This is a genomic window from Alteromonas sp. M12 (assembly GCF_037478005.1).
In the GTDB taxonomy this organism is placed as follows: Bacteria; Pseudomonadota; Gammaproteobacteria; order Enterobacterales; family Alteromonadaceae; genus Aliiglaciecola; species Aliiglaciecola lipolytica_A.
In genome coordinates this window covers 2,768,234-2,825,904 of the sequence record NZ_CP144164.1, presented here as the reverse complement: position 1 = coordinate 2,825,904, position 57,671 = coordinate 2,768,234, and the positions used below count along the sequence as shown (strand labels likewise).

Sequence of the window (57,671 nt, the reverse complement as noted above, 5' to 3'; positions counted from 1 at the left end):
AGTCGCTTTAGTCTCTAAATATGGCGGTTTGATGTGGGGCGAGCATGGTAAGGGCTACCGCAGTGAATATGGCCCTGAATTTTTTGGTGAAGAGCTTTTTCTAGAGTTACGTAAAATTAAAAGTGTATTTGATCCCTTGAATAAGATGAATCCGGGGAAAATTTGCACGCCTATCGATTCCACTGAAGAACTGGTTAAAGTCTCCGATTTGAAAAGGGGAGACTTAGACAGCCAAATACCTATTGCGGTTCGCGACTCGTTTGAGGTGGCAATGAGCTGTAATGGCAATGCGCTTTGTTATAACTACGACACCAAATCAACCATGTGTCCTTCCAGTAAAATCACTCGTGATCGCCGTCATACGCCTAAAGGTCGCGCAGGCATGATCAGAGAATGGTTACGCTTGCTTAGTCAAAATAACGTTAACGTGATTGAATTAGAAAAAGGCGAAGAAACGCCATCTTGGTTTGAACGTCTACAAAATACTCGCTACAAATCGAAAAACACCGACTTTTCACACGAAGTATTAGAGGTGATGGAAGGTTGTCTAGCCTGTAAAGCCTGTGCCAGCCAATGTCCGGTGAATGTTGATGTGCCGTCTTTCCGTTCACGATTTTTAGCCATGTATTATCAGCGCTACTTGCGGCCGGCTAAAGATGTGTTAACTGCGAACATTGAATCTATGGCTCCATGGATGGCAAAAGCGCCTGCAATGATTAACTTTTTCCAGCGTCAACCTTTGCTCAAAGAAGCAATCAAACGATATATAGGTTACGTTGATGCGCCATTATTGTCTGAGCCTTCGCTGGATAAGCGACTTGAACAAAATCAAATCATGCCCTTCGATTTACAGGCTCTATCCGCATTAGATGAGGAACAAAAATTAAAAACAGTGTTGATAGTACAAGACCCTTTCACTAGCTTTTATGAAGCTGAAGTGGTGGATGAGTTGATTCAATTATTGCAAAAACTGCATTTTAATCCTGTTATTTTGCCGTTTAAGCCGAATGGGAAACCTCAGCATGTGAAAGGCTTTTTAGCTAAATTTGCTAAAACAGCGCAAAACACAGCAGATTTTTTAAATCAGGTTTGTGAACTGAATTTACCTATGATCGGTATCGATGGTTCTTTAGTACTATGTTATCGAGATGAATATCGTCGTATTCTAGGCAACCAACGCGGTAATTTTCAGGTTCAACTAGTGAACGAATGGCTTGCTAGTCAGTCTTTAGAAAGAGAGCTACTAGAAAGAATGCAAGTTCGTAACCCAGATGGTCTTGAATTTAAGCTCATTTCTCACTGTACCGAAAAAACCAGTATTGCCGGTAACGATGAGCAATGGCGCACAATATTCTCTTGGTTCGGTTTAGAGTTAACATCGATTGCCACTGGGTGCTGTGGGATGGCAGGCTCTTTTGGTCATGAGTTAATTCATCAACAAGAATCAAAAGGAATTTATGATTTAAGCTGGAAGCAAGCTGTAGATTCAGTTCCTCAGCAAACGCTTTTGGCAACAGGATATTCATGCCGTACTCAGGTGAACAGATACGAAGGTTTCAAGCCTAAGCATCCAGTACAGGCTCTGTTAGCAGTATTACAGAAATAATAATCGATAAGGATAGTTATGACACAACCTCAGGCCATGAGTCAGGAGCAAATGACTCAGTGGGTGCGTTCGCAGTTTCAGCGAGCCAATAAACATTTAGCAGAAAATGGTGTTATTTTTGATTCGGTGGTGACCGAAGAATGTCGTTACCTAGCACCTTATGTAGCAGTTTGGAAAATCAAAGCACTAGACAAGAAATTTTATTGGGTAATCAGTGGCGATCTACCTTGTGATTTTATGCCATATGAAAGTGAAAAAAACGCGAGAGATGTGCTTCGTCGATTTTCTTTTCAATGGCAATTGAAAGCACAAGATATTGAAGAAAGCGGAAATATTGATAAAACCCAAAAACAGTTTGCAGAGATGTTAGTTACCCGAGCGGAAGGCTTGTATGCTTTGTATAATCAAGAAGATTTGTGGAAAGAAATCAAGGGCGGCAAAGCATAGATTTTCAATCAAAAGCTATGCAAAATAAAACAGCACCTTAGGTGCTGTTTTAATGTGTCAAATCCACTCTGTTGAGTGAAAATTCTGCTGTGGAACATGCCATTTTTTGTCTGGCTATTCCTGCGTCCATATAGACTGGACCGACTGGGTTGAATCCCTGGTTTTGATAATATTCTACACCTTCCAAATCACACTGAACGTATACTTGTTGCAAACCTAGACGATGTGCATTCTCTAGTAGTGCAGCAAACAGTATGCGGTAGACTTCAGGTCCACGAAATTTTGGAACAACTGCTACGCGGCCAATTTCCCCTCTGGTGGTTAATCTGCCTGTCGCGATTTCTTGTTTTTCATTGTCTAGCACAAGTACATGGGTTGCATGCACATCTTGCTGATCAAATTCGCATTCTCGAGGAATGCGCCACTCGTAAACAAATACCTTTTCTCTTAACCTACTAAGCGTATGTTTTGCTTTTTCCCAGTCAACGTTTTGTACCGTCAACGTCACTAAAGCGCTCCTTAAAGTATCTTAAATATCAGGGAACCACCCCCCTGCATTAACGAGTTTAGCCAAGATTTGGTTAAAAATTAAGCCGTCAGCGTAATTAATTTTCGTTTGTTTATCTAAAACGCTGGAATTGAGCATTTTAAAAAGCATACTTTCATGTTCAGATTCAACGTTAATTCTGTGTTGATTTATCCATGTAACCATTTGATATTTATTGTTTAATCTTACTTTCTGCTGGATTATTTTGGTGTCCAGTTTGCGCTCAAAGCTTACTCCTGAGTCGAGTAAATTAACAATTTCATTAAGTGAATAATTTTCTGTTAAATCAGCCTCATACATATCTACATCTTTGGTTTCGGTGAAGTAGGTAGCGATAAAATCATCAAAATGTACAGAATTGATCATTTGGTTAAACATATTTTTTAGTTTTTCAATTTCTGACGGCTTAATTTCAAAACGCGAATCTCTTAAGGTTAAGTCTGGATCGCTATAGCGAAGGTTAAATAAATTCTTGGCTTGGGCATAATCGACAAAACCGTCAAGCAATTCTCTTTGTGTCGGCGCACGAAAGCCTACTGAATAATTTAAACAGGATGTTATTGCTACGCCATTATGTGGAAAGCCGGGAGGGATATAAATTAGGTCACCTGGTTCAAGCACTTCATCAATAATGGGGTCAAAGCCGGTTATTTGTTTTAAGTTTTTAGCGGGTTGTATGGAGTCATGGTGCTTATTTGCGCCAACTTGCCATCTTCTAGAGCCACGTCCTTGAATAATAAATACGTCATATTGATCAACATGAGGGCCAACACCTCCATTGGCTTCTGAATAACTGACCATTAGATCATCGACCCGCCAATTAGGAATAAAGTCAAAACTATCTAACAACATTTTTGCCTCGGGGATATAGTGGTCGACAGACTGCACTAACAAAGACCAATCACCTATGCAATAAGGGGTAAAGTCTGAAAATGGGCCAGGGGAGTTGGACCATTTTCCCTGTTTTTTAGAAATGATACGAGAATCTACTTCCTCTTCTTGAGCAAGGCCTGCCAGTTCATGTTCGTCTAGAGGATCAACAAAGTCAGAAAAAGCCTTACGAATGACAAGCGGTTTTTTCTGCCAATATTCGGTCAGAAAATGTTGTTTATTGGGAATGTTTAATTTGTACATTAACGTTAACTTTTCCTTTGCTGTGCGTATTGAGACTCACTTATAAAATAAGCGGTAAGTGTACCAAGTCCTTTTAGGTATAGCTTGTCTACACTCTCAAATTTAATTTGCTCTCGAGAATGTAAATAGGTGTTTTGACAAACTAGTACTTTGCTTGCTTGGCCATGACTTTCTAAGCGAGAGGCTAAATTAACCGTTTCTCCCCACACATCAAAAAGCATATTATCTAATCCAACACATCCCGCCGTAAGTGGCCCACTGGCTATGCCGATTCTAATCTGTAAGTTTAATTTTAAGTGATTACACAGATTATTAAAGCTTTCCAACATAGTCCTTGCTGCTAGACATGTCTGCAATGCTGGGTTTAATCGCTTTTCGTAAATTCCGCATACCGCCATATATTGATCGCCATTGGTTTTAATTTTTTGGAGTTGATTTTGTCTACTGATTAAATCAAATTCGCAATAAAATGAATTCAGTAACTGCATGATTTCTTGCTCATTTGTACTGCTACAATGTTGGGTGTACCCCTGAATATCGGCAAATAACACTGAACAAAAATGCTGCTCTAATTGCATGGATGGAGCCGGAGTCGTGAAGTTTGTTAGTAGGTTTTTAATCAACGGCTTAGGTAAGGTTTTCTGTAACAAATGTGATATGCGGGCTTTATCTCGACTCATTCTCAGATGAGCTGTACGGGAATTTTGATAAATCAATAAGCTAGAGGTTATGGCTGCGGCAGAGATTAATAGACAAGTGCCCATTGTCAGCCAAAACTTTTCTAATTCGTTTGCCTGAAAAGTCTGACGAGGAAATTGCCAGAACGCTTCAATACCGCAAAAACAAACGACATAAATCACCAAGTTGGGAATATATTGGCGTTTTTCCCAATCGCGGTATAAAAATGGACTAACAAACAAACCGATTATAAACAGAAAGTGGAATTGTAGATTAATATTCCAAATTACACTTGATATACCAATGTAGGATACAAAACCAAACATCAAAAGTGCTCTGGCAGAGACAAAGTGATGACGCCAGTTGAAACGTAAGATCTGGATGAATATAGCGATGTGTAACACACATAGGATAAGAACTGGAAAGCCGCCATATTGCCAAAATCGAGCAATAAAAGGCAATTGCAAGACTAAAAATATCAACACCATTAATGAAATCGTGTTTACTATTTTTATGTGGCTGAGGTTATCTAAATCCTTTTCATTGATCCCCAGAAATGCAATTTTCCGATAAAGTAATTTTAGCATTGGCAATCCTTGCCATGGTTAGAAATATATCTCTAAATCTAGCAATAAACACAGATTTTTCCCATGCTGTCCAAGTCTAGTTTTCAACTGATTTTGAGTTTATTAGTCCAGTTCGAACGCGAAAGGCAACAATGTACTGATATCTACTGTTTTGACATTATCGCTGGTGTCATACATCAAAATTTCAGTATCTTGATCAGCAAATTCTTTAATTTTTTGTCTGCAACCGCCACAGGGAGGACAGATTTTTTCATTTGGACTAGCGACTAATATCTTAACGATTTTTTTGCCACCATCTAAAATCATCGCTGCGATTGCACCGGCCTCGGCACATTGCCCTAAAGGGTAGGCTGCATTTTCAATATTGCATCCAGCATAGACTTTACCGTTGTCCGCTAAAATGGCTGACCCGACTTTAAAATTTGAGTAAGGAGAATAGGAATTTTGCTGCGCTTGTTTGGCAGCTTGGATTAGTTTTTTAGTATTATTTTCCAACAATTTTATCTTTCATTTTGAAAATGGCCAAACAGTTTGCGACAAAATGCCTGTGCTTGACAAGTATTTATCTAAATTGGCTTATCTTAATGAATTTTGTAAACCGCTAAATTTACCTTGAATTATCGTATTTGTGCTGGGCTAAGCTTTACTTTCGTGTCTAAATAAGCGAGTCTTATCTTGCTCTTTTGAGTGTTATTTTCTTAACCTTTAAATCCGAATTGATTTAATTTCCGTTAGTTTATTGTCCAACTTTCAAGTGCCATAGTCATCAATATGAATAAACACCTTTTACTGTCATTATTTCTAGTAACCTCAGGCCTTGCTGGCTGCAGTATTAACTCGGGCTCTGCACTGCATTCAAAAGTCGAAAGTATTTTAATTCCAGAACCGCAACCACTGAATTTTAGGTCGCAGTTGGCCATCGCTAGATACAACCAAATACTGACGCAAACATCATTAAGCAATGAAGAAAGAGCTGAACTGCTCTTTTTACGTGGAACACATTACGACAGTGTAGGTTTAGCGGGGTTGGCTCAATACGATTTTGGTCGGGCTAAGCAATTAAAGCCTGATATGGCAGAAGCATACAACTCTCTTGGTATTCATTTCACCCAACAGATGGAGTTTAATGAAGCTTATGAATCCTTTGATTCTGCTTTGGATATCAATCCAGAGTTAGATTTTGCGTTATTAAATAGGGGCATTGCACTTTATTATGGGCAGCGAAATGAACTGGCTATGCAGGATCTCATTCGTTTCTATAATAAAGATAAAGAAAATCCGTTCTCTGCTTTGTGGCTCTTTTTGGCCCACAAAGAAATAAATTATGAGGCTGCGCTGACGGAATTAAAAAAGCATCGTGAAAATCTTTCTGATGACAACTGGGGAACAATTATTGTTGATTTTTACTTAGGTAAGGTTAGCCGTAATACCCTGTTGAATGGATTTGTTTTAGGTCCTAAAACGACGGTAGAACTTAATCAACGCATGTGTGAAGTGTATTTTTACATGGGTAAATTTTATGAAAGCCTAGGTGAACGTGGTTTGGCGTTAAATTATTTCAAAATGGTTTTAAGCACTAACATTTATGATTACGTTGAACACCGATATGCACGAATCGAAATAGATATGTTGCGTAAACAAGCGTCTGAAGATTTAAAAAGTTAAGATCTATGTGTAATTAAATGATTTTACGTTTGCTGCTATTCGTCTTTTTTTTCCCCTTATTGCGGGCTGATAGTGCATTATCTCCGAGCTTCTTATTTGATATCGGCATACGTAAACCCGAGCATTACAATTTACTGTATTTGGCGGCACAACAAAATCATCAGGCCGCATTACGACAGCTTTCAAGCACCGCGATACAGCATAATCACATGTATTGGGTAAGCAAAAGTGCCGAAATTGGCTCCGTGGATTCTCTTTTCTTCTTGGCTAACAACACGTCTGAGGTGGCTACAAAAAAACACTATTTATCGCAAGCAGCTCAACTTGGGCACTCTGAGAGTCAATTTCAATTGGCATTATTAACAGCTAGCAGCTCTGCCAAAGAACGTCTGCTCGAAAATGCGGCTTACTCTGGTCATAAAAAAGCGATAGTGTCTTTGTATTATTTATTAAATAAAAAAGGCACTGCTGATCAAGATAACCTTTGGTTTGCTCAAGCGGCAGAAATAGACATTGATTTAACCTCAGCTTATGCTGATTTCCTTTGGTTACAACAAAGTCCTGAGGTCAGTATTGAGTGGCTGAATAAACAAGCCGATAACCCAGTGAACGAGGTTAAATACCAAACTGCAACCTTAGCAGCTGATATTGAGCACACTCGTTGGCGCAAACCTGTAACGACGTTTTTAGATAATAGGACAGAGCAACCCCAATGCGCCATCGATATTCAATTCATAGCTGGATCCTTATTGGCTATAGAACAAATCGCTGAGTTGTCGCACCGCTTCCAAGGCGATCCACGTTTTGCTTCTTTTCCTATCTGTTTCAATCCACCTGTATGGTTATCCCCAGAAGCGTTAGCTTGCAGTAATGCTGTAGATAAAAGGCTAACATGTTCACTGCAGGCAGTCTCTGAACTGGCCAGCATAACTGATTTTACTCACGCTATTGTCGTTGCTGACTCAGGTATTGCAAATGTGCACAATGGTGTCATGTTTCTTGATAAACAAGACGACTATAGGGTGTTTTTACATGAACTTGCGCACTTTGCGGGATTTGTTGATGAATATGAAGTTGATGCACAGATGGCGAACAAACTTTGCACCTCGACTCAAGCTCCCAATTTGGTTTATGCAGAAAATAAACCGGCACTTTCAAACACTGAGTTTGCTCGTTACCAAACTGATTACGAAGACTTAGTATTAACCAAAACATCAACTTGCGAACAAGTCAATTCCAATGCCTATAAACCGGTTCAACAAACGACCTTTATGGAGCACCATGATATTGGCGTGATCCCCAAAGTGTACTTAAACATCTGGAAAGACTCGCTAAATGATAAATTAAGTTTAACCCCTATATACGTCAATTTTGCGCAGTGGTTTGAGTCTAACGGAAATCACAAGCAAGCTGGATACTGGTGGCATAAATATAATAAATACCGCTCGTAAGTCGCTGTGGCTCTAAAAAACACGGCAGCTGAGTGAGATTAGTTGAAATGCTTAACTATAATGAAAAAGATTACAATAAGTGAGATGTTTAAACTATGCCAATTGACATAAAGCAACTGAGTCAAGCCTACCAATATTTGCCGGATGCGACTGGCTTGGTTGATGACACTGGAAATATATTGTTTATCAATCAGGCGTTTGCAGAGCTCATAGACGCAGATACAAGGGTTACAACTCAAGATTCATTAGCGCAAGTTTTTCTATTGCGCAAATCACAGTCTAACGATTGGCAAAGTCTACTAAACACGGCCATAGATCAGTCTTGCACCGTTGAAGTTGTCATTGCCAATAAATCAAACCATCTTGTGTCATGTCGTTTGCATCTTCAATCTATTGTTGATGAAGGTCGCTTCGTTTGTTTTCTCGCTAGATTAAGCAATAAATCGATTAATGCCTCACTAGATGAAAATCTCACTACTTTGGCCTATCGAGATAGCTTAACAGGGCTGGCTAATCGATATTTATTTAGCCAGTTATTTGATCATGAAATTAGTCAGTCGCAACGCTTAAACAAACGTTTTGCGGTGTTGTTCCTTGATTTGGATAAATTCAAAAAAGTGAATGACAGCATGGGGCACGATGCGGGTGACGAAGTACTGTGTGCGGTTGCCGAAAGGTTGCAAAAATCATTACGCAAAAGCGACTTGATTGCCCGTATGGGGGGCGATGAATTTGCAATTATTATGAGTAATATAAAAGACTCAGAGACAGTCTCTAAGGTAAGCGACAAACTGATTCGAGAAATTAAGAAGCCGGTAAAAAGCGGTGCGAATGTAATGGAAGTAGGTTGCAGTATAGGCATAAGCATTTATCCCGATAACGCACTAACCGCAGAGTCTCTGCTCCAGCATGCTGATGCGGCCATGTACCGAGCCAAACACGATGGTGGCAATCGCTACCAATTCTTCAGTGACGCGTTAAATCAAGAGTTAAATGATATTCGTGTTGTTGAGCAAGAATTACAACAAGGACTTATTGATGATCAATTTGTACCTTATTTCCAACCTGTCATCGATCTGCGCAGTAATAGGGTGGTGGGAGTTGAGTGCTTAGCACGTTGGAAGCATCCTAAACGGGGTGTTTTGGCTGCTGTGGAGTTTATAGATGTTGCCGAAAAGAAGGGCTTGATAAAAGATGTTTTTAATCAAGTTTTAACCCAAGCCTTCGAACAAATAGATGATTGGACACTGTCCTTGAATGAACGCATTCCGCTGTCAATCAATATTTCAAATAAGCAATTTTATCAACATAACACCTTCGATTTAATTGACCAGTTAATTGCAAAATATAAGGTGCCATCTGATGCCATTCGTATTGAAGTAACCGAAAGTACCTTGCAGGAAAGTGAAACTGATTTGTTGGAGCATTTGAAGCGGATTAAAACATCAGGCTTCAGTATTACCTTAGATGATTTTGGGACGGGATATTCTTCGTTACGTTATCTGCAACAACTTCCCGTAGATACTCTCAAGATTGATCGATCTTTTGTACGCAATTTAGATAATAATCCACACGATAAAATTATTGTTAAAGCGATTATACAACTCGCTGAAACCCTTGGGATATCAGTGGTTGCGGAGGGCGTTGAAACGGCCTTACAATCTGAATTTTTAGAGCAAAATAAGTGTTTTATTATGCAGGGATACTTTTTTAGTGAGCCCCTTAGCAGCAATGATTTTGAAGCCTTTATCAAGTCAAAACCATCACTTACTAAATAACCTGTTCACAGACGTTAAGCAAAGACCAAGAATGTGAACAGGGATATTCGTTTATCGCTGATTAACGATATTCGGGAACTTTGTCACGTAACTCATTAACCCACATCGAAGTGGCACCACAAATTGCAACTGGCATAACCAAAAAGTTAATAATGGGGATCATCGAAAACACGCTGACCAACACACCAAATGAAAAACAATGTGAGCGACTTTGGTTTAAGGTGGCACGCATGGTTTTAAAGTCAATTTTGTGATTATCAAAAGGATAGTCACAATATTGGATAGCCATCATCCAAGCAGAAAATAAAAACCACAATACTTGTCCGGCTACAGGCAACAGGAAAAACAATATTAGAAAACCAATGGCGCGGGGAATATAGTAACCAAGTTTAGCCATTTCTCGACCCAAGGTGCGAGGAATATCTTTGAATACATCGAGTATTCCACTATCGCCGAGCCCTTTTCCGGTGAGATGCAATTCTACTTTTTCAGCCAGCAATCCGTTGAACGGTGCCGCTATCCAATTGGCTAAGGTTCCAAACAAAAGAGCGAATATCAACAACACTGTTATGACCGCAAGTGGCCACAAAATATAGGCTAAACCTTGTTTTAACCAGCTTAACCATTCCCAATCAGGAATGATATTAACGATATAAAGAATAGAAGACTCAATTTGCCCGACCAAAAAATATAGGGCCACTGAAAAAAGAATCAAATTTACTGCTAATGGAATAAAAACAAAACGTTTTAATCCTTTGGTTTTAATTAACGAAAAGCCCTGAAGAAAATATCCGGCACCACTGTTACTTTGCATTCTTTACTAATTCCTGCAGATTAAACTCAAAAATAGGGGTTAAGTATAACTTTGTGTTGAATCAATACAAATCCTCAATTGTTACACTTGATGACATTTGATACATTCACTACAAACTATAATAAAGATCACCAATCCCTAATGCGCTTAAAAAAAATCCGGTTGGCTGGGTTCAAGTCTTTCGTTGATCCTACCAATATTCCGTTTCCTGATGATATGACAGCAATTGTTGGTCCCAACGGTTGTGGCAAGTCTAATGTCATCGACGCGGTTCGATGGGTTTTAGGGGAAAGTTCCGCTAAAAATTTGCGTGGTGACGCAATGACGGACGTTATTTTTAACGGTTCAAGTGCGCGTAAACCAGTATCTCAGTGCAGTGTTGAATTGGTTTTCGACAACTCTTCTGGTCGAATTCAAGGGGAGTTTGCAAACTACACAGAGCTATCAGTTAAACGAATTGTTACTCGTGAAGCACAATCAACCTATTATTTAAACGCAAGCAAATGTCGACGCCGAGACGTGACAGACTTATTTCTTGGTACGGGATTAGGACCAAGAAGCTACGCGATTATTGAACAAGGCACAATTTCCCGATTAATTGAGTCCAAACCCCAAGAACTGCGGGTTTTCATAGAAGAAGCCGCTGGTATTTCTAAATATAAAGAGCGTCGACGGGAAACTGAAAATCGGATTCGCCATACCAAGGAAAACTTAGAACGATTAGAGGATGTGCGCGCGGAATTAGGACAACAAATTGATAAGCTGCAACGTCAAGCGAGCGCCGCGCGAAAATACAAAGATTTAAAAGCCAAAGAACGCACCTTAAAAGGTGAACTAGCAGCTTTACGCTGGTTGAAACACAGTGAACATATTGCAGGGCTTGAAAGCGAAATTGAGCAACAGCAAAATGAAGTTGAAGCCTTTGTTGCCAAGCAGCGAGGTGACGAACGTGGTATCACTGTCTATCGGGAACAGCAGCATAATCTAAAACAACAGTTAACCGATTTACAAAAAGAAAACTTCCGGCTAGGTACCGACATTACTAAGTTGGAACAAAATCGTCTGCACGCGAAGCAGCGTGCACTGCAAATTGAAAATGAACTTCAAGAAATTAATCAATCAATTGAAGAGTCAGAATTAATCGCGGCTGAAGAAGCGGCAAAACTCGAAAGCCTTGAAATGCAGGTCGCTGAATCAGAGCCAGAGTCTGAGGCACTACAAGCACAATTAGAAAATGCACAAGATACCTTGTTACAACATCAAGAAAAGTTACGTTGGTTAGACAATGATTTTCGTGACCATGAAAAGACTTATCAAAACACCAAACAGCAAGCGCAAAGTTGTCATAGTCAAATACAATCTACGATGAATATGCAGATGCGCACACAACAGCGCATTGGCGAGTTACAACAAGAACAAAATGAATTGCAACAGGATGTCTTAGCCGAACAAATTACAAGTTTGCAAACCCAGGTTGAACAAGCAAAAGAAGACTTTGAAGACGCTAAACAACAGTTACATAGCATCAAAGAAACACTGCTTAATGCGCGAAAGAAAGAAAAAAGTCAACAGCATCAATTATTCGAATTGAAAGGACAAGTGCAGCAATTTGACGCGCAAATATCTGCACTAAATAGTTTGCAAAGCCTATCTGATGAGGACAATTCGTTAGAGCTGCAATTGCAATCTAGCGCCGAACAATTCCAACCTTTATGGCAAGTGTTGCAAGTTGAAGCCGGATGGGAAAAAGCAGTAGAAGCGGTTACCCGCGAGTGGCAACAAGCATTTTGGTTGAGTCACTCCGGTAATATTCAGGATTATTTAGAATCTCAAAACGGTAAGCTCATCTTCGCTGATCAATTGGAACAGTTAAAACCTGAAGGCACTTTGGCGTCCAAAATTTCTAATCCAGATATCCCAGATTGGTTCTGCCAAGTACTAACAGTCGAGACGGCTGAACAGGCATTAGCATTACAACAAACGCTAAAATCAGGGCAAAGTATTGTTAGCAAACAAGGCCAGCGTTTTGGCAAAGGATGGTTGGACTTAGGAGACCCGCAAAACCAAGGGGGAATGATCGAAAGGGCAGCGAAAATAACCGAGTTAACGGCGACGCGTCAGCAACTTATTGATGATAAATTGCTTCAGCTGGAAGATTCGGTTTCTCAAATGGCGCAAGCTAGCGAACACCTTGAATTAAAAATAGAAGAATCTCAGGCTAATTTTAAACAGGCTGAGCAAACCTTAATTCAAAGGCAAAATCAATTAAATTTGATAGAAATGCAGCAACAACAAACTGCATTAAGACAGACAAAGCTTAGTGAAGAACTAGGTCGGCAACTGCAGCTATTAGAAGACGAAAAAATGCAGTCGGAGCAATTAGCCGAGCAAGTCCAAGAATTAGAAGTTGAGCTTGAAGACATGTCGGCTAAACAACTCGACTTCGAACAACAAAAATCTCGATTATTGGAACACGAACAACAAGCTCGACATCAGGTTGAAGCCCTTACCAGCCAATCCCATCAACTTGCGTTGTCATTACAGCAGCTAAAAAGCCAATTTCAAGGCGTCAGTGAGGCGAATCGTCGCACTAAACAGTTATTGGAAAACCTGCAAAATCGTCACAGCATGCTATCTGCAGAGCTTACCGAGCTATCTAAACCTTTCGATGAGCAACAGCAAACTTTGGCTGCGTTGTTAGAACAACGGGTGGAAGTTGAGATTCAACAAACTGAAATTAGTGATCAATTGGCGGAAGTCGAAAATCTGTTATCTGATGCTGAAAAAGGCCAGCAGGGAATTGTTGAAAAAATTCAACAAATGCGCAGCCAGTTGGAGAGTAAAAAACTGGAATGTGAAGGTTATCGGGTACGCGCCAATAGTACCCTTGAAAATTTAGATGAACTCAATCAAAGCTTAAAGAGTATTTTGGAAACGTTACCCGAAGAAGCAGAAGAGACTCAGTGGCAACAACAACTGGAAACGACACTCGCAGCGGTATCGCGTCTTGGTGCGGTGAATTTAGCGGCGGTTGAAGAATATGAAATTCAGTTTGAGAGGAAAAAACATCTAGATGATCAAAATAACGATTTGGTGGCCGCGTTAGAGACACTGGAAAGTGCTATACGTAAAATAGATCGAGAAACACGAACACGTTTTAAAGAGACTTTTGATAAAGTGAATGATGGGCTGAAAGAACTGTTTCCTAAAGTGTTTGGTGGAGGTTCAGCTTATTTGGAACTTACTGGTGAAGATTTACTCGAAACAGGGGTGACAATCATGGCGAGACCACCAGGTAAGAAAAATAGTACAATTCACCTTCTTTCTGGTGGAGAAAAAGCGTTAACCGCTTTATCATTGGTGTTTGCAATTTTTAGATTAAATCCGGCACCGTTTTGTCTTCTTGACGAAGTCGATGCTCCGTTGGACGATGCCAACGTGGGACGTTTTTGTAAGTTGGTGTCTGAAATGTCGAAAAGTGTGCAATTTATATATATCACCCACAATAAAATTGCGATGGAAATGGCTAAACATTTAACCGGTGTCACTATGGCGGAACCAGGGGTTTCTCGTATGGTAGCAGTGGATGTTGAAGAAGCCGTGGCGATTGCTCAAGCATAAAAATAGGGTATTAAGCTCATATGGAAGAATTACGACTAGCATTTTTAGTCATTGGTGCGGTAGCCATCATCGGTATCTTGATGCATGGTATGTGGAGTGTGCGTAAGAACTCACAAGACAAAGGGCACGCGAACCTAGAAACCCAAGATTGGGATGACGATTATGATGATATTGAAGACGTTGATGTCGAGTCTGATTCAGACGTTATCGTGCTCGATCCCGCACTTAAATCAAATAATAAGGTTGAACCTAGTTTAGGTGGCGATAATTTCGACGAGCTCGGCATAGGCGCTGTTCGCGTTGTCAGTCAAGCCCCCAAAAAGCCCAATTCAGATGAAACTGATGAATCTAAGGATATCCCTGAAACTGACTTATCTGACGGTGCCAATGAAGTGGTTAAAGAACAGATAAAAGAATCAGAAGAAACCAAACCTAAGATTTATTCTTCTGTTGTGACTCAGCCCAAGCCTGAATATGCTGCACAGCAAGTTCATGCCATGCGCAGTCGAATGAGTGCAATTGACAATACTGATCCGAGTGATATTCCAGAACCTCCGCCGTTTTTGCTTAGAACGAGTGGCGAAGAATCTACAGACGAGGCGAACACAGCCGATTCAACAATCGATTTTTCGGCGATAGAACAAACCACCCCCAGAGCTGACGTAAAACAAAAGCCAGTTGTGAAAACGCCGCCTTCAGATAAACCAGAAGCGCCGTTGCTAACCGAACCTAAAATAGAACCTGAAATTAAAGCTCAGGCCGCTCCAGAAAGTAAGGTAAGCCTTGCTGACCAAGCCCGTAATTTTGTTAAGCGCAGTAAATCTGAGCCTAAATCACGAAAACGTAAAGAGCCGCAAATTCGTGAAGACCAAATGAAGATCGATTTTGATGATCCAGAGCCTGAGATTGATGGCCACGGTGAACAAAATAAATCGCAAAATGCCACAAACGCGCCAAGTAAAGAAAATAACCAACCACCAGAACAACAGGTGCTCGTGCTTAACGTGCGGGCGAGCGATGATAATCCCATTCAAGGAGCTGCATTGCTGCCTATGTTATTAACCCTTGGTTTTAAATTTGGTGACCAAGATATTTTCCATCGTCACGTGAATAGTAATGGTAAAGGTCCGGTATTATTTAGCTTGGCTAATATGTTCAAACCAGGCGTGTTTGATATTGATAATTTGGAAAACTTTAATACCTTAGGTGTTTCATTATTTATGATGTTGCCGATTGAAGGAGATCCCCATCAAGTCTTCAATATGATGCACAATGCCGCTCGAAAAATTGCCGATGAATTTTCTGCCCAAGTACTTGACGGAAGACGCAGTGCTTTGACGAAACAAAGTTTGCAGCAGTATGTTGAGAAAATCAGAGAGTTCGAAAGAAAGCGAATGATCGCGCGCTAAATTACAATTTATTGGGGCAGTAACTTTACTGTCCCCAGATTAACCTTTCCCATCTATTCCGTTTTGCAGGTAATTACATGAGCCAATCTGCCGACCTTTTGCAGCAGTTAAACGACATTCGCACACAAATTAACGAATATAATTATCAATATTACGTATTGGATGATCCTTCGGTGCCAGACGCCGAATACGATCGTTTAATGGGTGAACTGAATGCTATCGAAAAACAGCACCCTGAATTAATTACCGCTGACTCGCCTAGTCAGAAAGTGGGTGGGGCGGCTTTATCCGCGTTTACTCAGGTTGAACATGAAGTGCCGATGTTGTCGCTAGATAATGCCTTTAATAACGACGAGCTGAGCGCGTTTAACAAACGAATACTTGATAGGCTTAAACAAGATATTACCTTGGAATATAGCTGCGAACCTAAACTAGATGGGCTAGCGGTTAGTATCTTATATGAAAATGGCATTTTGGTAAGGGCCGCCACTCGAGGCGATGGACGAGTAGGGGAAAACATTACCAGCAATGTGAAAACCATTAAAAACGTTCCGTTAATGTTACGTGGCGATAATTTCCCCGCACGTTTGGAAGTTCGAGGCGAGGTGTTCATGCCTAAAAAGGGGTTTGAGCAACTTAATCAAAGGCAACGCAATGCTGATAAAAAGGTATTCGCCAATCCGCGTAATGCCGCTGCCGGAAGTCTTCGGCAACTTGATCCTAAAATAACTGCGAGTCGCCCATTGTTATTCTATGCCTACTCAATGGGCTTGGTGGAACAAGAGGTGCAAGAGCTAGCCAACAAACACAGTGAACGTTTAGCCCAGTTAGTGGCTTGGGGACTGCCTGTTTGTAACGAAATCTCAGTGGCCTTAGGAGATCAAGAGTGCCATGATTATTTTGCTAAAATTGGTCAAATGCGCGATACATTAAGTTATGAAATAGACGGAGTTGTATTCAAAGTTAATGATATTGCGCTTCAACAAGAGTTAGGATTCGTGTCAAGAGCGCCGCGATGGGCCATCGCACAAAAGTTTCCTGCCCAAGAACAAATGACAAAGCTAATTGATGTTGAGTTTCAAGTTGGTCGTACTGGCGCGATTACACCTGTTGCCCGTTTAGAGCCGGTATTTGTTGGTGGTGTAACCGTTTCTAATGCGACTTTACACAATCAGGACGAAATCCAGCGGCTGGGCGTTAAAAAAGGCGATACGGTGATCATTCGCCGAGCTGGCGATGTTATTCCTCAAGTGGTCTCTGTTGTGGCTAAATTGAGGCCAGAGGATGCCACTGAAATCACTTTCCCAACTCAATGTCCGATTTGTGACTCAGCTGTTGAGAAAATAGAAGGTGAAGCTGTTGCTAGATGTAGCGGTGGCCTATTTTGTCCCGCTCAGCGTAAGGAGGCGATGAAACACTTTGCATCTAGAAAAGCACTCGATGTAGACGGTTTAGGCGATAAATTAATTGAACAACTCGTTGATTTGGATTTAGTTAAAAGTCCTGCCGACTTTTTTAAATTAGACTTAGCACAACTGTCCAATATGGAACGTATGGGTGAAAAGTCGGCAGCTAATCTAGTCAATGCATTGTTAGATGCCAAACATACTACATTTCCTAAGTTTTTGTATTCTCTAGGTATTCGAGAAGTAGGTGAAGCAACCGCGGCTAACTTGGCAAACCACTATTGCACTTTAGATGCACTTAAATCAGCGGATCAAGAATCCTTGCAAGAAGTCAGTGATGTTGGTGTGATTGTGGCCGCCCATGTGTTTCATTTTTTGCGTGAACCCCACAATATTCAAGTCATCGATGATTTGCTTGACGCAGGAATAACATGGCCAGAAATCATTCCCAAAACCGCTGATGAGTTACCACTGAAAGAGCAAACGTTCGTTTTGACTGGCACCATGGAAACCATGGGACGTAGTGAAGCTAAAGCGCAATTACAACTTTTGGGAGCTAAGGTATCAGGCAGTGTCTCTGCAAAAACAGATTACTTGGTGGCAGGTGAAAAAGCCGGCTCTAAACTCACTAAGGCACAAGAGCTGGGCGTGGCGGTTCTCACCGAACAAGACTTGATTGACCTACTGGCACAATATTCGTGAATTGTTACTAATATTTACTCAAGGTAACTTGTTTAGGTTATCCATTTACAGCCTATGCAGATAGGCTGTAATGCTCTATCAGTAAATAAGGAATAACTTGTATGGCCACAAACATGAAAACCACAGAAAACGATTCAGAAGTCTTGAGTTTTATTAATAGTGTTGAGAATGCACAACGTCAGCAAGATGCTTTGGTTTTGTTACAAATATATACTGAGATCACAGCTCAAAAAGCAAAAATGTGGGGAAGTTCAATTGTTGGTTTTGGTCGATACGCCTACACGTTGGCAAACGGTAAACAACAACAGTTTATGCGTAGTGGATTTTCCCCGCGAAAACAAAACTTAACGATTTATGTCGGCGCAATGTTGCCTGAAGATCAGAGCTTATTGGCAAATTTAGGTAAACATAAAACCAGTAAAGCATGCTTGTATATCAATAAGTTAGCGGATATTAACCTGGAGATTTTAAAACAAATCATTACTCAAGACTTAACCATTATGGATAATCGTTATCCCCAATAAGCATTAGCTTATAGGCCAATGTAGACACGCTAGGGGTTATTGTGTGGTCGCAATTTACGTTTATTCCAAGCTTTATTTACTGAATATCGCCAAATGGCATCAAGGCTAAAGTAACCCACAATACCGCACACGATTGAGCAAATCCCACAGCCTACTAAAAACGCCGGACCTATGGTTTCCATACTTTGCACAACCCAATCCCAACTGAGTTGAAATTTAAAATGGCGCTCTGGTGTGCCTAACACCTTGGTACCTAAAAGATATGCAAGATAAAACATTGGAGGCATGGTAAATGGGTTAGTTACCCACACTGTTGCCATTGAAAGGGGAAGGTTAACCCGCAAAGGAATGGCAGAAGCAGCTGCTAACCACATTTGAAATGGCACCGGCCACCAGGCGAAAAATAACCCAATACCAAAAGCACCTGAAGCTGATTTTCTATTCAAATGCCACAAATTGGGGTCATGAAGTACAGTTCCGAACATTTTTAACGCTTTATGGTTCTTGATCGTTTGATGATCTGGTAAAAAGCGTTTAATAATCTTTTTAGGCATAGTTAACCGAATTTCATACCACTGTTGAGGCAAAGGAATTGCTAAACACTATACAACGTAATAAACAACTTTGGCTTGTCAGTTTTGTGACAATTGCAGTGTCCAGTATTTTGTGGACGCATCTACCGAGTTCCTATTTGTTGCCAGTATTACTTCTAATTGCCTGGCTGTTCACACGAAATCCCCTAGTTATGCCCTTTTCAAGCGCACTATTTATCTCAGGGGCGCTATTTGCAATTGTGTGGATGGCGAGTGTAGGCCATTGGCGGGTTAATTGGCAACTACCAGAGCAAGATATTCGACAAATTAGACAAGTTACAGGTTCAATCGAAACAATCGTAAGTGCGAAACAAAGCGCAAGATTCAATTTAATAGTCGCAAGCATTAATGGCCAAACTCACTATCGAAAGTCGCGCATTAGACTAACTTGGAAATCACCTACATGGCCGCTAAAGCAAGGACAAGTCGTTGCTTTAAAGATTAAACTTAAACCTATTCATGGACTGGCGAACGAGGGCAGTTTTGTCTATCAGAAATGGTTACTCTCGCAAAACATCGTTGCTACAGGCTATGTTCTTAACAAAGAAGCGCATTTAATCAATGATACTTCGACATTGCGGCAACAGTTAATTGATAAATTTGAGCGACTTAATTTGCAACACAGTGGCTGGATAGCGGCAATTACGTTTGGCGATCGTTCCGGTTTAGAAGCCGATGATTGGCAAATGATTCAAGCTACAGGAGTCGCCCATTTAGTGGCTATTTCTGGTCTACATTTAGGTGTTGTGGCGTGGTTATGTTACTTGCTATTTAATCTCGTTTTACGTTTGTTGTGTTTTTATTCTTCGTTATCTCAACGGATTAATTATCACCACATTTCGCTTCTAACGACATTAATTTGCACGTTTTTTTATGCTTACTTGGCGGGGTTTTCGTTGCCAACGTTAAGAGCATGGATCATGTTATCGGTATGGGCAGTGCTGCTAATAACAGCGCGCTTTATCACATTTAAATGGTTTATCTTAGGCAATATTTTTATCTTTATACTCATTGCTCCTATGAGTTTGTTGAGTGCCAGTTTCTGGTTGAGTTTTGGTGCTATCGCTTTTATTGGTTTAGTCACCTGGCTATGGCCTGCGATTCCACAAGATACGAGCGCTCAAACGTTTTCTTCGAAGATTAAACAAAAGTGCAAAGTGGTTTTACGATTACAACTTATGCTGTGTTTTTTGATGATGCCCATTGTCGCTGTGTATTTTTCTATGATTTCAGTGAGCTCTCCTATTGTTAACCTACTTGCCGTTCCTTTGGTGACCTTATGCATAGTACCCTTGTGTTTAATTGGCTGTTTGCTGCTCTTGTGTTGTGAATATTTGGCCGCATTTGTATTTTCTTGGATTGACTGGATGTTAGATAATAGCCTTGACGGTTTAGCGTTCTTTGCTCAAATGAGTTGGTCTCGTATTGAACTTCCCGGTATTCCAATTTTGGTCTGGGCGTGCGTATTTTTGGTATTGCTGGCGGTATGTATGCCAATTAAAAGCAGGTTTAAAGTGCTGAGTTTTATTGGGATTATTCCGCTAATAAGTTACTTTTTACCAGCAAACACGGACACATGGAAGGTGCATATTCTGGATGTCGGGCAGGGGCTTTCAGTATTGATTGAGCAAGATCAAAAAGCACTGTTATATGACACTGGAGCTGCATATCCTAGTGGATTTAATATGGCACAGGCGGTAGTGCTACCTGTTTTGAAAAGTCAAAATATCACATCGCTTGATTGGGTGATTGTGAGTCATTTTGACAATGATCACGCTGGCAGTTTAGCGCAATTATTTGCGGGGGTTAAGGTCACAGGTTTCATTTCGAATCAAGATGTATGTGATAGTAACCTATTTGTTAAGTGGCATGACTTAACCATAACTGGGCTTTGGCCTTTAGCGGGAAGTAAGGGGATTGGCAATGATCACTCTTGTGTTGTTTTAGTGTCAGATGGTCATCAGAGTATCTTACTGCCTGGAGACATTAGTAAGCAGGTTGAACACAAATTAATGAATAAATACCAAAGTTTGTTAAATGTGGATATTTTAGTCGCCGCTCATCATGGCAGCGACACATCGTCAGTCATGCCTTTTATTAGGGCAACTGCGCCGCAATATGCTATTTTCAGTCAAGGTTATTTAAATCGTTGGGATTTTCCAAAACAGCAGGTGGTAAATCGTTATGTGGAGCAAGATATCCATCTAATTTCTACCGCGGAGTCTGGGCAAATTAGTTTTGAGTTATCTTTGCGCGGTGAACCAATTAAGGTCATTGGTTTTCGTGATAAAGGACTACAAAGCTGGTTTAATCGATATTTATGGCATTAATAGAGTCCATTTGTATCAAAAATAAACAATTAGAGTTGGCATAAATAAATTTTATGCAATCATCATTTTAATCGTAATATCAATTTTTAATAGATTGGAATTACAGCTATAATCAACAAGTTATCTAACGTATAAGTTGCACATAAATGAATTCAACGCTTCCCACACAATCTCTGTTTAAACGTTTTATGGTTTATTTGAAGGAATTCAAATTAGCGTTTTTAATGGCGATTATTGGCATGATCGGATATGCCGCTATTGATTCTTGGATATTTTCTCAATTACAGCCGATTATTGATAATAGTTTGGGCAATCAAAACTTTGAAACATTGCGTATTGCCGCCTATTTCGTGGTACCAATATTTATCGCTCGTGGCTTATTTAATTTCATGGGAACTTACATATTGTCATGGATTGGCAGCCATATTGTCATGAAAATGCGCCAGCAATTATTCGAAAAATACATGTATCTTCCGGTTTCATATCATGATGATAATGCGTCTGGCGGACTGATTTCGAAAGTCATTTATGATACTGAACAAGTTTCAGGTGCAGGCAGTAAAGCGTTATTAACCTTGATTCGCGAGGGCGCATTTGTCATCGGTTTATTAGCGGTTATGTTTTATTATTCATGGCAACTTTCATTGGTCTTTATCTTAATTGGCCCCGTGGTTGCGGTCATAGTGTCAATCGTCAGCAAACGATTCCGTCAGGTCAGTAAAACGATTCAGCAAACGATGGGCAACTTAACCTCGTCAGTTGAGCAAGTTATCAAAGGTCATAAAGTTGTATTGATGTTTGGTGGCCAAAAACAAGAAAAATTAAAATTTACCGAACGTAATAACCACAATCGCCAGCAAAATATGAAATTAGTTGTGGCCCGTGTGTTGAGCGTTTCATCCATCCAGATTTTAGCTTCCATTGCATTGGCAGTGGTTTTGTATATTTCTAGCTTACCTAGCATGGTAGAAGATCTTACTCCTGGAATTTTTACAACCGTTGTGGTTTGTATGACAATGTTGCTCAAACCCCTCAAGCAACTTACCACGGTGAACAGTGAGTTTCAAAAGGGCATGGCTGCCTGTGCCAGTGTGTTTGATGTGCTCGATCAAGAAATTGAATTGGATACTGGCAGCAGACAAATTAGTCGCCTGAAGGGTAAAATTGAATTCGACAATGTCACCTTCACTTATCCTGATACACCCACGCCAGCGTTAAATAACATATCTTTTAAAGTTGAAGTGGGCCAAACCTTTGCTTTAGTCGGTCGTTCTGGCAGTGGCAAATCAACCATCTCTAGTTTATTGACGCGTTTTTATAATATTCAACAGGGGCAAATTCGTTTAGACGATATACCCATTGAAGAAATAAAGTTAACTGATTTACGTAAACAATTTGCATTGGTTTCTCAACACGTTACGCTTTTTAATGACACCATTTTTAACAATATCGCCTATGCGTCTGAGGACATTGACAGCTCCCGTGTGTACGAAGCGGCTAAAATTGCCCATGTGCAGGAATTTGTTGATCAATTACCTGAAGGTTACAACACTATGGTAGGCGAGAACGGTTTGAAGTTATCTGGTGGTCAACGCCAACGAATAGCCATTGCTCGCGCAATTTTGCTTGATGCTCCCATATTAATTTTGGATGAGGCGACCTCGGCACTAGACACTGAATCGGAACGTTTAATTCAAGATGCATTAGATAAATTACAACAAGATAGAACCAGTATTGTTGTTGCTCATCGTTTGTCTACGATTGAGAATGCTGACCAAATAATGGTGATAGAGCAAGGCAAAATAATTGAGCAAGGAGATCACCAAACATTATTGCAACAACAAGGTGCTTATTCTCAGTTACATAGTTTGCAATTTAGTGAAGGGAATAAACAGTAAGTGACTTTTATTGAAAAAGTTTGGTTTGATAATTTACCCCAATATCAATTAGTCAAATGGGTGTTATTGCCACTTACCTGCCTGTTTTGGTTGTTGTCGGGTTTACGGCGAGCTGGATATAAGTTGGGGTGGCTGAAAAGCCATAAAATACCGGTTCCGGTTATTGTGGTGGGCAATATCTCGGTGGGCGGAAACGGTAAAACCCCGTTAGTGGTTTATTTAGCAAAGTGGTTAACTGAGCAAGGTTATAAACCCGGTATTTTGAGCCGAGGTTATGGTGGTAACGCATCTTTATTTCCATCCAGTGTCGACTTTGAAAGCGATGTTAATCGCGTTGGCGATGAACCTTTGCTAATCAAACGGCGCGCCAATTGCCCAGTCGTTATTGATCCTAAACGTCCACGTGGCGCCAAATACTTGGTCGATAAACACCAGTGTAATGTAGTGATTTGTGATGATGGGTTGCAGCACTATGCATTGCAGCGTGATATTGAAATTGTGGTTATTGACGGGGCAAGAAAACACGGTAATGGTTGGTTATTACCAATGGGGCCGTTGAGGGAAAAGCAAAGTAGATTGAAAACGGTCGATTTTGTTATTAATAACAGCGGTTCACCAATACCACCTGAGATACCCATGGAAATTAAATCTGGGGACTTTATTAATGTAAAGGATGGCAATCAGCACAAAGCGGTTGCAGATTTTAACGAGCCCGTTACGGCTATTGCAGCAATTGGCAATCCTCAGCGCTTTTATAATTTGTTAGCGCATTTACAAGTACCGGTAAAACAACATATTTCATTTCTTGATCACTACCAATTTAAACAACTAGACTTTCCTAATGGTACTATCGTCATGACTGAAAAAGATGCGGTAAAATGTCGTGACATAGCCAAAGATAGTTGGTGGTTTTTGCCAATTTATGCAAAATTACCGGAAAGTTTTTCGCAACAACTAAAACAAAAACTAGACTCCATTGATAAGGATACATAAAGCGAATGGCATTTGATAAAAAACTACTGGAAATACTGGCGTGTCCAGTATGTAAAGGTAAGCTGCAATATCAGGCTAAAGATTCTGAGTTGATTTGTCGGTTTGACCGGTTAGCATATTCAATTAAAGATAATATTCCGGTTATGCTTGAAAATGAAGCACGGGAGTTAACATCCACTGATATAGAAAATTTGGATAAAGCGAAACAATGAAATTTACCGTGATTATTCCTGCTCGCTATGCATCTACGCGGTTTCCTGGAAAACCACTAGTTGAAATTGGCGGTAAACCAATGGTTCAACACGTTTATGAGAGAGCGCTGGAAGCAGGGGCTACCCGAGTGATAGTGGCTACCGATGATGCGCGTATAGCAAAAACCGTCACCGATTTTGGTGGTAATTACTGTATGACAGCTGCACATCACGAATCAGGCACGGAAAGGCTGGCAGAAGTGGTGGATGTCGAAGGTTTGTTAGCACACGAATTAGTTGTCAATGTGCAGGGGGACGAACCTTTTATCCCCGCCGAGAATATACGCCAAGTAGCAGAGAATTTATTTCAATATAAAGACGCTGAAATGGCGACCTTGGGAGTCAAGATTACCGATGTTGAAGACGCCTTCAATCCAAACGTGGTAAAAGTCGTAACCGATAAGATGGGCTATGCGTTGTATTTTTCTCGCTCAGCAATACCCTATGACAGATCACGCTTTATGGACGCCGACAGTATTGATGAAATTGGTGATTTTTACCTAAGACATATTGGCATTTATGCCTATCGAGCTGGCTTTATTAAGCAATATGTCAATATGGCGCCATCAGGGCTTGAACAGATAGAATCGTTAGAACAATTGCGTGTTTTATGGCATGGAGAACGCATCCATGTTGATGAAGCGCAAAAAGCGCCACCAACAGGAATTGATACTCCTGAAGATTTAGAAAAGCTGATTCAAACCTTACAAAATGGAGAGTGATAATGCCAAATGCAGTTATAACCGGTGCAAATCGCGGTATTGGGTTGGAATTAACCAAGCAGCTTTTAGCCCAAGGTTGGGACGTGTATGCGTTATGTCGTAACAGTTCGGACGAGTTAGATAAAAGTGGAGCTAAGGTCGTTACAAAAGTCGATGTAGGCAATCCCGACTCACTACCGAGTGCATTAGCCAAAATAAAAGATGTGAAAATTGATTTATTAATCAATAACGCTGGCGTGTTAGGTAGAGATTCAATAAAAGAGTGGGACCCTCATACGATTGAACATCAATTTAGAGTCAATGCCCTAGGCCCGTTACTCGTTACCCAAACCTTGCTAGAGCAGCTTAAAAAAGGCGCTAAAGTAGCTCATATCACCAGTCGAATGGGATCGTTGACCGACAATAGCTCTGGTGGTTATTACGGCTATCGAATGTCTAAAGCTGCCCTTAATGCCGTCGGTGTTTCTATGGCAAACGATCTTAAGGAACGTGGCATAGCTGTTGCGTTATTGCACCCTGGCTATGTTCAAACTGAAATGGTCAGTTATGGTGGAGATATCTCAGCACAAGATGCAGCATCGCGTCTATTGACTCGCATTGAAGAGTTAAATTTAGATAATACTGGTAGCTTTTGGCATTCCAATGGTGAGATTTTACCTTGGTAAAGTATTTCTGTTAAACCCCATGCAAAAACTTAAACAACGCTATACCGGAAAATTAGTTCGAGTGCTGTGTGGGGTACTCTTTCTTTTTTATCTGCACAGTGCAGCGGCGAATCAAGTGATTCATGTGGCGGTTGCAAGTAACTTTTTATCTACGTTAAAACAATTAAAGTCTGAGTTTGAACGCACCCACAATAGCAAAGTTTTAATTAGCGCAGCCTCTACCGGAAAATTGTATGCGCAAATTTCCCACGGCGCGCCATTCGATATATTTTTTTCCGCCGACGATGTACGCCCTCAACAGTTGGAAGCGCTAGGTTTTTCCAAACATCACAAGGCATTTACCTATGCCTATGGGAAGCTGGTAGTGTTTCATCCGAGTATTGAATCAACGCAGTTTTCGTTAAGCCAGTTAGCCAACAATCGTGTTGAACATATTGCGATTGCCAATCCAAAACTGGCACCTTATGGGTTAGCGGCTAAAAATTGGCTACTGAGTAAAGGCATTTGGCAAGCAGTAAGTGATAAAATTGTAATGGGAGAAAATATTAATCAAGCCATGCAATTTGTGAAATCAGGCAATGCGCAAGTTGCCATAGTTGCGTTGAGTATGATGAAGGAAGAGCCTATCAGTGCGTTTTCTGAGTTGCTGACGACAGATTATCAACCCATAAGACAACAAGGAATTTTACTGTCCAATAATAAAAATACTGCCCAATTCGCAGCCTTTTTATTTACTGAACCTGCTCAAACCATCATTCAGCAAAATGGTTACATCTTGCCATGATGTTAAGCGAAACGGATTTAATAGCCTTTTGGCTAACCATTAAATTAGCACTTATATCCACCGTTTTATTATTAGTGATAGGCTTTCCATTAAGCTTTTGGTTAGCTAAATCTAAGTGGCGTTATAAGTTTATATTTGAAGCATTAGTGGCGCTTCCTTTAGTTTTACCTCCTACCGTTCTTGGTTTCTATTTATTAATTTTGATGAGTCCAAATGGGGTGTTGGGAGAAATATCCAATGCGCTAGGAACTGGTAATTTAGCCTTTAGTTTTACCGGCTTGATCATAGGCTCTTGCATCTATTCTTTGCCGTTTGTCATTCAACCCCTGCAAACTGCATTTGTAAATTTGCAACAACGTCCGTTAGATGTAGCTGCAACGTTAGGGGCGTCAAAGTCAGAACGCTTGTTTCGGATTATCATTCCATTGTTAAAACCAGGGATCATCAGTGCTGCAGTCTTAGGGTTTGCTCATACCTTAGGAGAGTTCGGTGTAGTGTTAATGATTGGAGGTAATATTCCTGGTCAAACTCAAGTGGTTTCAATCGCAATATACGAACACGTAGAATCACTTGAGTATCAACAGGCACATTGGTTAGCAGGCACATTGTTGTTGTTTTCGTTTGTTTTGTTGTTAATTGTTTATGCAACCAACAAAGGTTTCAAAGTGGTGAATAAATGAGCCTATTGGTACGTTTCTCGAAACCACTAAAGAGTAGAACGATTGACGTTAAACTAGATGTTAACAGTGCTGGTGTGACGGCCATCTTCGGTCCATCTGGTGCGGGTAAAACAACTTTGCTGAGGGTTATTGCTGGATTAGATAAATATCCGAATGCTGAAGTCACTTTTGATAAAAAAGTTTGGCAGAATGCGAGTACATGGATTGCCCCTGAGAACCGTCATATCGGTATGGTGTTTCAACAACCGAGTTTGTTTGAACATCTAAATGTTGCGCAAAATATTTACTTTTACCAAGGATTAAAAGCCCATAAAGGTCGCAAAAAGCGGTTTGATGTTTCGCAGTTAATTGAATTATTGCAATTAACTCCCTTGTTAAATCGCTTACCTAAAACATTATCAGGTGGCGAGCAGCAAAGAGTCGCTATCGTCAGAGCTTTAGCGACACAACCCGATTTATTATTGATGGATGAGCCGCTGTCTGCTTTAGATGAGCAACTTAAAAGCCAATTTTTAGATTATTTAGAACCTTTACTTGAACAAATTGCGATACCCGTCATCTATGTTACCCATTCTAAGTCTGAATTGGCCCGAGTTGCTAAACAGGTAGTGTTGATGGATAAAACAGGTATTACAGGGCAGGGGGAAAGTACAGAATTACTCACAGATCTCAATCAACCATTGACCTTGGGATCAGATCTTCAAAGTGTATTAAGTGCCAAGGTTGAATTGATTGATGAGCAACAGCATGTCAGCGCTTTAATAACCCAAGCTGGACAGCTTTGGGTAAGTGTTATCAACAAACCAATAGATCAACGAATGAAGGTGGTGATACACGCAAAAGACGTCAGTGTGAGTTTATCCCGGGCTGCAGATACCAGTATCCTTAATGTGCTGCCAGCCGACATAATGGATTTTAAGTTCACTGAAAACGGTAGTGTTATTTTAAAATTGAAAGTAGGCACTAGTGTTATTCTCAGTCAAATTACCCAACGATCCTTTGAGCAATTAAAGTTAGCCAAACATCTTCGAGTGTTCGCACAAATCAAAGGTGTTGTTTTAAAGTAAGTGTATGCAGATGATCAGAAAAGTGTATTAACAATGACTATGCAATGTATATACATTGACTATCATATGGATATCGGTCAATATTGCCTCATCACGAGAGCAAACCTTACTTTTAATTGGCGTTTTGGAGATTATTTTGCAGCATAAAAAATCAAAGAAAAATAGCCAGCTAATTGTTAGGATTAATGATCAGGAACGAGCTGAATTTGTGAAGCTTTGTGACGAGTTAGATACAAGCGCAGCCCGTGAAGTTCGGCGTTTTATTCGTGATTTTTTAACACAACACAAGGATCGAGATTAATCGATTAGTGTTTGTATTTTCATCATTTTTTAAGGAGATGCCAGCATGGCTAAAGTAAAGACTTTGAAAGCAAAAATTAAGACCAGTAAAGCGAAAATCGCAAAGCAAAAAAATAAACTAGCAAAATTGAAAAAGCAGCTTAAAAAAGCGAAATAATTATTGGGCGTTCTGTCCCAATTTTCCTAAGTAGAAGTTGTTTGCGGAAATTCTTTAAAAGAATTTCCGCTTTTTTTTTACGATTTCAGACCGTTCTAGTGGCCAATGCCGGCGGGATATTCGCCGCTTTTTGTGCGGGGCCAAATACCGCTATTTGCCCTACAATCCAAAGTACTAACATACCTGCGGGCACAAAATACCAATCTAGTGCATTCAGGCTAAACATATTCACTAACAACATATTTAAACCAACTGTTAGTACGGCACCTAAGACGACACCTACAGTGCTTATCAAAAAATTCTCAATCATGAAGTAACGCACAATCGACCCTTGACTTGCCCCTAACGCTCTCCGTGTGCCTATTTGTTTTTTACGACGATTAACACTAAAGCTGGCTAAACCAACAATACCTAACCCGGTTACTATGGTAAGGATTACCATAGTGGTTGAAAGTATTTTTATCATCGCGGTATCTCCGCGATAGCTGCGTTCTCGTGTTTCTTGAACGGTACGCATGTTGCGAATAATGCGTTGTTTATTTGATGAGGCTAGCGCTTCTTCAATAATCGGCATTATTGCATCACGTTGTCCTGGTAGAGCGCGGATATAGTAGCGATTGGACTCAAACTCGGTTAACTCCGGTGTAAGAACTGTGTGTTCTAAGTCATCCCAACCCACCCAAGGAGCTTGAATTTTATCGACAATCCCTTTTACGATCATAGGTTCTGTTTGACGAATATAAATGGTTTTACCCACTACATTTTGATAAGGGATATCCGCAAATAAAGACTCCGCAAGGACTTTAGTAATAAGTACATTATCAGGCCAATCGGTCACACTTCGTTGCCGCCACCTCACGTCGTTCGGTAAGAAGTTTTCACCGGCAATTACTTCTAAATCAAGTGCATTGATGGCGTGTTCATCGACCATATAAATCGCAGCGCCTTCGCTTTCTTTTTCTTCGCCTGGTTCAGTTTGAAAACTCATCGACCAGCCACCACCACTCACAGGAATGGCGTTAATTTGGATTGCATCTAGTACCCCAGGCGTAGCGCGGATTAATGCTAAATCATCAATGGCGGTACTTTTAGGATCAAAACTCGTACCAAAACCTGTAGTGGTTAGGTAAAAGCTATTGGCCTCATCGATGCCGCTTTCTCGCTCGATACGTTGCGCACGTTCAAGAATAATAAATATTGAATTGACCACTATTGTCATAGTGACGGCAATTTGTATTGCAATCAAAATGGCACCCACCTTGTTGCGCATTAAAGCACGAAAGATTGGACCAATTTCCCATTGATTAGAGCTCATAGTCTTCTCCTTATTGACTTTTTAATTGGCTGGCTGGGGCGATGTTACAGGCGCGCCAAGTAGGGTACATGCCGGCTAAAATACTCGAAACTAACGCAAGTAAAATCGCACTGGCCATCATGGTAATATCCAGTCCAACTAAATTTTGCACAAACTCACCGTACAAAGATTTAATACCTTCGAGTCCAAGAAAGGCTAAACCCAGTCCCAAAATACCGCCGGCTATGCCAATGCAGGCCGTTTCGACGATATGCTGAATAAACAGGTCTGTTTTAGACGCGCCTACCGCTCTGCGTAAACCTATTTCTGCAGCTTTTCCAGTAAATTTTGCCAGCAACAAACCTATGGTATTAAGCAGGCAAACTAATAAAAACATAAAGGACACCCACATCATGATTTGGGCGTCGTCGGCAACCACTTCTTGGTTTTCCATCCATTCCATGACGTTAGAAAGGCGGTTGTTCAATGGGCGGGCAAAACGTCCTAAGGCTTTTTGTTCGTTGACATAGTTATTTAAAAAATCCATGTACTGGGCTTTTTCATTTGCGTTTCTAAGTTCAACCCACATCTGATAGTTAACACACTCAGATTGTAAAAATGCAGCAAAACCTTCACCTTCTGGGGTTTTCCAACAATTGGTATTGCCGCCATTAGATAATTCTAATTCTTGCTTCATATAAAACGGCATAAAGACTTCTTCGGTTTCATCAAAGGCACCAGTGGTGACATCATAAAACCGTGGAACTAACAGCCAATCGTTTAAAACACCCACCACTCGGAAGTTTTCGCCTACAATCCGAATCGTACGACCAACAGAGTTTTCTCCTCCAAACACACGTTCATTCGTGGCTTTGCTGATCACCACCACATATTCTCTATTGTCATCGCTGCTATCAGGCCAGCCACTGCCAAACAAAAAAGGGGCATCAAACATCGGGAAAAAATCAGAAAAGGCTAAACGAATGCTGGCCATAAAGGGCTTCTCATCTTGACCTTGAGGTTCGACAACACCGCCGGTAGAAGCCATGGCTGTTTGCCGATACGCTTGTTTTGCTTGCATCAAATTGGTGGCTTCAGTCCAGGTGATTTGATCCGGTGGCTCATTCGGCTCGCGGGCAGGTTCAAACTGTGACCAACTGTCTAATTGCACATAGAAAAGTTGTTCACTTTTATGGGGAATGGGATTAGCTGACATCAGATAGTTAACTGTTACCGTAGTCATACTTGCACCAATACCAAGACCAATAGCGGTGATCATCAGTGCACTTAAAATAGGGTTTCGCTTGATGCTTTTTAGGGCCAAACGCAGATAATAAGTAAACATTATTTTTCCTTATCCGTTGGCCGCTTGATTAAGCTCAGCGATAGTGGGCTCAGATGAGTCAGTTAATTCACTGACTTTGCCATCTCGTACGTATATATTGCGTTTGGCTTGGGAAGCCAAATGTTGATCATGGGTCACCATAACGATAGTCGTGCCTTGGTCATTAATTTGTTTGAGTAGCTCCAATACACTTAATGCCATTTTAGTGTCCAAATTTCCGGTTGGTTCATCGGCAAGTAAGAACCGTGGATCACCGGCTAAAGCTCGGGCAATGGCGACACGTTGTTGCTGCCCACCTGAAAGTTGCGAGGGTAAATGCTTCATTCGGTTAGCCAAGCCGACTAATTCGAGACTTTCTTCAATCCGTTTTTTGCGTTCATTACTTTTAAATCCGCGGTAACGAAGGGGCACATCTACATTATCGAACAGGTTTAGGTCAGGGATAAGATTGAAACTTTGAAAAATGAACCCTATTTTTTCATTTCTTAGTTGGCTGCGTTTTTTGTCATTAAGACGACTGACATCTTGACCATCTAGCTGGTAAGTACCACCTTCGAAGGTTTCTAACAAACCTGCAATGTTTAAAAAGGTGGTTTTTCCAGAGCCAGAAGGGCCAGTGACGGCGACAAATTCACCTTCATCTACCTGTAAATTGAAATCACGTAAGGCGTGGGTTTCAACCAAATCAGTACGAAATACTTTTTTTACGTCTGTCATTGTTAACATGTGCTTTCCTTAATTCTTTTTGCTTTTAATGTAGGAGTGATTAATTGGTGATGAGAATTCGCTGCGCACCGTTGAATTGTTCTGTACCGGAAATGATGATGGTGTCTCCGGCATTCAGACCTTGCATTATTTCAACATTGGATAAACTTCTAATTCCGGTGGAAATCGGCGTTTTTTCTGCCATTCCGTCTTTAACCAGATATGCAATGCGGCCACTGCCACTGTCTAAGAACTGTCCTCGTTGCACCATTAACACATCTTCCTTACTTTCCATTAGGATGCGCGTGGTTAGGCGTTGGTTTTGACGCAATCCTTGTGGCTGTTCTAAGGCTTCTCCTGCAGCATTGTGGGAGGCGAAACGCACTCTGCCATTCACTTGATTGTTCTCAATTTCAGGTGAGATAGTGACTAGGGTGGCCAAGTGCGTTTCGCCATTGAAACTAACTTCTGCAAGCATACCAATCGCCAAATCGTCGGCGTAGCTTTCTGGAATATCAACTTCTAACTCGAATTCTGATAAGTCCACCACGCTTAAAATGGGCTGGTTTTGTGTAACTTGGTTTTTTTGCTGTACCGCTAAATTACCGACGATGCCATTGACTGGAGAGCGCATTGTCAATTCGTCCACTTTGCGTGTTAATTCATCAACCTGCAAAGCTTGTCGTTCCAATTGCAGTTGTTTGGTTTGAATTTCAAAGGCTAAACTCTCTTGGTTTAACTGAGCATCGTGCACCGCATGTTGATGAACGAGTTTGGCATTTTGCAGATCGTCTTGGGCTTTTTCATAATCGATCTGGCTTATGGAGTGGGTAGCATAGGCTTTGTCTGCACGGCGTTTTTCTCGATCTGCGGCAGTGAGTGAGACCAATGCAAGATCGACGGCTTTTTGATTTTCCAGTGCTTGTTTTTTCGCTTGTATTTTTTCTCTGTCCAACTCCATTTGCGAACGCTGTAAACTGGACTCTTCTTGTTTTAGTTCATTGGTCAACGCTGGGCTGTCGATCAATGCTAACACTTGATTGATAGTCACCGAATCACCGGCATCCACTTTAAAAGTAATAGTACCTTGGGCTGGGCTATACAGACGGGGACTAATAGAGGCTACAACTCTGCCTTGTACAGACAAATCTCTAACCAGATCACCTTTGTGCACGGTGGCAAGTCGTAAACGCTGAGCTGAAACCGAATGGTCTGAACTTGACCAATTACTAAAAGCCGATGCTAAGCTAAAATAGCAAACGATTAACACTACGCTAATGCCGATAATTATGAACAGTGGTTTTTTATTTTTTTTGCTAGCCAGTACGACATCTTGTCCACTGGTATCTTCAATTTTCATGGTGTTTTCTCTGAAATTATTAGAACAATCACAGAGTAAGTCGCAGCCAGAATAAAAAAGGTTTAAATGATCTTAAAATAAATTTTAAATGGGTGTTACTAAGCGCGGCATGTCATAGGGAATATTGCTTAAAAATAGCGCTCGATAGACACGAGCGCGCTACTTATATAAATTTGTGGGTTAGCGATTACGGCCCATTTTGTCATGGCTGCTTACCCAGTGGCCGGCAATGACGGCGCAAGCTAATGAAATGTCACCGGCTAATACGGTCGCAGCAACGATTTCAGCAAATTTATTGGCTTTGTCTTTGCCCACACAATCTAATAGCTGTAAACATTCATTTTGTGTAGGTAAACCTGTACCGCCACCAAAGGTGGCAACTATTAATGAAGGTAAGGTAACCGCAAGATAAAAATCACCATTGTCTAATAATTCATGGGATAACATACCCGCATGAGACTCAACTACATTCGCTTCATCTTGACCGGTGGCAATATATAAAGACGCGATGCCATTAGCTGAGTGGGGTCCATTATAAGCCGCACCGGCTAATTGCGCGCCATTATTCGCTAGCGTAGTAGCACCTGCTAGCACTTTTGTATCCACATTCATGACACGAGCTAACACTTCTTTTTTCAAGATGATCTCGGCGATCACGCGCTTGCCTCTTGAATGCAGCATATTTAGATGAGAGTGTTTTTTATCGGTATCCATGTTGCCAGAAAGCAAATACATGCAGGGGATGGGGGAGTTTGCTTTAATCCATTCACAGGCGACAAGGGTCGCTTTGCCCACCATATTTTGACCCGCAGCATCACCGGTGGTGTAGTTGAAACGCAAGTATTGTGTTTTCGCCACTGACCATTGTTGAATATGCTCTAATTTGCCAATACTGGTTGTGGTTTCGGATACGGCTTTTATTTGCTCAAAATTTTGTTCTACCCATTGTCCAAAGTCACGGGCTTGTCTGGCATCTTCAAAGATAAACGCTGGAGCACGTTGCATCCAACCTTCAACTACCGTCGTTTTTACCCCGCCACATTCATTTATGACACGCATTCCACGGCTGTAACTGGCCACTAATGTACCTTCAGTGGTGGCAAGTGGGACGTAAAATAAACCTTTGGCATGTTCACCATTAATTTGCACTGGACCGGCAATACCTACTGGCATCTGTACGATTCCAATAAAGTTTTCAATATTGCCTGGTAATACACCTGGATCAATACTGAATTCACCCGTGTATTTTAAATCAGTACCGGTTTTTTGTTTCAGAAACTCCCGTCTGGTTTTCGCCATTTCAACAGTGTGATCATTTTCTGAGTTACGGGGAATCCGAGTATCTTCAGACATAGTAGATTTCCTTATTATCGATAGAGTGCAGGTTTTGCAATAAACGCTGTCTTTCAATTAATACATAATTACACCTACTTAGACAATTTTTTTATCAAAAATATGTAAAATAATTGTTAATTTTGTTGGGCGTTGCTGGTCATTTTCCGTTTAAGTTTATTATTAGTGTCTCGGCTGCTGCGAATGATGTCATCGGAATAAACCGTGTTTTGTTGTTTTGCCATACGGTCGTAGAGCACGACATTCACTGAGGCCGCTAAATTCATACAACCTATGGTAGGGACATACAGTATCTCGTCACACTGATTGAGGATCTGTTGTGGTATGGAGCCATCCTCAGGCCCAAAAACATAAATAGCTTTGTCAGGATGTTGAAAATGAGGCAGTGGTGTCGCGCCCTCTACCAGCTCAAAGGCGATTTTTCGATAACCAGCAGGTAAGTCATCAAATATGTTTTCTTTGCCCGTTAGCGGTATGTGTGCATTTGCATTTTTTGTATCGGTAGCGAAATTTTTCGCGTGCTCATAACGTTTGCCTGTATACACAATTGATTTTGCTGAATAACACCCAGCAGCGCGCAGCGCAGCTCCCACATTGGTAGGGCTTTTAGGATTAATGAGACCGACAATATAATGATTCGATTGATTTTGTTGTTGGGGTTTGTCCATTTTTGATTAGCATGATGTGATAGTTTGGACTAGGATACTTTAGATTGGATTATAAAACACCATGGAGCAATTTGATGAGGTTTACTATATTTATTCAAGCATTGGATTTAGGTCAGTGCAAAGATCAAATTCAACGTCAGGCTTTATTTGATATTGCACTTATGTTTGTGATGATTGATGGCGTCATAGATGAGCAAGAAAGAAGCTATATGCAAGGTTGGTTAGCGCAACTAGAATGGTCTAGTGAAACCGATAAATTGGATTATTACAATACGGTAGAGAGTAAAGTTATTGATGCGATAGCTGAAAATGAAATTGAAAACTTTTTAGCCCATCGCGCGATTTTGTTATCCGACCCTTGGATGAAAGAACAAGCGTTACAGCTGGCCGTAGATATCTCACGTGCCGACGGTCAATTAGATGAATCTGAAAAGGCTGCGATAGAATTTTTAATGGTTAAATTGGCAGATAAACGCTAAGAGCAAAAGCCCTTAGCTTGATACTTGAGCCCTTAGCATACGGCTTGAATTATTAGCGCACTGTTCCTTTTAAGTTCGAATTAACCTCGAGACCAACAGCTTGCTGTCAGCAATCATTTCTATCGTGTTTCGACGCAATTTCAGCAGTAGCAAATAGGTTAGTGGTACTAAAAATAAACTGGTGAGGGTGCTAAACAACAAACCACCGATTATGGCTATCGCCATCGGCGAATAGGAAGGGCCGTCACCGCCAATACTCATGTCGCCAAACGCAAGTGGTAAAAGTCCTAGCACAGTTGTAGAGACGGTCATCAAAATAGGGCGTACTCGGGTGAGACAACCTTCAATAATGGCGTTGTGTACAGTCATTCCTTGATTTACTAATTGATTAATCCGGTCGACCAATACAATACCGTTATTTACCACTATTCCCATTAATATCAGCATCCCAATCATGCCCATTACGGTCATTGGATTGCCTGTAATTAAAAACGCCCAAAATACCCCAGTAAATGAAAAAATCAACGAAGTTAATACCGATGTGGGTAATAATAATGATTCGAAAAGCGCTGCCATAACAATATAAATCATACACACGGCTAGGATCATATTTGTGATCATCACGCCTTCATCTTCGTCTTGACGCTGGAAACTGCCATCTAACGCCCAACTATAACCGCTGGGCAGTTGCACATTTGCCATCATAGATTCAATACGTTCTTGTGCTTCTTCGATGGTGAGTTCACTTTCTAAATTAGCCCCAATACTTAGTGCCGTTTGCCTGCCGTCCCGCTGAATTTGTGACATTCTTGGTTTAATCGTTAAGTCAGCCAACATATCCAAAGTGACATTTTGATCAAGGTTTCTAGACACCGTTAAGTTACGTAATGCGTCTATAGAGGTTTGCAGTGTTTCATCGTAAAGCAAACGAATGTCTATTTCACCATTACTGTCATTTCTAAAGGTTCGCAGATTTGCCCCTCGTAATGCCGTGCTAATAATAGTGGCAACATCATTGGTGTTTAATCCAAAACGAAAGGCTTTGTCTCTATCTACTTTAATTTGTAACTCATAATTTTGACCATCTATATCAGCCTTAACGTCTGTTAAACCATTAACGCTACTCAACACTGGTACAATTTCACTGGCAATTTGCATTAAGGTTTCAGATGACTGTCCAAATAACGATATTTTGACACCGCCACCACTGCCTTCATCCCACTGAAAAGAAGGTTTTGCACGTGCAAATGCAGGGAACTCATCTTTAATTAACTTTTTTAGATCGGCGATTTTCATCGGGATTTCATCTTCTAGAGTTAAGCCAGATACCGCTTCTCCCGCAGTGAAATAGCTATATACCTGTTTGATGTGAAATCTTTCTTTATTGGCGTATAAATAGTCTTCCATTTTAGCCACGGTTTTTTCAACTTCCTTGAGGCTATAGTTGGCCTGAACATTATAGTTCAACCAAATTCGGCCATTATTACCATTGTTTTGTTCGTCGCTCTTTAATAAGTTCATGGGGATCATAGTGCTGATTAATATGAGTACAGCAACAAGCGCGGTTTGTCCTTGATTCTCTAAGGTCCAAGTTAAAATAGAAGCATAAACATTTTTGATCTTTGATGGCTTCACTTGTTTAGGTTTCGCTTTAATTTTTAGCTTAGTGGTTAATAAAGGAATGAGTGTCTGCGCTAAAATTAATGACGCAAACAGTGAAATGCAGATAGATACGGCTACATGTTCAAGAAATACGGTTATCTCTTCTTTGGCGCCAACTATATTGGGTAGAAAAACGATGGCTGTGGTCGCCGTTCCAGCGATAACAGCTAAACTCACCAAAGCAACCCCTTTCTTAGTTGCTTCCACAGGGTCAGGTTCGTCTTCCCGTGCTTGGAAAATGCTTTCAGTAACCACAACAGCATTATCCACCAGCATGCCAACCGCCAACATTAAGCCCATTAAAGACAATATATTGAGGCTATATCCTAAGAAGTACATACAGGCCAAGGTGATACAAATTGCAAATGGCACCGATAGGACCACAACTAGGGTAGTAGCAAGGTTACGTAAGAATAAATACAATACAATGATAGAGAGGATGGCACCGAGCAAGCCCGAATTGAGCAGGTCTTGCAGCGAAGTGGTAACAGAATCCGCCTCATCATCCATGATAAATACGTTAATGCCATTAAACGCGGTGCTGTTTCGAGCTTTTTCAATCTCTTGCATAACCGCGTCGGATACCTCCACTAAGTTAGCACCTGACTCACGAAAGATATTGAGACCAATCGCATGGGTGCGATCTAAGTGGCGTCCTTCTTCTGCTCTAGGGGTTTCATATTTCACACTGGCAATGTCGTTCAAACGTACATTCCGTTGGATAATGAGATCTTCAATTTCCTGTTTGCTACGGTATTCGCCAATTGGATTGACTGTGATTTTTTGGTCCAAATCAAAAAACTGACCAGCCGTCATGGAGAAGTTGGCATCGCGCAGGATTTTGGTTAATTTAGCCGTATCAATGTGCAAAGCTGCAATGCGTTGAGGATCTAAGCGAATCGATATTTGTTTTTTCTGAACACCATATAATTCAACTTTTGAGACACCTTTAATGCGCTCGATCGGCATTTTTAGGTTGCGCTCCAGTAAATCATACGAGTTAGAAATATCACGGTCACTCGACAATCTAAGTTGAAAAACTGGCATATCTTTTAGGTTGAACTTGAAGACTAGAACTCGCTCTACATCATCTGGCAAAAGGTGGCGGATAGCATCGATTTTCTCTCGTGCTTCGATGCTTTTAGCTTTGATATTGGCATCCCAATCAAACTGTATCTGAATTTCTGCATTGTTTTCAGTAGAACGAGAGCGCAGTCGTTTGATGCCCGACATTGTGGCTAATGCTTCTTCCACCGGTTGGGTGATCATTTTATCGATTTCTGCAGGCGTGGCATCTTTATAGGGAACCTGAATAAAAATTTCTGGAAAATCAATGCCCGGAAACTTCTCTAAAGGCAGCATTTTACTGGCCGCTAACCCCATGATTAACAGAGAAAAGAATAACATGGAAATGGTTACTGGACGACGTATGGCAAAGCTTGCCAATGCAGCGCCAGCGTGGGCAAACTTATCCATAAACCACCTCACTGTTTGGCTTGTCGGTTGTGCTTTGGTTCACTTCTGGGATAAATGATTTGCGATCAAATATGCTATACAACACGGGGATCATAAATAGAGTTAGGAAGGTTGCGAACAACAATCCAAAAATTACTGTAATAGCCATAGGTGTGCGAATTTCCGATCCTTCACCTAAACCAATTGCCATTGGAAGGAGGCCTAATATAGTGGTTAAGGTGGTCATTAGGATAGGGCGTAAACGACTGTGCGCAGCTTGTTTAATTGCGCTCATCTTATCTTCGCCTTTTGCACGTAATTGATTAATTCTATCAATTAGCACTATGGCGTTATTTACCACTATTCCAGCGAGCATAATCAAGCCAATGAATACCACCACACTGATATTTGTGCCGGTTAAAAATAAACCATAAATTGAACCTGCGCAGGCCATGGGAACAGTGAATAAAATTAAAAATGGATGCAATAAGGACTCAAACTGCGAGGCCATCACCAGATATACCATAAAAATCGCCAAGGCCAGGGCCATATAAAGGGAATTAAAACTCGACTCCATTTCTTCACTTTGGCCGGTGATCCTAGCTTGTAAACTAACGGGTAAGTTGATTTCATCAATGGCTGAGCGAGCGTCGATTACAGCCGCACCTAAATCACCGTAATTAAGGTTAGCAGTGACCAGTACCACCCGTTGTTGACCCACTCTGGTTATTTCACTTGGACCGACTGACATCTCAATAGAAGCCACAGCGGCTAAGGGGATGACGTTATTGCTATTTGGGTTTACCACTATTTGTGAAATATCTTGGATTGAGTCTCGTTGGGTAACTTGGTTTCTGACTAAAATATCCACTTTACGATCATCGACACTAAATTGACTTGCCACTTCGCCACCAATTTTGGCCGCTATTAACTTTGAAACATCCGGTGCATTGAGTCCTAATTGGGCCAGTTTGGCATGGTCGAACTGCACTTTTAATTCAGGGTTGCCATTTTGCAACGAGCTTTTTATATCGGCAAATCGTCTATTTTTAGAAAGAGCTTGTGCTAGCTTGTCACCGTAACGTTTTAACATCGACAAGTCATATCCTGAAATTTCCACCACCAGTGGAGTCGAAAAACTGAATAGTTCCGGTGTACCGAATTTACTTTCCAGACCTGCTTGATTAATTAGGTATTCACGCATAGCTGTGACAACAGCTTGTTCGTCTTGGGCAGAGGCATCAGTTTTCATCACCACATTTAACTTACCCCAATGATCACCACCTTGGGAGGGGGAAGCATTCATTAAACTGCCAGTACCAGCTAAAGAGTAGGTGCGTGCTACTTGCGGTTTTTTTTGCGTAAAAGTGGCCAGTTTAGCTAATACCTCATCGGTATTTTCTAATCTAGAGCCTGTAGGTAAGGTAATTTCAACATTAAATTCGCCTTGGGCTAACGGTGGAATCAGTTCCAAACCGATTTTAGGTAATAGTAAAAGCGATAGAGCAGAACATGTAACCACAATTGCAATAACTGCAATCCGAGCTTTCATTGCCACATTCAGACTATGGTAATACGCTGATGAAACGACATTGTAGAACTTATCGAACCCCCACAATACCGGTTTGAATAGTATTGATAGCGCTTTAGATAGCCCTCTAAACACAGTTAAAATGATGCTGGTTACCATCACAGGTACAACATAAAAGATTAATTTAACGAGAAGAGTTAATGGTAAAAATAGGTAATATCCAGTTAGTTTTAACTTGCCTGTGGGTTTAGCTTTAACCGGCCTAGGTCCCAAATCCAATTCTTTACTTGGCTGATTAGACTTTTCTCTTGCTGCAAGCATAGGGATGAGGGTTAATGCTACAACTAAGGATGCTGCCAGTGCAAACGTAACGGTAAGGGCCTGATCACTGAATAATTGACCAGCGATACCTTCAACAAACACTAACGGAAAAAATACGGCCATGGTGGTAAGGGTAGACGCCACTATTGCCATTGAGACTTCTTTTGTTCCTTGCGCGGCAGCTTCTAAGGTATTGGCATTGTCTTTTTTATGCCTATCGATGTTTTCCAGCACTACGATACTGTTATCAACTAATAAACCTATGGCCAGCGCAATGCCACCCAGACTCATAATGTTTAAACTGATATCGTAGCTATACATTAAATTAAAAGTCGCGATAATTGATACTGGAATGGAGATGGAAATAATTAATGTGGGCCAGATATTTTTCAGGAAAAAATACAAAATAAACATAGCCAGAATACCACCTATGATGGCCGCAGACTTTACTTCTTCCAATGCGCTGGCGATAAATAATGACTGGTCGTAGACCATTTGTATTTGGTAGTTCTGCGGCAATGACTGCTTCAGTGATTCAAGTCTGGCTTTTACCGCGTTAGCTACATTGACCGTATTAGCGTCACCTTCTTTATAGATTGCTATTTCAACACCTTCGAGTCCGTCAAATCGGGTGACTGAGGTGCGTTCTTTAAAGGCATCTTTGATTTGGGCTACGTCGCTTAAACGAATATGTTTGCCTTCTCGTGTAGCAATATACAAATTACGCATATCGTCTAAGGTTTGAAATTGATTTAGGGTTCTGACTAAATATTCTTGCGAACCGTCTTCCACTCGGCCACCGGACGCATTTACATTTTCGTCTTTCAAGCGTTTAATGATTTCCGCTAAAGGTATATTTAATTGACTAGTACGATGTTGATTAATCAGAACATGGATTTCATTTTCTAGGCCACCGCCGACCCGAACGGAAGCGACACCTTCAACCGACTCCAGTTTGCGTTTTATGTCTTCTTCGGCATAAGTACGAACCTGTTTCATGTTCGCTTCATCCATAGTCGCTTGTGCTACCTTAGAGTCGTTAGCGTCGGGCGAAGCGGCATTGTTTGTTCCTAGTCCGAAGCGCATTACAGGATCTAAACTTGGATTGAATCGCAATAATAAAGGCCGTTTAACATCTAGGGGTAAAAGTAAAACATCGAGTTTTTCGCGAACCTCTAAGCTGGCCATGTCCATTTCGGTGCCCCATTCAAACTCCAGCACTACATCAGACTGTCCAGCTTTAGAAGCTGAAGTGACTTTGCGAACACCTTTGACTATGCCTACTGCTTCCTCAACCGGTTTGGTAACCAATTGTTCTATCTCTCCTGGAGCGGCTCCTACATAGTCAGTGCGAATGGTTAGAGTCGGGTAGGAAAGCTCTGGTAGTAAGTTCAAAGACAAACGTGATAGAGAAACAAATCCGAATAAGAGTACAGCTAAGGTAAACATCCACACTGTCACCGGACGTCTGACCGCAATTTCAATTAAATTCATAATGTACTCCTCAATTAGCTGTGACGATTTCAACAACGGCTTTGTCTTTGAGGTTTTGGTGCCCGGTTACCACCACTTTTTCAGTGCCAGTAAGGCCTTTGATAACTTCAACGAAGTTTCCTTCTTGGTAGCCAACTGTAATCGCAATTTTGTTTGCGATACCGTCTTCGTCTACCACAAATACATTGGTTTTATCGTCAATGGCCAGCAGTGCTTTGCGAGGCAACAAAGTCGCATCAAGGTGGGTGTCATAATTTAAACTGACTTGAGAGAACATGCCTGCTTTCAATAAATTATTTTCGTTTGGTACTCTAAGGGTAACTTTAAAAGTCCCGGTTTTTGAATCAATGACCGGACTGATACGCTCAACATAAGCATTGATTGTTGTATTCGAAAGCGCTGATAAAAGTAAGCTTGCTGGTTGGTCTTTGTGCACCCGAGACAATTCTTTTTCCGGTAAATAGACAATTCCGTAGAGTTGTTTTTGTTGCACAATATGAAACATACGCTCGCGCTGGAACGATTCGGTTAGGTTACCCACTTTAGCGTTTCGTTCGGCGATATAACCGCTGATAGGTGCAACTATGGTTGCTTCTTTCAAATCGAGTTTAGCCAAAGCCAGTGTTGCTTTGGCTGATTCATACTGTGCAGTAAGCTTGTCGTAAGTATCATCACTTATCAGTTTTTTATGATAAACCTTATTGACTTTCGCAAGCTCTTTTTCGATACCTTGTAAATCTGCTGCTGCTCGCAACAAGTTTAGTTCGTAACGTTCGGGATCTAATTTCGCTAAAACTTGACCTTTTTCAACGTAATCACCTTCTTCAACTAATATTTGATCAATTATTCCCGATGCGCGGGCAACAACAAATGCTTCTTCTTTAGCTTCTAATACTGCTGTTGTTGCATAATTGGAGGAAATATTACCGCGCTCTAAATTTTTCACTTCAACAGGAATAGGGATGACTTTTACCTGTTCAGTTTCTTGCTGGTCATTTTTATTGGCTTCTGCCTGTCCACAGGCTGTTAATAAAAAACTTGAGCAAATAAAAGCTGCCAGTGATAACTGCTTTATTGTTGAGCGTGAAATTGAAGCGTGGTTGTTGTAATTATGCGCGTCCATTGTATTTTCCAAATTTAACCAAATATTTTAAGTGAATATCGTCACGACACTGTTTAGTGAGTCGTATTTAATGACCGTTCTATTTACTAGACTAAGCACTCACTGTGCCATTGATTAAAATCCATATAAATCAATTAGATATAGAGATGGATTGTGGTTTTTTGTGAATTTGATTAACTGTATTTGGTGAAATTTACTAAAAATTAGTTGATTTATTACTAGCTGAGAGACGCTGCCATGCAATAAACCGCGCTCTTTATTGAAAAATAAATAACCCCTTTTAAAATTCTATTCGTTGGTACTGATAACTATGTGTAAAAGGAATAAAAATGAACACTATTAAATCAGACAATTCAACGACTACTCGCTCTATCGATTTAACGCTTAAAAACAGATTTAAACTGCGTAGATTTAGCTATTTATTAACCTCTACAGTTATCGCTTTTAGTCTTGCCGCTTGTTCGTCTACAGAAAGCGATAATCAAGTCAAACAGGCGAAGCACAGAGCTGAAGCTGAAGCTGAAGCTGAAGCTGAAAAAATTATGATGACCGCACAACGAGCTGAAGCGCAAGGAAAATTACATAGTCGCCAGCGACATGAATCTCAGCTGTTCGCAATGGCTGACTTATCTGTAGCCACTTCTCCTGGATATTATCCTCCTCAAGTGCCAGCGCCAGGGAACCCTGCTTATACAGAAAACTATCAACATGAAGAAGAAAACCAGGTTTTTACCACCAGTAATAATCCAGTTTCAACATTTTCAATTGATGTGGACACAGGTAGCTACAGCAATGCTAGACGAATGTTAAACCAAGGATGGCTGCCACCGGCAGACGCTGTTCGGATTGAAGAATTCGTAAATTATTTTGATTATCAGTATCCAGTGGCTGAAGAATCCTCTCATCCTTTTGTGATTGATACGCAGGTTTCAAATTCGCCTTGGAATCAAGGCCGTAAGTTGATGCGAATTGGTTTAAAAGCCCATGCTTTAAATGATAAATCCGAAAAGCAACTTGAGGCTAGCAATAAAAACCTAGTGTTCTTATTGGATGTTTCTGGCTCTATGAATTCTGCGAATAAATTACCTTTGGTTAAGCGTGCTCTGATGATGTTAACCAATCAATTGACAGAAAACGATAGTGTAGCCATCGTGGTTTATGCCGGAGCATCTGGTGTAGTACTTGAGCCTACCAAAGCCAATCAGAGTGTAAAAATAGAACAAGCGCTAAACCGCCTATCCGCTGGTGGATCAACCAATGGTGGAGAGGGTATTGAGCTTGCTTATAAATTAGCTAAACAAGCATTTAAGGAAAATGGTGTGAATCGTGTGATTTTAGCTACTGACGGCGATTTTAATGTTGGCAGGGTCAATCATCAGCAATTAATTGAATTAGTTGAAAAACAAAAAGAGCAAGGAATTGAACTCACCACCTTAGGTTTTGGACAAGGTAATTATAATGACCACTTGATGGAGCAATTAGCGGATAAAGGCAATGGCAATTACGCTTATATAGATACGTTGCTTGAAGCGCGAAAAGTATTAGTTGAAGAATTAGATGCTACTTTACAATCGGTTGCCCGAGACGTGAAAATTCAGGTCGAGTTTAATCCTAATACGGTGGCGGAATATCGTTTAATTGGCTATGAAAATCGTCGCTTAAATAAAGACGATTTCAATAATGATAAAGTCGATGCGGGGGAAATCGGAGCTGGCCATACTGTTACAGCATTTTACGAAATCGTATTGCAAGATGGCGCTAAATTTAATGACGATTTACGCTATCAACAGACCCATAAAAATGCCGCAGCTAGTCTGAATAATGAATTGGCCCATGTAAAGTTGCGTTATAAACCTATGGACAACGACACTAGTATCCTAATCGACCAAGTTATTGAAAAACAAAATGTTACTGATTTTGATGCACAATCCATGGATTTTAAATTTGCAACTTCTGTTGTTGGCTTTGCTCAATTGTTGAAAAATAGTAAATACACCCAAAATTTAGATTTTGAAAAGGTGATTGAGCTTGCTAATAACAACAAAGGTAAGGATGATTACGGCTATCGTGCTGAGTTTGTTTCTTTGGTGAGAATGGCAAAAACCTTACAGTCGGAAACTTCTCGTTCGGTTGCCACTCAAGAACAAAAGCAAAACTAAGAAAATAAGGCGCAGACGTCAAGGTTTGCCAAGTCTTATTCATTATTTAAGGAAGATGGACGCGTTTGAATCAAGTAGTAGATGAAGAATTGCTTAAACGATTTGCAGATGGAGATTCGGCATCGTTTGAGCTTTTATATGAACGTCATAGAGGCGGCTTGTATCGCTATATGCTGCGTCAATTAAAAGATCAGCAATTAGCAGAAGATTTATTTCAGGACACCTGGAGTAAAGTGATAGTGAATGCTGAGTCGTTTGAGCCAAACGCTAAATTTTCCACTTGGTTATATACAATGGCACGAAATAGAGTGGTTGACCAAATAAGACATTTGCGCATTGTCGATAAGCTGATTGACGATAGCGCCGATGAGGTAGATAGCCAACTTGGTGCCAATCAAATTGAGCAAAATATACTAGAAAAAACGCTGCAAGCTGATAAGCAAAGCATGTTTTTAAAAGACTGTATGCAAAAGTTACCTGTCAACTTGCTGGAAGTATTTTTACTCAAAGAAGAGTCGACTATGACGGTGAAACAAATTGCAGAAGTAATTGATTCTTCTCATGAAGCAACTAAAAGCCGTTTACGTTATGCCTACGGTCAGTTAAAACAATGTTTATCTAAAAAAATGCCTGATTGGGTAAGTAGTGGTGAAGGTCATGAGTAATAAAAATCAAGCTAAAAATGAGAATATTACTGATCCTGATGTGAGTGTCGTATATCAGGCACAGGAAAAACCAGTACCGACTGCAGCATTGGATAAGCGCATATTGGAACTCGCCAAACAACAAGCAAGTGATAAGGTGGTTGATGTAAAAGCGCCAGTAGCAAAATGGCGAAAATGGCAATGGCCAACTTCCATTGCCGCTTCAGTGATGTTTATTAGCTTAGTGGTATACAATCAATATGATCGTTTTGATCCTATGTTGACAAAAGCGCCGGAGCTAAGGGTTGATACTTATGATATTGCAGACCAAGCTACATTGGACAATGAACAATTGACAAAAAAATCAAAACTAGAAATTCGTGAACTTAGCAGCCCACCAGTTTCATCCAGAATGGCCTCAGAGCCACTGCTAGATAAAAGTGAGTTTGTGCGAGATTCTGTAGAGGAGCCTGAGCGAGCCCAATATGCTGAAAAAGAAGCATTAACTTTAGCTGCAAAAGCTATGGATAATGTTGAGATTGAGCCTTTATCATTTGAGCTTGAAATGCCCCTTGAGGTTGATGTTGAACAACAAATTCCTGCAGATATTGTGTTAACTCAAGAAGCTGCAACTGAACAAGCATTTAAACAAGCAGAGTTGATTGCCAAACAACAAAAATCACAGTTAGCAAAAAGAGAACATCAAGGTCAAACGAGGCTGTCTTTAATTGAATCAAGCTCAATGTTTAACGACAATCAACCCTCAACATCTAAAATGCAGGTTAATACCGAATATCTTGATAGCCTGTTAAAGCAACTTGAAGAACATAGTGCACCGAAAAACAAGAACGCAGATAAAATCCAATCTCTTAGTCAGTTGCAGAATGATATTTTTGATTATCTATCACTACTTAAGATGGCCGATCCATTAGTTGAAATAGACCCAAAATATTTACAAGTGTTAACTGAAGAGCAAAACAAGAAATTAAGTGAGTAGATGTGCATTGGCAACGTTGGATAAGGATATAGGAATTGCTTGAATTGGAGAGATTGAGGCAATTGATAATCTTAGCGACATCTTTTTGGAGAAACAGAACCGCGTTTAATCTCACATCTGTTCGCCACGTCTTGTAAGCGTCAATGGGCGCTCAGTTATGCAATTTTAAGAGCTGTTTTGGGGTGAAATTTAAGTGATTTTTAGCTCAACAGCTTCTATGTTTCCAATCTTTTTCAGATGTTAATGAATAAAATTCTAAAGGTCGTTAAAGGGCTTGATATCTTCTATACTCAGACATGCTGAAGCAGCTGCGCGTTGAATTAATTGTTCGCAGATTGATTTACTCGTGACTCTACTTAATTCTCAATAGGAGCAATGTGATGAGCGACAAAAAATGCCCATATCAACCAACAGACCTAACTACCAATGGTGGAGCACCGGTTGTTGATAATCAAAATAGTCTGACGGCTGGTAAGCGCGGACCTGTGCTAGCCCAAGATCTTTGGTTAAATGAAAAGCTTGCGAATTTTGTGCGTGAAGTTATCCCGGAACGACGCATGCATGCTAAGGGTTCTGGTGCATATGGTACTTTTACGGTTACCCATGATATTAGCCAATATACTCGTGCCAAAATATTTAGTGAGGTAGGTAAAAAAACCGAAATGTTTGCTCGTTTTAGTACAGTAGCGGGTGAGCGTGGAGCTGCCGATGCCGAACGTGATATTCGCGGTTTTGCCTTAAAGTTTTATACCGAAGAAGGGATTTGGGATATGGTTGGTAATAATACCCCTGTATTCTTTTTACGTGATCCTCTCAAATTCCCAGATTTGAATAAAGCGGTTAAACGAGATCCTCGTACCAATATGCGCTCAGCTACTAATAATTGGGATTTTTGGACGTTGCTTCCAGAAGCCTTGCATCAAGTTACTATTGTGATGAGTGATCGCGGTATTCCAGCCTCTTATAGGCACATGCATGGCTTTGGCTCGCATACTTACAGTTTTTGGAATGACGCCGGTGAGCGATATTGGGTCAAATTCCATTTTCGCACTCAACAAGGCATCAAAAACTTAACTGATGCGGAAGCCGCTGAAGTTGTCGCTATGGATCGGGAAAGCAATCAAAAAGATCTTTACGAGTCTATTGAGCGAGGGGATTTCCCTAAGTGGAAGATGTATGTGCAAATTATGCCAGAAATAGAAGCTGATAAAGTTCCTTACCATCCATTTGATCTCACTAAAGTGTGGCCAAAGGGCGATTATCCACTTATTGAGGTCGGTGAATTTGAGTTGAACAAAAATGCTGAAAATTACTTTGCGGATGTTGAACAAGCGGCATTTGCTCCAAGCAATTTAGTGCCAGGTATCAGTGTATCACCTGACCGCATGCTGCAGGCGCGTTTAATCAACTACGCGGATGCTCAGCGTTATCGAGTGGGTGTTAATCATAATCAGATTCCTGTTAACAAACCGCGTTGTCCTGTAAATAGTAATGCCCGTGATGGTGAAGGCCGTGTAGATGGCAACTATGGTGACAAACCACACTATGAACCTAATAGCTTTAATCAATGGCAGGAGCAGCAACAATTTGCTGAGCCACCTCTTAAAATCGATGGTTATGCTAAACGCTATGATTTTCGTGAAGATGATGATGACTATTTTAGTCAGCCACGTTTATTGTTTAATTTGATGAATGACGAACAAAAACAAGCGCTTTTTGAAAACACGGCTAGACAAATGGGGGATATTTTTGATTTTATCAAATATCGTCATATTCGAAACTGTAACCAGTGTCACCCAGCCTATGGAGAGGGCATTGCTAAAGCCCTAGGATTAACGGTAGAGGATGCAATAAAAGCACGAGAAGCGGATCCTGCTCTTCATTTACCTAGCTGTTTATAAATAACTGTTTTTTGCTCAATAACAAACACCGTTTTTAGCGGTGTTTTTTTACAATTGGACAGGCATAATTTATTTTTTACAATTGGACATGCATTTTTTACAAAAAAAATAAATAGACAAAAAAAAATAAAATAAATAGACAGTCATGAAAAATAAATAGACAGTCATTACTAGTCATCTACCGATTTGACGAGATTAATTAACGCTTAGGAGCAATTTAATGGGTGCGAAAATTAGAATTTTTGATAAAAATAGATAAAAACTGGTTTTTACGCTGCTATACCCGATTGAAATTCAGCCGTCGTACCGCATTTCATCTGCGGGGACCTTTAAGCCATAAATTTAGGTTTTTTGAGCTCTTTAAAGCTTCATCCTAACCGTATTTCTGTCGACGTCGGCGTTTATATTTGTTGAGGGTATTGATTTGACCTGCGACCACACTAAACGATGTTTCAAAACTTGAGAATAAACATTGCCAGGATTTTTCATCCAAACCAAGTCGTTGTAAAATGGGGGATTCATCAATATCTATTGAGCCACTTTTGTTGGGATGCAGGCTACGTCCTGATAGGTCGACTAATTTTAGATAGTCGATGAGATTAAATGTCAGTCCAGGTGGTTGAGGTTGTGTAGGATTGCCCACAAAAGGCATTAAAGTTGTTGGCTGTTTTCCTTTTTTGAAATCGCGTATGCGTCGTTTAATACTCGTGTGCTCTGAAGTTTCAGGAGTACTGGCTAACTTGGCACGGATAGGATTTAAGTCCACATAAACCATACACGCCGCTACTGCGTGCTCATCTAATAAAGCTTGAGATTTAAAGCGTCCTTCCCAGAAATGGCCAGTGCATTGTCTTCGTGGTTGGCTTTTCGCGCAATGGGCTCGTTAAGCTCTCGCATAAACCAACTGATATCGGTCAAGCGCTGTCGATAGATGGATAACGTAGCGTGTAAAGTGGTCCGCTGCGCATCGGTGAGCAGCGGCGAATCGGTACTCATGAACTTTTGGGTTAACAATGTTCCCTTGTGGAGTTTATGCCATCTTGAACACACTTGTTTATCAGTCCAGTCATTGGCTTTTTCTACATTCACATGCAATACCACATGGGAATGGTTGCTCATAATCGCAAAGGCACAGACTTCAATAGAAAAGACAGTGGACAAAAACAGTAACCTATCTTCAACCCATTGACGGCGATGCTCGAAACTTTTTCCTGTGAATTTATCTTCCCCGCACAAATATGCTCGGCGTACACAGCGAGAAACGCAGTGGTAGTAGGGGGTATCTGTCAAACAGATTTGACGCTTCCTTGCTAAGGGCATTGTTCTTCCTTATGAACCTTATACCTATAGCTTAGTTGATAGTGTCAAAGTGCTAGTCTAGTTTGTGGCTGTCTAAATACGAGATGTTTTAGATATTGTGGCTGTCTAAATATTAGTGTACTAGTCTAGTTTGTGGCTGTCTAAATATTAGTGGCTGTCTAAATATTAGATATTACTAGTCTACTCCTTTACTGGAATGTCTTGGAGTAACTTTATAATTGCGCTGTTGTTGTTCAGGTTAGCTAAATCTATTAGGTAGCTTTTTTCGAGTTCTTGCATTGGATGTCCACAGATAAGATCTTTTATGGTTTGAACTTCACCATTTACAATTGCGGTTTTAAGGGCTGCAAAGTGGGCAATGCTATTATCATTTTGATTCGATGTGCTAGATGTCATTTGTTGTCCTCCAATTTATATTCAAATATTAACCTAGCATATCAATCTGTGTATTAACAATTTCCTCTTCATGCCTTACGACGCATATTCTCAAACAGAGATGGTTCCCAAGGTCGCATTGCCATCAGTATGCCCATGTGTTGACGCTTCGCTAGCGGTAACGCGGCATCTTCTTGGTTGAGGTCAGATGCTTCTTTCGTGAGTTGGTTTAATTTACGCTGAATTATTTCTATTGATGTTTGTGAATATCTACCACGGATATATAATCTAAAATTCCATTTTTCATCTTTTTTGGGAGCCATAAACTTAACCATGACTTCTTGTTCCATGAACTTTTCCAAAGGTCCACCCGGTATCCATCTGAAGTCTTGAGCGATTAAGGTCTTATAATGGTTATTGGGCAACAAACTGATAATTTTAAGCTTGTCCAATTTCGCTAATAGACGAGTGCATTCGAATTGATCAATATCGTAATGTTCAATTAACTCATTATAAGTCCACGAGTCCCGCACACAAACTGCCACTAACAATAGTTTAGGGTCAGCGAGTAATTGTTTTTCCTGCTCAACTGTTAGCTGACTGAGTTTGTCTGTTTGTTGTTGGGCAACAGAAAATAGATCGGATAGTGATATTTGTAGCACATCGCATATTTCTTCTAAACGCTCCAATGTAAAACTGTTGGTTGAAAATATACGTTTTATATTGGCCTCACTCATGGCTAATTTCTGAGCTAGATCGCGATAGGTAACTTGTTGCTGTTTTAAAAGTTGCTTGAGTGTTTTGCTAACTAGTCCAATTTGACTCATGGTTACTCTTTAGTATTGAATTAATAAACTATTGGTTGAGTTTTAGTATACATAAAACAACTTTGTTTACATAGGGTATACCTTTTTACTATTGTTTATCTCGTTCACAACAAACAGGAAAAACAATATGAAACGTTTAACAACTGCATTAATTATTATTTTATCGGCGTCATCGCTAAACGTATATGCAAATGGATCCGCTCACCATAGTGGTCAAGCGAGTAAACATTCTGCATTGGCAGCATCAGAAGGCGTAGCCTCTACAGCGAAAGTGGCAAGCGTTGTGATGGTAACGCCGGTGATTGTCGCCGGTGGCGTGAGCTTAGTCGCTGGAAGTGTTGTTGCCGAAGCCGGAGACGCATTGAGTGATAGCGCAAGAGCTTCACACGCGACTTCTCATCACCAGCATCAACATACGTTGGTTATAACAGAACATACAATCACCGCTGATCCTGCTCCAATCCAGGTGATTAACGAAAAATAAATTAAAACTAGCAATATGAGTCTTGTCATTAAAGTTATTAGGAGAGTAGGGAAATGAAAATTAGCGCATTGTATATATTCATCGTTGTTAGCATTTTTAGTTTTACCGTGCCCAATGCTTTGGCGGGAAGCCAAAGTGATGCACCCAATCAGCATGAGCCAGAAGAAATTGTAAAGTTCGCTAAAGATGTTGAAAAATATGCGGCATCAAAAGGCGCTCGAGCATTTATCATCGCCAGAGTAGGCAGACCAGAGAAAGATTTGCCTAAAGGAATTAAGTTCACGCATACCGCCATTGCCTTGTATTCAAATATCACCTTAGATAGTGGTGAAGTTGTGCAAGGTTATGCAATTCATAACCTTTATCAACAAAACGGAAAAGCGGATAAAAGTGAGCTAGTCGTTGACTATCCCGTAGACTTCTTTTGGGGAGTACATGAGTTATCTGCAGGAATTTTAATTCCTAATATGGAAGTTCAACAGAAATTAATAGACTTGATCGGTTCAGGTAAAGATAAAACCTTGCATAACCCCAACTATTCGGTCATTGCTAATCCGTTCAATTCGATCTTTCAAAATTGCACTGAGTATACACTCGATTTGCTTAACTCGGCTATTTACAACACTCAGGATGTCGCGCAATTAAAGGTCAACGCAAAAGCACACTTTCAAGCACAACGAGTGAGAACCAGTCCATTTAAATTACTATTAGGATCTATGTTTATGGATGATGTCACCACCAAAGATCACAGTGGAAAAGTATATACCACTACGTTTACAACCATTGGTCAGTATCTACGTCAAAATGAACTCGCCAGCGAATTTGTTACTTATTCAGCATCTGGAGACATAAACACATTGTAAAGTATAATATTAATAAACTTTAAGGCTTGAAATAATCAACATTTTATAACTGGGTTTATCATTAGTGTTTTTGAAGGCAAACTGCATTCATACTTTCAGCAACACTCGAAACAAGTGAGAATAATCATGACAACACAAACGTTAAATACTGCATTACAAGCTCCAACTAAATCTTATACTTATGCCGCGGTTGCAGCATTAATCATTGGCATAGGGGCTTACGGTGTGGGACTTTTTAACGCACAAATGTTACTCAATGAAAAAGGCTACTATTTGATAACCTTACTTTATGGTTTGTTTTCAATAGTATCATTGCAAAAAAACGTGCGAGACAAAGCTGAAGGCATTAACACTTCTTCAATTTACGGAAGCCTATCTTGGATATCAACAGGGTTAGCCATAGCACTGTTGGTGATTGGGTTGATTAATGCTGATTTATTATTAAGTGAAAAGGGATTCTACGCTATGGCATATACATTGAGTTTGTTTGCTGCTGTTACGGTTCAGAAAAATGTTCGGGATAAACAAGCTGCGACAAATGAAGGAATTGAAAATACCGTGAAAAATAAACAAACCTCAGAATTAGCCGCAGAATAATCTGCGATCTAGCAAGGTATTAAAGCCTGTTTAGTCACTAAACAGGCTTTTTCAGTTTATAACTCTTCAACTCTATATGACGTGGTAATGTTCACATTGCCTGCTAACATCAACATCACTGAACAATATTTTTCACATGATAGCTGCACCGCGCGAGCTAAATGTTTATCACTTATTTTTTCACCGCTAACCACATATTCGGCATGAATATCTGTAAATACTTTCGGGGCTGATTCGGCGCGAGTGGCTTTGAGTTCACATCGACAACTACGTAAAGGCAGACGAGATTTTTTCATGATCTCCACCACATCAACTGAAGAACAAGCACCTACCGATAATAAGACAGTTTCCATCGGAGTTAATTGCTCGCCATTTCCGTCTAATTGAAGGGTTTTTCCTGAGTCGGTTTCACAATCAAACAGCATATCTTTTTGCCAGGTAACAGTCGCCTGCATTACATGTTCCTTATTCATATCGTAAGAGCTTTACTTTACGAGAGTGATTTTATTTTTGTCGATTAAAATTCGTTTTTGCTTAAACAATGAGCCTAGCGCTTTTTTATAAGCATTTTTACTGGCGCCAAAACGCTGAGTTATTTCATGAGGTGGGCTTTTGTCTGTTAAGGTTGAAAGACCGTCATGGGCAATCAAATCGTCGATGATCAAATCGGTTAACTCTTTTCTGGCGCGCTCACTATGGAATTGAAAACATAAATCTATTTTGCCATCTTCGCGAATGCGTTTCACAAAACCTTTCATCTTTTGGCCAGTACGAATTGGTTTAAAGACCTCATCTTTAAAAATCAAACCGAGATGGGTACCATTAATTACGGCTTTGTAGCCTAAATCAGTGCGGCCACAAATAATTAAATCTGCTTCTACGCCGGCTTTAAGGTCGTGGCCGTCCTCGGTTAAAAAATCACGAAGCTTGGTGGATGCAGCAAGTCGTCCAGTTTCCGGATCCTCAAAAACATATACAACGTATTCGATACCTTCTGACATTGGTCGTTCTTGTTCACTAAACGGCACCAATAGATCTTTTTCCAATCCCCAATCTAAAAATGCGCCAACACGGGTCAGGCTTTTTACTTTTAGTACCGCCACTTCATTTACTTGGGCGAGGGGAATTTTTGAGGTCGCAATAATACGATCTTCGCTGTCATGGTAGATAAACACATCGACCATTTGACCTACTTCACAGCCTTCAGGGGCAGAGCCATTTGGCAATAAAATACGCTCTACTTGCGAACCATCGAGATAAAATCCAAAGGGTAATTTGTCAACCACTTCTAAGTGATTCATTTTTCCAATTTGTAGCATACACCTGACTTTTTTTAAGAATGAAGTAAACTAGCGAATCTCGGTCGTGATCTTGGTGAAAATCTTCATTTGGAATTCGCCTTAGATCATCATTATATCTGAATTTACTAGGAGCAATAAGCGCTTGATCAAACTAAATTGTGACTTAGGCGAAAGTTATGGCGCGTGGCGCATGCCACATGATGATTTGATCATGCCATATGTTGATATGGCAAATATTGCCTGCGGTTTTCATAGTGGCGATCCGCAAGCCATTCAATCAGCCATACAATCCGCTAAAAAACATAATGTAAAAATAGGGGCACACCCTTCCTATCCAGACTTACAGGGTTTTGGCCGTCGGAGTATGGCGCTAACTGAAACTGAGCTTATTCCACTCATGCATTATCAAATAGCGGCATTAGAGGGCATGGCAAAACTACAATCTAAAACCGTTGATTATGTGAAACCTCATGGCGCTTTATACAATGACATGATGGCCAGTAAAGGTTTATTTGAGACAGTTTTAAAAGCCCTGAGCAGTTATTCCGAAAGATTAATATTAGTTATTCAAGCCGTGTCTAATTGGCAATCCTATCAACAATTAGCTGATCAATATAAAATTGAACTTCAATATGAAGCCTTTGCAGATAGGCGTTATGCAGACACGGGCTTACTGTTATCCCGCGCTAAACCTGGCGCAGTGTTGCAGTTAAATGATATGTTTTCGCAAGTGAGAAGAATGGTTGAGCGTCAAGAAGTGGTATCTGCTACTGGACAAATTTTACCATTAAAAATTGATACTCTGTGTGTACATGGTGATAGTGCAGGGGCAGCAGAGGCTGTTAAACACATACGTGAATTATTGTCCTAATGTTTCCGATTGAACCAATCAAAATAGATGTCGCCAGCGAAAATGCGCTTATCGTGTATTTTGCAGGGGCAACATTGAATCGTAAAAATCAACAGGTGAGTATGTTTGTGCATTTATTGGAACAAGCAAATTCGCCTTGGTTGTTAGATGTGATTCCTGCTTACCACTCTGTACTGATTACCTTTGATATTTTGCAAACCGATTATTTTGCAGTAAAAGCTCGAATAATCGAATTGGTGAAAGCTTTAAAAGATGGCCAAACAAAACAAATATTTGCGAACCAAGAGACGAACATTGTGGAGCTGCCCGTTTGTTATGGGTTGAGCGAAGATAACGATTTGCAGCGGATCGCGGACCACAATCAGATCACGGTCGAACAAGTTATTCAGTTTCATCAACAAAATAGTTATCGTGTTTATTGTTTAGGGTTTTCTCCTGGTTTTGCATTTCTAGGAGAAACCGATGCAAAAATCGCAACGCCTAGACTAACCACTCCTCGCAAACAAGTGCCTAAAGGTGCTGTGGCTATCGCTGACAGACAAACTGCTGTTTATCCAAATGTCTCACCGGGTGGATGGAATATCGTCGGTGTGTGTCCATTAGCGTTATTTGTTCCAGAGCGAGCTTCACCATCGCCTTTTAAAGTGGGTGATACGGTTAGATTTAAGGAAATTAGTGAACACAAGTATTACCAGTTGTTGGAGGCAAATAGGTGACTGACTTTGTTGAGGTAATAGCGACCGGATTGCAAAGCATATTAGTGGATTCAGGTCGCAGCGGTTATCAGCACCTTGGAATTACCACAGGCGGTCCAGCAGATCGTCGTAGTTGCTTGTGGGCTAATTGGCTTTGTAACAATCAAAATATAGCCGCCAGCATTGAAGTCATAGGTTGCGGGTTTAGCCTCAAAGCACATTCTTATTGTGAAGTGGCTATTACCGGCGCAGCAACACAGATCACGATTAATGGCCTAAGTTATAGTCCTTGGCGCAGTTTTGCATTAGATGCTGGCGATTCTTTAACGATTAACAAAGCGGATAATGGACTGCGCAGCTATGTTGCAATCCAACAAGGTTTTCGAGTCCCAGAAACATTTGGGAGCTGTACAACAGTCACAAGAGATAGGTTAGGGGGATTAACTCAAGACGGGCAACCTTTGAAACAAGGCGATCGAATTGCATTCTATAGTCAAACTCATGCCATTCACCCCGTAACCGCAAAAATCGCTCCTCTTGAAGCACAAAGAAATGCTATTGTTGACCCTTACAGTGAATTGACCTTGCGTTTAATCGAGGGTTATCAAATTGATGATTTTACACCTACGGCACTTAAACAATTTTATCTTAATCAATATGTTGTAAGCCCTGACTCAAGTCGGATGGCCACCAAATTAACGGGTAATCCTATCAAAGCGCCGAACAAGCCTATGTTATCTGAAGGTATTACCCGAGGGGCTGTGCAAATTCCTCAACAAGGTTTACCAATTATAATGTTGGATGATCGGCAAACTGTGGGTGGCTATTTTAAAGTCGGTAGTGTGTTATCCATTGATTGTGATTTATTGTCACAAGCAACACCTGGTTGCAGAGTCACTTTTTCACCAATTGATATTCATACTGCGCACAACTTGGTTAATTTAGCTGAGGTTAAGCACGCAAATCTGTTCACTCAAATTAATTTTAATTAATACATTTTTGGCCAGAATATGACGGAAACAATTGTATACCTAAACG

General features: G+C 40.6%; 50 protein-coding genes and 1 pseudogene (2 of these 51 running past the window's edge). 31 read left to right on the top strand and 20 right to left on the bottom strand.

Annotation, left to right across the window (positions count from 1 at the left end; all coding sequences use genetic code 11):
- Nucleotides 1-1,606 carry the 3' portion of an FAD-binding and (Fe-S)-binding domain-containing protein gene (locus tag VUI23_RS12185; RefSeq protein ID WP_342808280.1) on the top strand. Its footprint begins 1,448 nt before the window's first position, so 1,606 of the gene's 3,054 nt are visible here — the last part of the coding sequence; its start codon lies off the left edge, out of view; it ends in the stop codon at nucleotides 1,604-1,606.
- Between the two features lie 18 nt (nucleotides 1,607-1,624).
- Nucleotides 1,625-2,053 carry a DUF4826 family protein gene (locus VUI23_RS12180; protein WP_216048518.1) on the top strand — a complete coding sequence of 143 codons (429 nt, stop codon included), beginning with the start codon at nucleotides 1,625-1,627 and terminating at the stop codon, nucleotides 2,051-2,053.
- Between the two features lie 49 nt (nucleotides 2,054-2,102).
- Here VUI23_RS12180 and VUI23_RS12175 read toward each other — a convergent pair whose 3' ends face one another.
- The 4 genes from VUI23_RS12175 to cdd all read right to left on the bottom strand — a co-directional run bounded on the left by VUI23_RS12175 (nucleotide 2,103) and on the right by cdd (nucleotide 5,494).
- Nucleotides 2,103-2,561 (bottom strand): GNAT family N-acetyltransferase, encoded by a 459-nt coding sequence (locus VUI23_RS12175; RefSeq protein ID WP_342804532.1) that lies wholly within the window; start codon nucleotides 2,559-2,561, stop codon nucleotides 2,103-2,105.
- Between the two features lie 21 nt (nucleotides 2,562-2,582).
- Nucleotides 2,583-3,734 (bottom strand): cupin domain-containing protein, encoded by a 1,152-nt coding sequence (locus tag VUI23_RS12170; RefSeq protein WP_303500791.1) that lies wholly within the window; start codon nucleotides 3,732-3,734, stop codon nucleotides 2,583-2,585.
- 5 nt (nucleotides 3,735-3,739) lie between these two features.
- Nucleotides 3,740-4,999, bottom strand: a complete 1,260-nt coding sequence (locus VUI23_RS12165; RefSeq protein ID WP_342804531.1) for an adenylate/guanylate cyclase domain-containing protein — start codon at nucleotides 4,997-4,999, stop codon at nucleotides 3,740-3,742.
- A gap of 102 nt (nucleotides 5,000-5,101) precedes the next feature.
- On the bottom strand, nucleotides 5,102-5,494 hold the full coding sequence (gene cdd / locus VUI23_RS12160; RefSeq protein WP_216048522.1) for a cytidine deaminase: 393 nt from the start codon (nucleotides 5,492-5,494) through the stop codon (nucleotides 5,102-5,104).
- A gap of 276 nt (nucleotides 5,495-5,770) precedes the next feature.
- Between cdd and nlpI the strand changes: the two genes are divergently transcribed.
- The 3 genes from nlpI to VUI23_RS12145 all read left to right on the top strand — a co-directional run bounded on the left by nlpI (nucleotide 5,771) and on the right by VUI23_RS12145 (nucleotide 9,893).
- Nucleotides 5,771-6,664 (top strand): lipoprotein NlpI, encoded by an 894-nt coding sequence (gene nlpI, locus VUI23_RS12155; protein WP_216048523.1) that lies wholly within the window; start codon nucleotides 5,771-5,773, stop codon nucleotides 6,662-6,664.
- Nucleotides 6,665-6,681: 17 nt separating this feature from the next.
- Nucleotides 6,682-8,115: a hypothetical protein gene (locus VUI23_RS12150; RefSeq protein WP_342804530.1), complete on the top strand. Its 1,434-nt coding sequence runs from the start codon at nucleotides 6,682-6,684 to the stop codon at nucleotides 8,113-8,115.
- A 95-nt stretch (nucleotides 8,116-8,210) separates the two neighbouring features.
- A complete protein-coding gene (locus tag VUI23_RS12145) occupies nucleotides 8,211-9,893 on the top strand; it encodes an EAL domain-containing protein (RefSeq protein ID WP_342804529.1) in 1,683 nt (560 codons plus the stop codon).
- A gap of 61 nt (nucleotides 9,894-9,954) precedes the next feature.
- Here the strand turns inward: VUI23_RS12145 and cysZ are convergent, their stop codons facing one another.
- Nucleotides 9,955-10,707, bottom strand: a complete 753-nt coding sequence (gene cysZ / locus VUI23_RS12140; RefSeq protein ID WP_216048526.1) for a sulfate transporter CysZ — start codon at nucleotides 10,705-10,707, stop codon at nucleotides 9,955-9,957.
- 141 nt (nucleotides 10,708-10,848) lie between these two features.
- Here cysZ and smc point away from each other — a divergent pair, with 141 nt between their 5' ends.
- From smc to VUI23_RS12120, 4 genes are all read left to right on the top strand, one after another.
- A complete protein-coding gene (gene smc / locus VUI23_RS12135; protein WP_342804528.1) occupies nucleotides 10,849-14,328 on the top strand; it encodes a chromosome segregation protein SMC in 3,480 nt (1,159 codons plus the stop codon).
- A gap of 20 nt (nucleotides 14,329-14,348) precedes the next feature.
- A complete protein-coding gene (gene zipA, locus VUI23_RS12130; RefSeq protein ID WP_342804527.1) occupies nucleotides 14,349-15,737 on the top strand; it encodes a cell division protein ZipA in 1,389 nt (462 codons plus the stop codon).
- A gap of 77 nt (nucleotides 15,738-15,814) precedes the next feature.
- Entirely contained in the window at nucleotides 15,815-17,845 is a 2,031-nt protein-coding gene (ligA, locus tag VUI23_RS12125) for an NAD-dependent DNA ligase LigA (RefSeq protein ID WP_342804526.1), read from the top strand.
- Nucleotides 17,846-17,946: 101 nt separating this feature from the next.
- A complete protein-coding gene (locus VUI23_RS12120; RefSeq protein WP_342804525.1) occupies nucleotides 17,947-18,369 on the top strand; it encodes a DUF1801 domain-containing protein in 423 nt (140 codons plus the stop codon).
- Between the two features lie 29 nt (nucleotides 18,370-18,398).
- On the opposite strand, the gene VUI23_RS12115 is transcribed toward VUI23_RS12120, so the two are convergent.
- Nucleotides 18,399-18,923, bottom strand: coding sequence for a DUF2062 domain-containing protein (locus tag VUI23_RS12115; protein ID WP_216048531.1), 525 nt, complete (start codon nucleotides 18,921-18,923; stop codon nucleotides 18,399-18,401).
- 38 nt (nucleotides 18,924-18,961) lie between these two features.
- Between VUI23_RS12115 and VUI23_RS12110 the strand changes: the two genes are divergently transcribed.
- From VUI23_RS12110 to VUI23_RS12065, 10 genes are all read left to right on the top strand, one after another.
- Nucleotides 18,962-21,292 carry a DNA internalization-related competence protein ComEC/Rec2 gene (locus VUI23_RS12110; protein ID WP_342804524.1) on the top strand — a complete coding sequence of 777 codons (2,331 nt, stop codon included), beginning with the start codon at nucleotides 18,962-18,964 and terminating at the stop codon, nucleotides 21,290-21,292.
- Nucleotides 21,293-21,438: 146 nt separating this feature from the next.
- Complete coding sequence (msbA, locus tag VUI23_RS12105) at nucleotides 21,439-23,190, top strand: lipid A export permease/ATP-binding protein MsbA (RefSeq protein WP_216048533.1); 1,752 nt, start codon at nucleotides 21,439-21,441, stop codon at nucleotides 23,188-23,190.
- Nucleotides 23,191-24,183, top strand: a complete 993-nt coding sequence (lpxK, locus tag VUI23_RS12100; protein WP_342804523.1) for a tetraacyldisaccharide 4'-kinase — start codon at nucleotides 23,191-23,193, stop codon at nucleotides 24,181-24,183.
- Nucleotides 24,184-24,188: 5 nt separating this feature from the next.
- Nucleotides 24,189-24,395: a Trm112 family protein gene (locus VUI23_RS12095; protein ID WP_216048535.1), complete on the top strand. Its 207-nt coding sequence runs from the start codon at nucleotides 24,189-24,191 to the stop codon at nucleotides 24,393-24,395.
- Nucleotides 24,392-25,156 carry a 3-deoxy-manno-octulosonate cytidylyltransferase gene (gene kdsB / locus VUI23_RS12090; protein WP_216048536.1) on the top strand — a complete coding sequence of 255 codons (765 nt, stop codon included), beginning with the start codon at nucleotides 24,392-24,394 and terminating at the stop codon, nucleotides 25,154-25,156. The genes VUI23_RS12095 and kdsB overlap by 4 nt, the downstream gene beginning before the upstream one ends.
- Nucleotides 25,157-25,158: 2 nt before the next feature.
- On the top strand, nucleotides 25,159-25,821 hold the full coding sequence (locus tag VUI23_RS12085; RefSeq protein ID WP_342804522.1) for an SDR family oxidoreductase: 663 nt from the start codon (nucleotides 25,159-25,161) through the stop codon (nucleotides 25,819-25,821).
- Entirely contained in the window at nucleotides 25,799-26,605 is an 807-nt protein-coding gene (modA, locus tag VUI23_RS12080) for a molybdate ABC transporter substrate-binding protein (RefSeq protein WP_342804521.1), read from the top strand. Before VUI23_RS12085 ends, modA begins: the two co-directional genes overlap by 23 nt.
- Nucleotides 26,602-27,285, top strand: a complete 684-nt coding sequence (modB, locus tag VUI23_RS12075) for a molybdate ABC transporter permease subunit (RefSeq protein WP_216048539.1) — start codon at nucleotides 26,602-26,604, stop codon at nucleotides 27,283-27,285. Before modA ends, modB begins: the two co-directional genes overlap by 4 nt.
- The gene (gene modC / locus VUI23_RS12070) at nucleotides 27,282-28,352 is read left to right on the top strand and encodes a molybdenum ABC transporter ATP-binding protein (RefSeq protein WP_342804520.1); all 1,071 of its coding nucleotides are present in this window, start codon (nucleotides 27,282-27,284) and stop codon (nucleotides 28,350-28,352) included. Before modB ends, modC begins: the two co-directional genes overlap by 4 nt.
- A gap of 136 nt (nucleotides 28,353-28,488) precedes the next feature.
- Nucleotides 28,489-28,653, top strand: coding sequence for a hypothetical protein (locus VUI23_RS12065; RefSeq protein ID WP_342804519.1), 165 nt, complete (start codon nucleotides 28,489-28,491; stop codon nucleotides 28,651-28,653).
- A 241-nt stretch (nucleotides 28,654-28,894) separates the two neighbouring features.
- Here the strand turns inward: VUI23_RS12065 and VUI23_RS12060 are convergent, their stop codons facing one another.
- From VUI23_RS12060 to VUI23_RS12035, 6 genes are all read right to left on the bottom strand, one after another.
- Nucleotides 28,895-30,124, bottom strand: coding sequence for an FtsX-like permease family protein (locus VUI23_RS12060; RefSeq protein WP_342804518.1), 1,230 nt, complete (start codon nucleotides 30,122-30,124; stop codon nucleotides 28,895-28,897).
- A gap of 10 nt (nucleotides 30,125-30,134) precedes the next feature.
- Nucleotides 30,135-31,448: an ABC transporter permease gene (locus VUI23_RS12055; RefSeq protein WP_303500776.1), complete on the bottom strand. Its 1,314-nt coding sequence runs from the start codon at nucleotides 31,446-31,448 to the stop codon at nucleotides 30,135-30,137.
- A gap of 9 nt (nucleotides 31,449-31,457) precedes the next feature.
- Nucleotides 31,458-32,174 carry an ABC transporter ATP-binding protein gene (locus VUI23_RS12050; RefSeq protein WP_303500775.1) on the bottom strand — a complete coding sequence of 239 codons (717 nt, stop codon included), beginning with the start codon at nucleotides 32,172-32,174 and terminating at the stop codon, nucleotides 31,458-31,460.
- A gap of 40 nt (nucleotides 32,175-32,214) precedes the next feature.
- On the bottom strand, nucleotides 32,215-33,513 hold the full coding sequence (locus tag VUI23_RS12045; RefSeq protein ID WP_342804517.1) for an efflux RND transporter periplasmic adaptor subunit: 1,299 nt from the start codon (nucleotides 33,511-33,513) through the stop codon (nucleotides 32,215-32,217).
- A gap of 180 nt (nucleotides 33,514-33,693) precedes the next feature.
- Nucleotides 33,694-34,866 carry a hydroxymethylglutaryl-CoA reductase gene (locus tag VUI23_RS12040; RefSeq protein WP_216048546.1) on the bottom strand — a complete coding sequence of 391 codons (1,173 nt, stop codon included), beginning with the start codon at nucleotides 34,864-34,866 and terminating at the stop codon, nucleotides 33,694-33,696.
- A 116-nt stretch (nucleotides 34,867-34,982) separates the two neighbouring features.
- Nucleotides 34,983-35,534 carry an RNA methyltransferase gene (locus VUI23_RS12035; RefSeq protein ID WP_342804516.1) on the bottom strand — a complete coding sequence of 184 codons (552 nt, stop codon included), beginning with the start codon at nucleotides 35,532-35,534 and terminating at the stop codon, nucleotides 34,983-34,985.
- 74 nt (nucleotides 35,535-35,608) lie between these two features.
- On the opposite strand from VUI23_RS12035, the gene VUI23_RS12030 reads away from it, so the two are divergent.
- Entirely contained in the window at nucleotides 35,609-36,013 is a 405-nt protein-coding gene (locus VUI23_RS12030) for a TerB family tellurite resistance protein (RefSeq protein WP_216048548.1), read from the top strand.
- Nucleotides 36,014-36,082: 69 nt separating this feature from the next.
- Here the strand turns inward: VUI23_RS12030 and VUI23_RS12025 are convergent, their stop codons facing one another.
- From VUI23_RS12025 to VUI23_RS12015, 3 genes are read right to left on the bottom strand one after another with little or no spacing between them, the layout of a single operon-like run.
- On the bottom strand, nucleotides 36,083-39,151 hold the full coding sequence (locus VUI23_RS12025) for an efflux RND transporter permease subunit (RefSeq protein ID WP_342804515.1): 3,069 nt from the start codon (nucleotides 39,149-39,151) through the stop codon (nucleotides 36,083-36,085).
- On the bottom strand, nucleotides 39,144-42,476 hold the full coding sequence (locus VUI23_RS12020; protein ID WP_342804514.1) for an efflux RND transporter permease subunit: 3,333 nt from the start codon (nucleotides 42,474-42,476) through the stop codon (nucleotides 39,144-39,146). Before VUI23_RS12020 ends, VUI23_RS12025 begins: the two co-directional genes overlap by 8 nt.
- A 10-nt stretch (nucleotides 42,477-42,486) precedes the next feature.
- A complete protein-coding gene (locus VUI23_RS12015; protein ID WP_342804513.1) occupies nucleotides 42,487-43,599 on the bottom strand; it encodes an efflux RND transporter periplasmic adaptor subunit in 1,113 nt (370 codons plus the stop codon).
- 329 nt (nucleotides 43,600-43,928) lie between these two features.
- On the opposite strand from VUI23_RS12015, the gene VUI23_RS12010 reads away from it, so the two are divergent.
- The 4 genes from VUI23_RS12010 to VUI23_RS11995 all read left to right on the top strand — a co-directional run bounded on the left by VUI23_RS12010 (nucleotide 43,929) and on the right by VUI23_RS11995 (nucleotide 49,300).
- On the top strand, nucleotides 43,929-45,758 hold the full coding sequence (locus VUI23_RS12010; protein WP_342804512.1) for a VWA domain-containing protein: 1,830 nt from the start codon (nucleotides 43,929-43,931) through the stop codon (nucleotides 45,756-45,758).
- A gap of 65 nt (nucleotides 45,759-45,823) precedes the next feature.
- Nucleotides 45,824-46,423, top strand: a complete 600-nt coding sequence (locus VUI23_RS12005) for a sigma-70 family RNA polymerase sigma factor (protein WP_342804511.1) — start codon at nucleotides 45,824-45,826, stop codon at nucleotides 46,421-46,423.
- A complete protein-coding gene (locus VUI23_RS12000) occupies nucleotides 46,416-47,399 on the top strand; it encodes a hypothetical protein (RefSeq protein ID WP_303500769.1) in 984 nt (327 codons plus the stop codon). Before VUI23_RS12005 ends, VUI23_RS12000 begins: the two co-directional genes overlap by 8 nt.
- A 380-nt stretch (nucleotides 47,400-47,779) precedes the next feature.
- Nucleotides 47,780-49,300, top strand: coding sequence for a catalase (locus tag VUI23_RS11995; RefSeq protein WP_342804510.1), 1,521 nt, complete (start codon nucleotides 47,780-47,782; stop codon nucleotides 49,298-49,300).
- 373 nt (nucleotides 49,301-49,673) lie between these two features.
- Here the strand turns inward: VUI23_RS11995 and VUI23_RS11990 are convergent.
- The 3 genes and pseudogenes from VUI23_RS11990 to VUI23_RS11980 form a co-directional block, all read right to left on the bottom strand.
- Nucleotides 49,674-50,620, bottom strand: a pseudogene (locus VUI23_RS11990) (transposase).
- 180 nt (nucleotides 50,621-50,800) lie between these two features.
- Nucleotides 50,801-51,016, bottom strand: a complete 216-nt coding sequence (locus tag VUI23_RS11985; RefSeq protein ID WP_216047526.1) for a hypothetical protein — start codon at nucleotides 51,014-51,016, stop codon at nucleotides 50,801-50,803.
- Between the two features lie 68 nt (nucleotides 51,017-51,084).
- Nucleotides 51,085-51,822, bottom strand: a complete 738-nt coding sequence (locus VUI23_RS11980) for a helix-turn-helix transcriptional regulator (protein ID WP_216047525.1) — start codon at nucleotides 51,820-51,822, stop codon at nucleotides 51,085-51,087.
- Nucleotides 51,823-51,949: 127 nt separating this feature from the next.
- Here VUI23_RS11980 and VUI23_RS11975 point away from each other — a divergent pair, with 127 nt between their 5' ends.
- The 3 genes from VUI23_RS11975 (at nucleotide 51,950) to yiaA (ending at nucleotide 53,766) form a co-directional block, all read left to right on the top strand.
- Nucleotides 51,950-52,306 (top strand): hypothetical protein, encoded by a 357-nt coding sequence (locus tag VUI23_RS11975; RefSeq protein WP_342804509.1) that lies wholly within the window; start codon nucleotides 51,950-51,952, stop codon nucleotides 52,304-52,306.
- A 53-nt stretch (nucleotides 52,307-52,359) separates the two neighbouring features.
- On the top strand, nucleotides 52,360-53,169 hold the full coding sequence (locus tag VUI23_RS11970; RefSeq protein WP_342804508.1) for a DUF2145 domain-containing protein: 810 nt from the start codon (nucleotides 52,360-52,362) through the stop codon (nucleotides 53,167-53,169).
- Nucleotides 53,170-53,295: 126 nt separating this feature from the next.
- A complete protein-coding gene (yiaA, locus tag VUI23_RS11965; RefSeq protein WP_216047522.1) occupies nucleotides 53,296-53,766 on the top strand; it encodes an inner membrane protein YiaA in 471 nt (156 codons plus the stop codon).
- Nucleotides 53,767-53,822: 56 nt separating this feature from the next.
- Here the strand turns inward: yiaA and VUI23_RS11960 are convergent, their stop codons facing one another.
- Together VUI23_RS11960 and VUI23_RS11955 are read right to left on the bottom strand one after the other, a co-directional pair.
- Nucleotides 53,823-54,221, bottom strand: a complete 399-nt coding sequence (locus VUI23_RS11960) for an OsmC family protein (protein WP_216047521.1) — start codon at nucleotides 54,219-54,221, stop codon at nucleotides 53,823-53,825.
- Nucleotides 54,222-54,251: 30 nt separating this feature from the next.
- Complete coding sequence (locus VUI23_RS11955; protein ID WP_342804507.1) at nucleotides 54,252-55,067, bottom strand: S1-like domain-containing RNA-binding protein; 816 nt, start codon at nucleotides 55,065-55,067, stop codon at nucleotides 54,252-54,254.
- A 145-nt stretch (nucleotides 55,068-55,212) separates the two neighbouring features.
- On the opposite strand from VUI23_RS11955, the gene VUI23_RS11950 reads away from it, so the two are divergent.
- The 4 genes in view from VUI23_RS11950 to VUI23_RS11935 are tightly spaced (at most 18 nt apart) and all read left to right on the top strand, a layout consistent with a single transcriptional unit that may run on beyond the window.
- On the top strand, nucleotides 55,213-55,938 hold the full coding sequence (locus VUI23_RS11950; RefSeq protein WP_216047531.1) for a 5-oxoprolinase subunit PxpA: 726 nt from the start codon (nucleotides 55,213-55,215) through the stop codon (nucleotides 55,936-55,938).
- Entirely contained in the window at nucleotides 55,938-56,654 is a 717-nt protein-coding gene (pxpB, locus tag VUI23_RS11945) for a 5-oxoprolinase subunit PxpB (RefSeq protein ID WP_342804506.1), read from the top strand. Before VUI23_RS11950 ends, pxpB begins: the two co-directional genes overlap by 1 nt.
- Nucleotides 56,651-57,625, top strand: a complete 975-nt coding sequence (locus tag VUI23_RS11940) for a biotin-dependent carboxyltransferase family protein (RefSeq protein ID WP_342804505.1) — start codon at nucleotides 56,651-56,653, stop codon at nucleotides 57,623-57,625. The genes pxpB and VUI23_RS11940 overlap by 4 nt, the downstream gene beginning before the upstream one ends.
- A gap of 18 nt (nucleotides 57,626-57,643) precedes the next feature.
- Nucleotides 57,644-57,671 carry the beginning of an aminotransferase class IV gene (locus tag VUI23_RS11935; RefSeq protein WP_342804504.1) on the top strand. It continues 836 nt past the right edge of the window, so 28 of the gene's 864 nt are visible here — the first part of the coding sequence; it begins with the start codon at nucleotides 57,644-57,646; the stop codon falls past the right edge of the window.

Bases quoted from the DNA above. Each gene is read 5' to 3' on its own strand.
- VUI23_RS12180 (WP_216048518.1), top strand. From the start codon at position 1,625: ATGACACAACCTCAGGCCATGAGTCAGGAGCAAATGACTCAGTGGGTG.
- VUI23_RS12170 (WP_303500791.1), bottom strand. From the start codon at position 3,734: ATGTACAAATTAAACATTCCCAATAAACAACATTTTCTGACCGAATAT.
- VUI23_RS12165 (WP_342804531.1), bottom strand. From the start codon at position 4,999: ATGCTAAAATTACTTTATCGGAAAATTGCATTTCTGGGGATCAATGAA.
- nlpI (WP_216048523.1), top strand. From the start codon at position 5,771: ATGAATAAACACCTTTTACTGTCATTATTTCTAGTAACCTCAGGCCTT.
- VUI23_RS12150 (WP_342804530.1), top strand. From the start codon at position 6,682: ATGATTTTACGTTTGCTGCTATTCGTCTTTTTTTTCCCCTTATTGCGG.
- VUI23_RS12145 (WP_342804529.1), top strand. From the start codon at position 8,211: ATGCCAATTGACATAAAGCAACTGAGTCAAGCCTACCAATATTTGCCG.
- cysZ (WP_216048526.1), bottom strand. From the start codon at position 10,707: ATGCAAAGTAACAGTGGTGCCGGATATTTTCTTCAGGGCTTTTCGTTA.
- smc (WP_342804528.1), top strand. From the start codon at position 10,849: ATGCGCTTAAAAAAAATCCGGTTGGCTGGGTTCAAGTCTTTCGTTGAT.
- zipA (WP_342804527.1), top strand. From the start codon at position 14,349: ATGGAAGAATTACGACTAGCATTTTTAGTCATTGGTGCGGTAGCCATC.
- ligA (WP_342804526.1), top strand. From the start codon at position 15,815: ATGAGCCAATCTGCCGACCTTTTGCAGCAGTTAAACGACATTCGCACA.
- VUI23_RS12120 (WP_342804525.1), top strand. From the start codon at position 17,947: ATGGCCACAAACATGAAAACCACAGAAAACGATTCAGAAGTCTTGAGT.
- VUI23_RS12115 (WP_216048531.1), bottom strand. From the start codon at position 18,923: ATGCCTAAAAAGATTATTAAACGCTTTTTACCAGATCATCAAACGATC.
- msbA (WP_216048533.1), top strand. From the start codon at position 21,439: ATGAATTCAACGCTTCCCACACAATCTCTGTTTAAACGTTTTATGGTT.
- VUI23_RS12095 (WP_216048535.1), top strand. From the start codon at position 24,189: ATGGCATTTGATAAAAAACTACTGGAAATACTGGCGTGTCCAGTATGT.
- kdsB (WP_216048536.1), top strand. From the start codon at position 24,392: ATGAAATTTACCGTGATTATTCCTGCTCGCTATGCATCTACGCGGTTT.
- VUI23_RS12085 (WP_342804522.1), top strand. From the start codon at position 25,159: ATGCCAAATGCAGTTATAACCGGTGCAAATCGCGGTATTGGGTTGGAA.
- modA (WP_342804521.1), top strand. From the start codon at position 25,799: ATGGTGAGATTTTACCTTGGTAAAGTATTTCTGTTAAACCCCATGCAA.
- modB (WP_216048539.1), top strand. From the start codon at position 26,602: ATGATGTTAAGCGAAACGGATTTAATAGCCTTTTGGCTAACCATTAAA.
- modC (WP_342804520.1), top strand. From the start codon at position 27,282: ATGAGCCTATTGGTACGTTTCTCGAAACCACTAAAGAGTAGAACGATT.
- VUI23_RS12060 (WP_342804518.1), bottom strand. From the start codon at position 30,124: ATGAGCTCTAATCAATGGGAAATTGGTCCAATCTTTCGTGCTTTAATG.
- VUI23_RS12055 (WP_303500776.1), bottom strand. From the start codon at position 31,448: ATGTTTACTTATTATCTGCGTTTGGCCCTAAAAAGCATCAAGCGAAAC.
- VUI23_RS12050 (WP_303500775.1), bottom strand. From the start codon at position 32,174: ATGTTAACAATGACAGACGTAAAAAAAGTATTTCGTACTGATTTGGTT.
- VUI23_RS12045 (WP_342804517.1), bottom strand. From the start codon at position 33,513: ATGAAAATTGAAGATACCAGTGGACAAGATGTCGTACTGGCTAGCAAA.
- VUI23_RS12040 (WP_216048546.1), bottom strand. From the start codon at position 34,866: ATGTCTGAAGATACTCGGATTCCCCGTAACTCAGAAAATGATCACACT.
- VUI23_RS12035 (WP_342804516.1), bottom strand. From the start codon at position 35,534: ATGGACAAACCCCAACAACAAAATCAATCGAATCATTATATTGTCGGT.
- VUI23_RS12030 (WP_216048548.1), top strand. From the start codon at position 35,609: ATGAGGTTTACTATATTTATTCAAGCATTGGATTTAGGTCAGTGCAAA.
- VUI23_RS12025 (WP_342804515.1), bottom strand. From the start codon at position 39,151: ATGGATAAGTTTGCCCACGCTGGCGCTGCATTGGCAAGCTTTGCCATA.
- VUI23_RS12020 (WP_342804514.1), bottom strand. From the start codon at position 42,476: ATGAATTTAATTGAAATTGCGGTCAGACGTCCGGTGACAGTGTGGATG.
- VUI23_RS12015 (WP_342804513.1), bottom strand. From the start codon at position 43,599: ATGGACGCGCATAATTACAACAACCACGCTTCAATTTCACGCTCAACA.
- VUI23_RS12010 (WP_342804512.1), top strand. From the start codon at position 43,929: ATGAACACTATTAAATCAGACAATTCAACGACTACTCGCTCTATCGAT.
- VUI23_RS12000 (WP_303500769.1), top strand. From the start codon at position 46,416: ATGAGTAATAAAAATCAAGCTAAAAATGAGAATATTACTGATCCTGAT.
- VUI23_RS11995 (WP_342804510.1), top strand. From the start codon at position 47,780: ATGAGCGACAAAAAATGCCCATATCAACCAACAGACCTAACTACCAAT.
- VUI23_RS11985 (WP_216047526.1), bottom strand. From the start codon at position 51,016: ATGACATCTAGCACATCGAATCAAAATGATAATAGCATTGCCCACTTT.
- VUI23_RS11980 (WP_216047525.1), bottom strand. From the start codon at position 51,822: ATGAGTCAAATTGGACTAGTTAGCAAAACACTCAAGCAACTTTTAAAA.
- VUI23_RS11975 (WP_342804509.1), top strand. From the start codon at position 51,950: ATGAAACGTTTAACAACTGCATTAATTATTATTTTATCGGCGTCATCG.
- VUI23_RS11970 (WP_342804508.1), top strand. From the start codon at position 52,360: ATGAAAATTAGCGCATTGTATATATTCATCGTTGTTAGCATTTTTAGT.
- yiaA (WP_216047522.1), top strand. From the start codon at position 53,296: ATGACAACACAAACGTTAAATACTGCATTACAAGCTCCAACTAAATCT.
- VUI23_RS11960 (WP_216047521.1), bottom strand. From the start codon at position 54,221: ATGCAGGCGACTGTTACCTGGCAAAAAGATATGCTGTTTGATTGTGAA.
- VUI23_RS11955 (WP_342804507.1), bottom strand. From the start codon at position 55,067: ATGAATCACTTAGAAGTGGTTGACAAATTACCCTTTGGATTTTATCTC.
- pxpB (WP_342804506.1), top strand. From the start codon at position 55,938: ATGTTTCCGATTGAACCAATCAAAATAGATGTCGCCAGCGAAAATGCG.